We start from the raw sequence: 57671 nt of genomic DNA on the forward strand, positions 1-57671 counted from the left end.
CTACAAAACGAGAAGAAGGCACTCACCGAACAAATCAACGAGCTGCCCGAGACCCAACAAGAGGTACTGCGCTTAACTCGGGATGTTGAGGTGAACCAACAAATTTACCTGCAGTTGCTGAACCGCATGCAAGAGTTGAATGTGATGAAAGCGGGAACGGTAGGTAATGTTAGAATTTTAGATGAGGCCGTAGTTCAACCTGGTGTAGTCGAGCCGCAGAAAAAATTGATCGTATTGGCTGCAACTGTCTTCGGCTTTCTCATTTCAGTTGGTATTGTCGCGCTGAAGATTGTTTTCCATAGAGGAGTAGAGAATCCAGACGAGCTTGAGGAAGTAGGTATAAACGTCTACGCCAGTGTGCCTAAGTCGGATGTGCAGCTAAAACTTGAGGAACAAATTGCACGACAACGCAAAGGCCGTAGCAGTAAATCGGTGCCCAGCTATGTGCCGCTACTGGCAGTCGCCGAGCCGACCGATTTAGCGGTTGAAGCCTTGCGCGGCTTACGCACCAGCCTGCATTTTGCCATGCTCGAGGCGAAGAACAATATTTTAATGATCTCGGGCCCGAGCCCCGGGGTGGGTAAATCATTTATTACCGCGAACCTAGCCGTAGTATTGGCACAGTCTGGTAAAAAAGTGGTGGTGATTGATGTCGACTTACGTCGCGGGTATCTCCATGCGCTATTACACTCCGGTAATGAGGACGGGCTTTCTGACTATTTAGCCGGTGAAATCACTACCGAGCAGCTTATTAAAGGCACTGAGGTAGAGGGGCTGGATGCCATTAACCGTGGCACGGCACCGCCGAACCCGTCTGAGTTGCTCATGCATGAGCGATTTAAAAACCTACTCGACGAACTAAGTGCCAAGTATGATTACGTGCTCTGTGATACGCCACCGATTCTAGCAGTCACCGATGCAGCCATTGTTGGTCGCTACACGGGAACAAATCTACTGGTTACCGGCTTTGCACAAAACCCCGTAAAAGAAGTAGAGGCGACGATAAGCCGTTTTGACCAGAACGGTGTAACGATAAAAGGCACTATATTGAATAAAGTAGTTCGCAAAGCGAGTAGTTACTATAACTATGGTTATGGATATGGTTACTCATATAAGTCTATGACAGATTAGCTTTCCGTGAACTATTATCTTACTGTAAAAATCGCTGAATCGGGTATAGAATTCCGAACGTATTCTAAATTTCGTAATGTTGAGACTGGCACATGATATCGAATCAACTAAAAATCGCAGTAGTCGGACTAGGCTATGTCGGATTACCGCTCGCCGTGGAGTTTGGTAAAAAGTACGACACATTAGGCTTTGATATTAATAGCAAGCGAGTTGCGGAGCTCCAAGGTGGCACAGACCATACCAAGGAAGTGGAGCCAGAAGAACTAAAAAAGGCAGAACAACTAAAGTACAGTGCCGATGTAGTGGATCTTGACGAGGCAAACGTTTACATTGTCACAGTACCCACTCCGATAAATAAGTTTAAACAACCCGATCTAACCCCGTTAATTAAAGCGTCTGAGACCATTGGTCAGACGTTGAAAAAGGGCGACACGGTGATCTACGAATCAACGGTATACCCGGGGGCTACCGAGGAAGACTGTGTTCCTGTATTAGAACGGGTTTCAGGCTTAACCTTTAATCAAGACTTTTTTGTCGGCTATAGCCCGGAAAGGATCAACCCAGGTGATAAAGAACACCGCGTAACGACCATATTAAAAGTAACCTCCGGTTCAAATCCAGAAACCGCAGAATTTGTAGATGCCTTATACCGTTCGGTTATTACTGCCGGTACCCACAAAGCGGAAAATATAAAAGTCGCTGAGGCGGCGAAGGTTATCGAAAATACACAACGTGATGTGAACATTGCGTTGATAAACGAACTTGCCATGATTTTTAGCCGCATGGGAATCGATACTGAGGCGGTGTTAAAAGCCGCTGGCACCAAATGGAATTTTTTACCATTTAGACCAGGTCTTGTTGGCGGTCATTGCATCGGTGTTGATCCGTATTACTTAACGCATAAGGCGGAGTCCATCGGTTATCACCCAGAGATGATTCTCGCCGGTCGACGTATTAATGACAACATGAGTCGCTACGTAGCATCGGAGTTTGTAAAAGCACTTCTGCAAAAGGGGATTACTGTTAAGGGTGCGAATGTATTGCTTATGGGGTTAACCTTTAAAGAGAATTGCCCAGACATACGCAATACCAAAGTGGTTGATATCATCGACGAGCTCAAGCAGTACGGCGTTAATGTAGACGTTTATGATCCGTGGGTTAATAAGCAAGAAGCATTACATGAATATGGCGTTGAAGTGATCGAGCAACCAAACCAAGCGTCGTACGAAGGGGTTATCGTTGCAGTGGCTCATAACGAGTTTAAAACACTTGGAATAGATGGCATTCGGGCGTTAGCGATGCCGACTCATGTAATCTACGACCTGAAGTACATTATTGACGCTAACTCCGTCGATATCCGTCTGTAAAGAGTTCTCACACATCAATTGTTAAAATCACCGAGGGAAGTTACCTTATGTCACGGTACGAAGAAGTTAAGACACAACTTAAGTCTGAACCTAAGATTTGGTTAGTAACAGGCGTAGCGGGTTTTATTGGCTCAAACTTACTCGAAACCCTTCTAAAACTTAATCAAAAGGTAGTCGGGTTAGATAACTTCTCTACGGGATTTCAGCATAATTTAGACGAGGTTCAGTCACTGGTTACGGAAGAGCAGTGGGCAAATTTCGAGTTCGTTGAAGGCGATATTTGCGATCTCGAGACGTGCCGAAGCGTGATGACAACGGACAAAGGGCAAAAGATAAATTACGTTCTTCATCAAGCAGCACTGGGATCGGTACCGCGGTCCATCAACGATCCCATCACTAGCAACAAAAGTAATATCGACGGCTTTTTGAATATGCTAGTCGCTGCGAAAGATGCAGAAGTCGATAGCTTTACTTATGCAGCCAGCAGCTCGACCTACGGCGATCATCCTGCCTTACCAAAAGTCGAAGAAAATATAGGAAATCCGCTGTCACCCTATGCGGTAACGAAGTATGTAAATGAGCTATACGCCAGTGTGTTTGCAAAAGTATATGGCTTTAAAACGATTGGCCTACGCTATTTTAACGTATTCGGTCCTCGGCAAAATCCTGATGGCGCTTATGCAGCAGTTATTCCTAAATGGACTGCGGCTATGATTAAAAACGAAGAAGTGTCTATTAATGGTGATGGCGAAACCAGCCGTGACTTCTCTTACGTTGAGAATGCAATTCAACTAAATGTTTTAGCTGCCACCAGTGACGATTCAGTTAAGGATGAAATCTATAACATGGCTTTAGGAGACAGGACGACTCTAAACCAACTGTTTCGGAGTATAAAGTTGTCTCTCGAAAAATATGGTATAGCCTATAGTCGCGAACCTTTGTTTGAAAATTTTCGAAGAGGTGATGTGAAACACTCTCAGGCGGAAATACAAAAATCAAAACAAATGCTGTCTTACGAACCCCAGGTAAGGGTTGATAGAGGCATAGAGAAAACCTCACTTTGGTATATAGCGAAATCTAACTGAGGCAATCTGATAAGGCTATGTTCTCTGAAGTGCAAAAGAAGATTTCAATAGACAATGCTAAGAAAGTCCAAAAGAATATTTTGACACTTATAAGTGGCAATCTTGGCGCGAGGGCCTTAGGGTTCATATTTCTCCCTCTAATTACGCGAGTCTATTCCCCAGAGGATTTCGGCGTTTTTTCTCTCTTTACAGCCGTTTTATCGATATTACTTCCGATTGCCACGCTAAAATACGAAGTTACGGTACTTATTCCGAAAAGCAGTCGGCTAGCATTTAACCAACTCGTAGTTTCTGTACTCTTGACAATGGTAATGACCTTAATAGTCGCAGTTATATTGCTTCTATTCCGTGATTCTATTTTTAGGCTATTTGATTTAGAGCCTTTATTAGATTTTTGGTGGTTGCTGCCGTTAGGAATATTCACTGCTAGTTCATACTCTATTTTATCGATGTGGGGAACACGTCTTCAAAACTTTAAAATATTAGCTATAACTAGTGTCTACCAATCATTTATAGGTGGTGCTAGCAAGTTAATTCTAGCGTATTTATTAGTAAATCCTCTTGGCCTTTTAGTTGGGCATGTTATGCAACAGGGAGGAGGGATATATAAGCTAAAAAACAAGTTTTGGCCGGATTTTAAATGCCAATTCACTAAACTTAGGTTAAACCGAATTTGGTTTGGTGTTAAGCTTTTTAGAAATGTTCCTTTAACTAGGTTTCCATCGCAGTTAATTTTAGTGTTAACGTCTAACAGTCCTATTCTATACTCATCAGTTGCTTATGAATCCGAAGTGACAGGGTTTATTGGTTTAGCATTTACCACTTTAGCACTTCCTATGGCTCTCGTGGGTCAATCCGTGGGTAAAGCTTATTTCTCAGAAATAGCTAAGATTGGCCGCAAAAATATTGTTTCAATTGGTAAAGTAACCAAATTTATAGTCAAAAGACTTTTTATAATAGCTATCATACCAACGTTAGTTTTAATCTTTTTCGGACCTTTTCTGTTTTCGATTACGTTTGGTAGTAAATGGGCAATGTCGGGAGAATATGTAAGCATTCTTGCTTGGATGTTAATATTTCAATTCATAACTGCACCAATTATAAATCTTTTCACGGTGTTGAATAAGCATCAGGTGTTTTTGTATCTGAATTTACTACGCCTTTGTATAGTTGCTACTGTTTTTACCACTAGTTTTAGTTTGAAGTTTTCTCCAATCTCTTGGTTAACGCTATATTCAGTTGGGCTTTCAGCACACTACTGCTTTCTTGGGCTGTATGTATACTGGACCCTAAAATCTCAAAAATCGAAAGGTTGATAAAAAGAGAAGATTAAAATGAAGATTGTAGTTAGGATTATACGGAAGATCTACTTTTGGATTTTTTATCCAATACAAAGCCCACAATTAAAGCTACGTTGGAAGCTTCGGTTACTTAGCAAGGCTCAGAGGTTATCTAGCAAAAGACTAGCATGGATTGTTTGTAATAGAATACAAGCTACAACCGGATGCCACTTATCGCCACAACTTAAAATTCCCAGTACTGTCGCATTTCCCCATCCTACTGGAATCGTGATAGGCGGAGGGGTTTGTCTTGGGGAAAGAGTGAAAATTTTCCAAAATGTTACTTTAGGCGGGGCAAGAATAGGTGATGCAAAAGAAAGTAAATACCCTGAGATTGGAGAAGGAACCGTTATTTTTGCAGGGGCGGTAATAGTTGGCAAAATTAAAGTCGGCTCAAACTGTATTGTCGGCGCTAACTCTGTTGTTACTAGAGACCTTCCTAACAATTGCGTTGCCGTTGGGGCGCCAGCTAGAATTATTGAGGGTGGAGCTGAAAAATAGCCAAGGCACGTTAAACACATTTACGTAAACATAAAAAAAGTGAAAAATATGAATAAGCTTGAAATTAAGCCAAGTAGATTAAATGGAGTTGTTAAGGTAGACGGGGCTAAGAACTCTGCACTTAGATTGTTGGCTGCATCTATATTAACAGAGCAGCAAATAGTACTCACTAATTACCCCTCGAAGTTATTAGACACCCAGATTCATGTTGGCATGTTAGAAATGCTTGGTAAAGAATGTAACTTAACTTCAAGTAACTCTATACAAATAAGAGAACAAGGTCGCATTCAGACAAAACTTGAGTGGCAGGAACGCTCAATAAGAAACACTTTACTAATTCTTGGAGCGTTAGTTACAAGGTTTGGCGAAGGTGCGGTTCCGCTTCCTGGCGGATGTAAGCTAGGGGAAAGAAAATACGACATCCACGTCTCAGTTTTAAACGCCTTGGGAGCGGAAGTTTGGGAGGACGAGACATACCTATACGCAAAAGCAAAACAGCGCCTGAAAGGCTCTGACATCAAGTTGCCGCTTAGATCAACCGGGGCAACTGAAAATGCGATAATTACCGCAACGCTTGCATCTGGCACAACAAGAATATGGAATCCCCATGTACGCCCCGAGATACTAGATTTAATATCCATGCTAAGAAAAATGGGGGCTAAAATACGGGTGCACGGTCAAGAGCACATAGAGGTCTGCGGCGTCGGCTCACTTAGCGGCTGTGAGCATAGCGTAATTCCGGATAGCATGGAAGCCATTACTTGGCTAACTGCTGCGGTAACTAGTGATGGAGACGTCGAGATAGAAAACTTTCCAACGAAAGATTTAGAGGTTGTTCTCGCACATGTGAAGGCTGCCGGGGCACGTATATTCGAAGGCGAGAGCTCCGTAATCGTGAGAGGCGGACGCTGCTACCCTATTGAAATTAGCACTGGTCCACATCCAGGAATAAATTCGGATGTGCAACCGCTACTTGCTGCTTGGGCAACGAAAGCAAACGGTCAATCAAAAATAATTGATTTGAGGTTTCCAGGGCGTTACGGATACGCAGAAGAGATGGCTAAAATGGGTCTGAAATATCGAGTTGAGGGCGACCTTTTAGTAATAGATGGTGGGGCGTCATCAATGGTTGGAAGCGAAGTAAAAGCACTTGATTTGCGCGCTGGGGCTGCATTAGCTATTTGCGGACTGTTTGCTGAAGGAAAGACAGTTATAACTGACGCATGGCAAATATCGAGAGGCTATGTCGATTTCGTAGAGAAAGTACAAAGATTAGGAGGACATGCGACTTGGATAGAATAGTTACAAAAGACATGGTGCAATATGTTGAGTCAATCTGTCCGAATACGACGTTTGTTGATGAAGAATTATCAAAAATAAGCCGGTGGAAGACTGGCGGTAACGCTGATCTTATAATAAAACCCAAGAGTTTAAAAAATCTTTCAAATCTTGTAGCGGGTTTCAAAAAGCAACAAGTAGAATATATTATAATAGGTGAAACTAGCAACTTACTATTCGATGATAAAGGACTTCGAGTTCCGTGCATTCAAATTGATAGTGCCTTTAATAATATAAAACTTACGTCTACAGGAGTGATAGTTGAAAGCGGATATTGGGTTCCGAAGCTCTCACGATTTCTTATGCTAAATAACTTTACTGGCGCTGAGCATATATGTGGTATCCCCGGCACAATTGGCGGATTAGTCTATATGAACGGCGGAAGTATGAGACGCTCTATCGGTGACAATGTAATCAAGGTTACAAGCCTTACTAAGAATGGCGATATAGTTACTAGAAGCAAGAGTGAGTGCTTTTTTAACTATCGTGAATCTATTTTCCAAAATATATCTGAAATAATCGTTGAAGTAGAGTTTGAGTTCGACAAGATAGACGATAGAGCAGAAGTGCGGAGAAAAATGCTTCATATACTAAAGGATAGACGAAATAAATTTCCGAGAAAGCTTCCTAACTGCGGTTCGGTATTTAAAAGTAACCCCAAAATGTATGAAAAGTATGGCCCGCCAGGAAAGGTAATTGAAGACTTATGCTTTAAGGGGTTTTCGATTGGAAACTCAAGAGTCTCAGAACAACATGCAAACTTCATTACTCACAATGGAAAGGGCAAGTCCTCAGAAATTCGAGACTTGATTCGCTTGGTACATGTAACTGCATTTGAAAAACTAGGTCTAAAAATGGATATTGAAGTTTCCAGCTTGGATGAGTATGGTAGAAAAATCAATTTTGTTTGACTGTTTTTAATTTTTTCTCGGTAATGAATGAACAGTTACAAAGAATTTTTAACCAGGCTAATTCAAATTGAGTATGACTAGCATCAAATAAATATATTCTATTCCCCAAATTAATCGGATTATCTAAATTCAGGATTAATAGCCTACAATTTTTTAGTTGGGCTTTCATGTAGCAGTTAGATAATATGACCAGAAAAATGTTGGGGATTATAACAAAAACAAACTCACCTCTAGAATTTCTATTAAGAGTAGCAGAATGTTACTTGACAATTTTAGCTTAAATCTATTAATTGACTAAAGTGGCTTTATAAGACTTTAGGTACGACTGCCGGATAAAACTTCAAATTAAACTGTCTAAATTCAACTAGGTTTTGGTTGTAAAACGATAGAACAAAGAATTCCTAACCAAACCAGCAAGAAAGGATATTTTAAGTTTAAGTTAAAAGATTTTGAAATCGTTATTTTTAGAAAACCGATTAAGGAATAAAGCTTTGAAAGAAAGTACAAAGGTTACGGTAATATCAGTTTTTCATAATAGGAAAGATAACGTTGCTGAATCGGTAAGCAGCCTACTAAGCCAAACAATTTCTAACTATGCGATTGTATTAGTCGACGATGCTTCGACGGATGAGACATTTTTAGAACTAGAGAAAGTAACAAGTGGTTATGACAATGTAAGACTCATTAGAAATAACACCAACATCGGTTTTACTAACTCGTTAATTAAAACAATTAACGAAGTCAATTCTGATTATGTAGCAATCCATGGGGCAGGGGATATTTCTTTGCCAGAAAGGTTAAAAATGCAATCTGAATTTCTGGATTCAAATTGTGGCGTAGGTCTATGTTCAACGTCGATTACAAATGGTAATACAAGAAAAAAAATAACGGGGTTTGTAACATTAAATGATTTGTTAAAAAAAAATCAAATAACACATGGTTCTGTTATGTTCAGACGCGACCTGTACGAAAAGGTTGGTGGTTATAGATCCTTTTTCACGATGAGACAAGATAAGGACTTGTGGTTTAGACTATTGAGTATTTCGGAGGCTTATATTTTGCCTGACTGTTTATATACATTGAGAAAAATAAAAAACTCAGTATCCTCATCGGCAAGTAAAAATATTTTAAGTGTAAAGTTAAGCTGCTTTGCTACACAACTGGCAAGAGAACGCGCTAAAAGTGGCGTTGATAATTTGGAAAAGCATGGTGAACGAGCCGGTCTCTTCTGTAAAAAGAGATATTGCTATATGCAGATCTTTCGGTTGATGCATCATGCTGTGGTTAGAGCAAATTTAAAAGCGTTTTTTGACTACATTAGAATGCTGGGAAAAATATAATGATCAAGCATATGGTTTTAAGGGCATTAAATTTTTTTCTAAAAAAAGTAATGTCTCGAGAAAAATATGCCAGGCGTTTAGGAGTTACTATCGGAGCCAACTGTAACATAGCAACTCTTGAATTTGGCAGTGAACCTTACTTAATTACAATTGGAAATCGAGTACAAGTTACAAATAATGTTAAATTCATAACACATACCGGAGGATGGGTTTTTAGATCACGGAACCCAAAGTTCGATGCGTTTGGTAAGATACTGATTCACGACAACGTATATATAGGCAATAATTCAATTATACTTCCCGGAGTTGAGATTGGTCAAAATGTTATAGTGGGGGCGGGTTCGGTAGTAACCAAGTCGATTCCTCAGAATTCTGTCGTTGGCGGAAATCCAGCTAGAATAATTACTTCTGTAGACGAACTCGAAACTCGAATGCGTCGATATGATTTATCGACTAAACTTTTATCTCCTCAGGAAAAAAGACGGTATTTGTTACAATTGAGCGACGAACAATTTATTAGGAAGTGAAATGATATCTATTCCTGTCTATATCGCGTTGGCTACTGCCTTTAGTATTTTTTACAGCATTTCCAATCTTGATTTGGATAAGGCAACAGCATTATTAATAATTTTAGTCGCATTTTTTTGTTCTTTATCATACTTTAAAAGTTTATTATTTAAGAAAAATAGTAAAGGAGTAATAATAAATGCATCATTTATTTTTTTACTCTCTTATTTTATTGTTCATTTTCAATTTGCAATCGATTATTTGATTGGTTTTAAGGACCTTTCAAATTTGAGATTGTGGACTAGCCCCCAAATAGCTCTCAAAGCATTAATTCTATCTATTATTGGCTTGTTATCATTTTTGATTGGTTTTAAAATTATTAAACCTAGAACATACAATCAAGAAAAAAAACTGTCTCAAGTCGACACTAGACTTCTTTTAATTGGCTTTGCTATATTCTTCATACTATATTTTTTCACTGTGGATCGAAGTTATTTAGCCGGTAATTACGGTTCAGTTAGATTAAGTTCTGGCGCAGCGTATTCAGTCCTATTGCTAAAATGTTTCGCGTTCGCATTTCTAATACAAACAACAAGAAATGACATCAAGATAGGTGAAACTTATAGAAGCTTTTTTCGTTTTTTTATTAGTAAAGGATGGATTTTCAACGGCATAGCGTTTTTATACTTGTTATCAGTAATTGTTAGTGGAGATCGCGGACCTATAATCTATTGGTTAGCGGCGTATTACGCGAATTATATGTTTGTCGCTGAGAATAAGAGCGCAAAAGTCTTCGAATCTTTAGCGCTAATTTTAGTTGGCGTTACTGTCATTTGGGGGCTTGGACACGTCAGAAGTGTTGGTGGCGAGCTTTCTTTCATTGAAAAGGTAAAAGCGAGCGTGAGCACTGAAAGTAGGTTTGAGTCAAAGTCTATTGTGCCGATAACGCAAGATCTGGCTAGTTCGATTCGTACGGTCACGATGGCGATTGATGCGGTTCCAAACGAATATGACTACTTTTTGGGAAGATTACAGTTTCAGCAAGCAATAAGTATTATTCCATTCGTTTCGTCTTTTGATAGCGTTATATTCGACGATAATTCCTATCAATACGGTGGTTCTAGTCGCTTTTTAACTTGGCTGGAACAAGGGGATAATCGATATTCTGGTGTGGGGAGTTCGGCAGTTGCAGATTTTTATTTGGATTTCGGATTATTGGGTGTAGTAGTCGGACTTTTCGTAATAGGTTCAATTATGCGAAAAGTCGACTTTGTTTTGAATTCAAATTCTCCGCCATCTTACTTTTGGCACGTTACGGCGGTGTGTCTATTTAGTGTTGCTATCTACATCCCTCGCTCAACTTTCTTAATTGAATTCAAGTTAGTTGTATGGGTTTTTGTAATTCTTATTTTAAATAGGACGTTGATAAAATCACTTCGTTAGTTTATTAACTGAGCCCTTTAGGATCTTTTGAATGAAAGATTTAAATAATAAGTCAAAAAAGAAGGTTACACTGATTATTCCAACGCTTTTAGCTGGAGGCGCCGAGAGGGTAATAAGTGAAATAGCAAATGAACTAGCTAAAAATTATCAGGTTTCCGTTGAGTTAGTTGTGCTAGTGAATGAACCTAATTTTTATGACATCAATGAAAAAGTTGTTGTAAGACAGCTGGATTTTAAGACGAATAAGCGCGGTTTTAGTAAGTTCAAAGAGATTTTTAAAGTTTTATTTAGACTTCGAAGTGTCCTTAGAAATAATAATACTGACTCTATCGTTAGTTTCATGGACAAAACCAATTTAATAGTTTTGATTTCAACTTTAGGTTTGAAAAGCAACGTCTTCATTTCTGATAGATCAAATCCTTTTAGACCTCGACCGTTAGTTGTTCGTTTCCTTAAAAAGGCTATATATCCAAGTGCTAAGGGTATCATTGCACAAACGAAGCGTTCGGCATTAGCGATCCAAAATGAAACGGGCCATGGGAATGTAAGTATTATCCCAAATCCTGTTAGAAAATTCGAATCTAAAGAAAATCTAACTAAAAGTAAGGTGATAATTAGTATAGGTCGGCTTGTCCCAGAGAAGGGGCACAAGTATCTTTTGAGAGCTTTCTCTAAACTAAGTGCTACTGGCTGGAAGTTAATAATTTTAGGAGATGGCCCCCTTAAGGAGAGCCTTTTCAAAGAAGCGAGAGATTTGGGGCTTGATCCTAGCAGCATTTTTTTGGGAGTTCATAAAGACGTAGATAATTGGGTGAGGAGCTCGTCAATTTTCGTACTTCCTTCAATATCAGAAGGGTTTCCGAATGCGTTGTTAGAGGCAATGGTGTTAGGGACTGCTTGTATTAGTTTTAATTGTGATGTCGGACCGAGCGATATAATAAAACACCGCCAAAACGGTTTACTGGTAGATACGGGTGACGTCGAGGAATTAAGTAAAAGCATGCAGTTACTAATTAAAGATGAGGAGTACCGATCATTCCTTGCAGAAAACGCGTTACAGTCAGTTTCTCGTTTTAATATTAATAAAATAGTCGAAGAGTATCGCAAGTTTATATTGGACTGATATGAAAATATTATTGAATTTATTTGCAGTGAGTTCTGGAGGAGGTCAGCAGGTTGCATTAAACTTGCTGCGGAGTTTATCACTCGACTCCAGGAACCACAATTGGTATATCTTGGTTTCTGAGGGCAGTGAGTTGGAAAAAGTTGCATCAGAACTTTTTCCTAGTGATAGCCTGTGTGTTTATGGCTATTCATATTTTAATCGTCTATTGGTTATTCCAAAAATCAGGAAATTAATTCGTTTACATAATATAGGGTTAGTATATAACTTTGGTCCTTGTATACCTTTTATAAGATGTAAGCAAGTCGTACGTACTGTGTACAGCAATTTATATTACCCAGAGGTTGATTTTTGGAAAGATTATTCTTTTAGGAAAAGATGTGTAAAAAAGATAATTGACTTTTTTAGACTTAGAGGAACCTTGTCGGCCGATGCTTTAATATTCGAAAATGAGGATATGCTCTATCGTGCTAGTCGGCTACATGACTATCCATCAGAACGAGCGACTTATGTTGCGCCAAGCGTTACTCAGTTTGAACAAAGCTGGACCGATTCACGTTTTGAACAAGACGGTTCCGATGAAAGTTACAAAATACTATACCTTTCTTCTTGGCACTTAAATAAGCAAATACATATTCTTCCAGCAGTGGCTAGTAAATTGAAATCTAAGGGTGTTAAAGTCAAGTTTTTGCTGTCCCTTTCTGATGACTCAACCGAAGTTGAGAGATTTTTAACACCTAAAATAGAATATTACAAAGTCAATGATTATTTTAAATTTTTAGGAAAAGTTGAGGCTAAATACGTACATCAGGTGGTAAAAGGAGCTGATGCGATGATTTTGCTGAGCAAACTCGAGTGTTTTTCTAGCAATGTTATAGAAGCGTTTTTCTTTGGTAAACCTCTAATAATTTCTGATGAGGCGTGGGCAAGGAGTGCGTGTGACGATGCAGCTCTTTTTGTCGACAGAGATTCAGTTGAATCTATTGGTAAAGCCGTTGAGTCTCTAAATAGCGATATTGAATTGCAAGAGGACCTAAAAAGGCGGGGAAAAGCTAGATTATCGTCTTTTAACTCACCGGAGGAGAAGGTCGATGCTCAAATTGAGTTTTTAGAGAGATTTTTTTCTGAGAGTGCAAAATGAAAAACTTCTTGGTTTGTACATACGAGCTTGTAATGTCTTTAGTATTTCTTCTTCCTAGGCACCGTGTATTTGGCATATTAAAGGCCTTATTTATACGTTCTTTAGGGGGAAGTGTTGGGAGGCGAGTCACCTTATATCCCGGGATCAAGATAAACCCATGCAAAGGAATTTGTCTTGGAGATGACGTAGATTTGGCGTGGGGAGTTATTGTAACTACTACGGGGGGAGTAGAAATTGGCGCTCGAACCCTTGTGGGTTATGGAACTGTAATATCATCAGCGAATCATAAAATACCGGAAGGTCTGGGACAAATTTTTAACGCAGGACATGTAGCTAGACCTGTTGCAATTGGTGCTGATGTTTGGATTGGGGCAAATTGTGTTATTACAGCTGGAGTAACTATAGGGGAAGGAGCTGTGATCGCTGCGGGCAGCGTAGTAACGAAAGATGTAGAGGCTTTTACAATTGTTGGTGGAGTTCCAGCAAAGTTTATTAAAACAAGAGTTTAGGATGGCAACTCCCAGACTTTGCCTAATACTTTTATCAGTACAACGACAGTGAAACTGAAGTTGATTTTGAGTAAAGCGGCGTTAGTGTAGCAGGTATATAAATACTATATAAATACGAAGTAAGGCTAATGCGTGTTAATAAGGGTCTGTGTATTTTAAAGGAAGTCGTAAAGTATTTCGCAGGTGAGTCTCGGTGAATTACATGACCATCAGTACACATCGAAATCAGCTTGTTGTTTCCGCCATGTTCAGGATGTTGAAACTAAACCGTAGTGTTAGTTAAAAATTTTAGCTATCGAGCAATATAGGAGTCGCTATTTGTAAAGCGTTGCGCGTCATAGCACTATTCCGAATAAACTACATACAGAACTTCGAAAAAAGACGACCTCACTATTCAGGCGATGGCCAATAGCTGCCTATACTGATGGTCTATGATTTACCGGGGGCTATAAATTCTTGCAATTAACACATTGGGGAAATAACTAAATCGACTCCCGTTGCTGACTAGTTATACCTAAAACGGACCCAATCAGGTCTTTAGCGTGGACATCACTTATTGCCCCTCAAACGCCGAAAGCGTTTTCTGATACAAGTACTTAATATTCTATTTTTATAGCCGCAAAACTGATTGTTAGGAAGTCCTTTAAGCTCAGATCACAGGTGGTCAAACTGGGCATTTCGATATCCGATAGCCGGCCGCGAATGAGTTACGATACTATGTAATCAGATTAGTTGTTCCGTACTGTAAAATATCGTTCAAAATGATCACGTAACGGACATAATTTACTTAGCTATGTTTGTTACTAGAGGATGTGACCCCTTAAAATTTGCAATGAACAGCATCTACACAGCGATATTGCACTTGTTAGACTAGCCAGCATGTTTCGGAAGATAATGCGATAATGGCAGTATGTGTCTGATTATATTAATATAAAAAACGCAATCGCTCGGTGCGTTTGTCAGGCCATATTGGAGACTGGACACCTGTTGGTGAGGTTGCGTTGAATTCTTCAAACGTCAAGTAAATCAAGCGTAATACTGCAGTTGCTTAGAACAGATTTTTTGGGACAACTCGGTGTAAAAAAAACCATAGTGTATGTCTAAAATAATTCACGTAATATTTCGTCAGTCTTTGTTAGGCAGAAGGCTGATTTGATGTAGTCGCGATTTGATACAAAGAGAATAATTTTATGAAACAGGTATTGCAGGATCTATCTAGTGGAGCAACGATTCTAACTGAGGCTCCTAAGCCGTCCATATCAAGAAACTGTATATTAGTTAACTCTAAGGTCTCACTTATATCGGCTGGAACTGAGAGAAGTTTAGTAGCGTTCGGAAAAGGTTCACTAATTAAGAAGGCCAAACAGCAGCCAGACAAAGTAAAAATGGTTTTAGAAAAGCTAAGAACAGATGGTTTCGCTGCAACGTTCGATGCTGTCGCATCGAAATTATCGCAACCGCTTCAATTGGGCTACTGCAATGTAGGTGAAGTTGCTGAAACGACTGCAGGTTCCAATTTCAACGTTGGAGATAGAGTCGTTTCTAATGGTCCGCACGCAGATATTATTCGAGTCGCTGAAAATTTGTGTGCGAAAATACCAGATAATGTGTCAAATGAACAAGCGGCATTTACGGTAGTCGGAAGTATTGGCCTTCAAGGTATTCGCTTGGTTAAGCCTACTTTAGGTGAGTCGATTGTAGTGACTGGAGTAGGTTTAATCGGTCTCTTAGTCGTTCAGCTTCTGAGAGCTAATGGGTGTAGAGTGCTAGCAATTGATTTTGATGATACTAAGCTTGCTTTAGCTAGGGAGTTTGGCGCGCATACTTGTAATCCCAGTAGAGGCGAAGAGCCAATCGATTTTGGCCTCTCCTTTAGCAATGGACGAGGCGTGGACGCAGTGATTGTCACTGCTTCTACTCAGTCTTCAGATCCTATTACACAAGCTGCTCGAATGAGTAGGAAAAGAGGGCGTATCGTTCTGGTGGGAGTAACAGGCTTAGAGTTGAATCGAGCCGACTTTTACGAAAAAGAGCTAACATTTCAAGTTTCTTGCTCGTACGGACCAGGTCGCTATGATCCCCTTTACGAAGAAAAAGGCCAAGATTATCCATTAGGTTTCGTTAGATGGACCGAACAACGTAATTTTGAAGCGATCCTGGACATGATGTCATCTGGTTATTTAAATGTAGAGCCGCTTATTTCCCATCGTTACGCATTTTTAAACGCTGAGAAAGCCTATGAGACCCTTAATAATGATGAACGAGTCTTAGGTATACTACTTACATATGATCATGCTTTAGAGGAACGACATAAGCGCACTGTAAAATTAATTGACAAAGTCAGTTATGATGCTAAAGACCCAGTAGTAGGCTTTATAGGAGCAGGGAACTATGCTTCTAGGAGTTTAATTCCAGCTTTTAAACTTGCGAATGCAAGTCTATATTCTGTCGCAACCTCAAGCGGTATAAATGGAGTTATTCATGGTAAAAAAGCAGGCTTTAAAGAAACGACCACGGATACTGATGGATTAATTCAAAGTAATAAAATAAATACAGTTGCGATAGTTACTCGTCATAATAGTCATGCTCAATTTGTGTCGAAAGCTTTAAAAGCTGGAAAGCATACGTTTGTTGAAAAGCCGCTTGCGATAGATATTGATGAGCTTGAAGAGATCGAGTCAGTATATAGAGAAATCGAAAAGCCGCCTTTATTGATGGTAGGCTTTAATCGTAGGTTTTCTCCACATGTAAAAAAGATGAAGTCATTACTGGACTCCGTCAAGCAGCCCAAAACACTTATTTTGACTATGAATGCAGGTCGCATACCGGCTGATCATTGGACTCAAGATATCCGTGTAGGTGGAGGTCGTATAATTGGAGAAGCCTGTCACTTCATTGATTTAGCAAGATTTTTAGTCGACTCAAAGATAGTTTCAGTTCAATCGCGAAGAATAGGGGAAACTCGTAATGGTGATATTGCGGAAGATAAAGCATCCATCATGTTGGGATTCGCAGACGGGTCGCTAGCAACTGTACACTATTTTGCAAATGGTTCGAACAGCTTCCCGAAAGAAAGACTCGAAGTATTCACTGAGGGACGTGTTTTACAGTTAGATAACTTTAGAAAGTTAAAAGGTTATGGCTGGCCTGGGTTCCGTAAAATGAATCTATGGCGTCAAGACAAGGGGCAAAAAGCTTGCGCTAAAGCATTTCTTGATGCGGTTCGTAGCGGCACATTGAGTCCAATTGCTGTAAATGAACTATTCGAGGTTGCGCGAGTGTCAATAGAGGCGGGAGCGCAACTACGCTCTCAACAGACAAACCATATTGGAAACTAAGCCTAACGAAGCTTTTATGCGACTCTGTAATTTCTCGTTTGAATAAACTCTTACACTAACTTGGCTTACTAGAGCTATTTTGTTTGGCTAGGCTGGAAAAATAGCACGCAAAATTTTAATTGAATTCAGTCTTATCAGTACCCCTATAAGTTGAAAGTGATTGAAAATGCTGACTATTGCTTTGAGACTGGATGAACAGGAGACATACTATTTATGAAAGTTTTGGTCACAGGGACTGCCGGCTTCATTGGTCATTTTACGGCACTACGTTTAATTGACATGGGTCATGAAGTGGTAGGGCTGGATAGTATTAATGATTATTATGACATTAACCTCAAGTATGGGCGTCTGAGGGAAGCTGGATTTGATGTTGCGGAAATAAAGCGGCAAAGATTAATAAGGTCAAAAAAACACCCTAAATATCAATTTTGCCAAGCAAAGCTTGAGGAAGGTGATTATTTAAAGTCTTTATTCGAAAGTGAAAACTTTGATGCTGTTTGTAATCTTGCAGCGCAAGCCGGTGTGCGACATTCACTAGAAAAACCCCAAGCGTATGTTGAGTCAAATATTGTCGGCTTCGTGAATATTTTAGAGGCTTGCAGAGATAGTGGAGTTAAAAACTTAAGCTATGCTTCAAGTTCTTCGGTTTATGGTTTAAATGAATCAATGCCCTTTTGCACTTCAGATAGCGTAAATCACCCAGTAAGTCTTTATGCAGCCTCAAAAAAGTCAAATGAATTGTTGGCGCATACATATGCGCATTTATTTGGGATTAGCTGTACAGGGCTACGATTCTTTACGGTTTATGGTCCGTGGGGAAGACCGGATATGGCACCTTACATTTTCACAAAGGCAGCATTTAATGAAGAAACTATCAAAGTTTTCAATCATGGAAAAATGAAACGTGATTTTACTTACATTGATGATATTGTCGATGGGGTAGTTCGAGTAATAGAAAACCCATGTAAGGCTGATAAATCCTGGGATCCGCAATCACCAACTGCATCTACTTCGTCAGCTCCGTACAAGATATATAATATTGGAAATAATGAACCAGTTGAGTTACTTGACTTTATCAATGCAGTTGAGAGTGCCGTCGGAAAGAAAATAAGAAAGGAATATACTCCTATGCAACCCGGCGATGTCGTGGCAACTTATGCGGACGTGTCAGACATGATTACATGTTTGGGTTATAAGCCGTCCACATCAGTTAAGGATGGTATGGTTAAAACTGTAGAGTGGTATCGCAGTTTTTATAACGTATAAAAGTTTTTTTAGAGAAGTATTATGAGAATAGCTGTTGTGGGAATCGGATACGTCGGTTTAGCAAATGCTGCTTTATTAGCTCAACATAATGATGTTATCGCATTTGATCTGATAAAAAGTAAAGTTGATAAAATTAATAGTCGCGAATCTCCAATTGCAGACAGAGAGCTTTCAGAAATTTTGGCCCAAGGAAAGCTCAAGTTAACAGCGACTACCGACGCCATGAAAGCTTATAAGTCTGCAGACTATGTAATAGTTGCGACCCCAACTAATTACGATCCAAAGAGTAATTTTTTCGACACTAGTTCAGTGGAATCGGTTCTAAGTGATGTTCTAGAGATAAATCCCAGTGCTATAGTTGTGATCAAGTCGACCGTTCCGGTTGGATTTACTAAGCTGTTGCGGACTCGGTTTCCAGACTTAAATATTTTCTTTTCTCCAGAGTTTTTACGCGAGGGTAGTGCTTTGCATGATAACCTATACCCCTCGCGAATTATCGTTGGAGGAAAAGGAGAGCAAGCGTCTAAATTCGCTGAGCTACTTGTGCAAGGTGCTAGTAAAAAGGACGTGAACGTATTACTTACGGACTCTACGGAAGCTGAAGCGATAAAGTTATTTGCGAATACTTATTTAGCGATGCGTGTGGCGTATTTTAATGAGCTGGATACTTTTTCACAAACTCACGGTTTGGATGCTAGACAAATTATTGATGGCGTTTGCTTAGACCCCCGCATTGGAGACCATTATAATAACCCTTCGTTTGGCTATGGAGGCTATTGTTTACCAAAAGATACTAAGCAATTGTTAGCCAACTATAATGATGTACCTCAAACGCTGATATCAGCTATTGTAGAGGCAAACCGAACTCGCAAAGATTTTATATCAGAATGTATAATTCGACGGGCACCCAAAGTTGTTGGTGTATATCGCCTAGTAATGAAGCAAGGCTCTGATAACTTTCGAGCATCTGCCGTGCAGGGGGTAATGAAGCGAGTAAAAGCGAAAGGAATTGAGGTTATTATTTATGAACCTTCTTTATCGGAAGTTAAGTTTTTCAACTCACGAGTCATTCGTGATTTAAATGCCTTCAAAGCCGAAGCTGACCTAATTATTTCTAACCGCTTATGTGACAACCTAGAGGATGTTGCACATAAGGTTTTTACACGGGATCTGTTTGGGAATGATTAGCGATATGTACAGAGAATTTTGGTAACTAGAGAATGGAATTTAGAATGTCAAGAAGCATTTGCATACTGGGCCTAGGCTACATAGGCCTGCCGACTGCCGCACTTCTCGCTAACCAAGGCTATAAAGTATTGGGTATTGATGTCTCAGAGGACGTTGTTAATACCGTGAATAATGGCGAAATTCACATCGTTGAGCCGGAGCTTGATGCTTATGTGGCTAAAGCGGTTCAGAATAAGATGTTAACCGCTGCTCTTGAGCCTCAAGAAGCAGACGTGTTTGTCATTGCTGTACCGACACCTTTTCATGAGGGCCACGTCCCTAATATCGATTATGTCGAGTCGGCTACCCGTGCTATTGCTCCGGTCGTTAAAAGTGGCGATATGATTATTCTCGAATCTACGTCACCAGTTGGTACAACAGAACGAGTCGAAGCCGTATTAAAGGAAAGCGGTGTAAACACAGCCGATCTACATATTGCGCACTGTCCTGAGCGAGTGCTCCCGGGGCATATCATGCGTGAGCTCACGGAAAACGACCGCATTGTGGGTGGAATTACCGCCGAAGCGGGGGAGAAGGTCGCTGCGTTTTATCGCACTTTCGTTACGGGCGATGTGCTAGTGACTGACGCACGTACCGCAGAGATGGCTAAGTTGACAGAAAATAGCTTCCGTGATGTTAATATTGCGTTTGCTAATGAACTGTCTATTTTATGCGACAAGTTTAAGATTGACGTTTGGGAGCTCATTCGTTTAGCTAACCGTCACCCTCGTGTCAATATATTGCAACCCGGAACGGGTGTTGGCGGACATTGTATCGCTGTTGATCCTTGGTTTATTGTCCACGCAGGCGGCGAAGATGCCCGCATCATTCGTGCGGCACGTGAAATCAATGATTATAAAACCGAGTGGGTTACTCAACGTGTTGTCGAAGAAGTGGAAAAGTTCAAGGCGACCCATGATAGATTGCCTACTGTTGCGTGTATGGGCTTGGCATTTAAGCCAAACATCGATGACCTTCGCGAATCTCCAGCGCTTGAAGTCTTTCAGGCACTGATTGCAGCGGGCGTTGAGCCGATGGCCGTTGAACCGAATTTAAAGAGTCATAAAAGCATCACCCTAACTGATTATAATCAGGCGGCAACAGAGGCTGATCTCGTTGTGTATTTAGTTGCGCACAACGAGTTTAAAAATCTATCAGTGACTGGAGAAGTACTCGACTTCTGCGGCGTAACCGTTGCAAATAATAAATAGGCTTTACCCATGAAAGTTTTACTCGCATTTGGCACCCGTCCAGAAGCCATTAAAATGGCACCATTAGTTAAAGTGCTTGAAAGTGATCCTGCATTTAACGTTGTTGTTGCCGTTACTGCACAGCATCGAGAAATGCTGGATCAGGTGCTAGAGTTGTTTGAGATAACGCCTGACTACGATTTAAATATTATGAAGTCGGGACAAGACCTTTACGATGTATCCAGCGCAGTGCTTCTCGGCATGCGGGATGTATTAAAAGAGTCACAACCTGACATCGTATTAGTTCACGGTGATACGGCGACAACGTTTGCTGCATCCTTAGCCGCTTTCTATGCGCGTATTCCAGTGGGTCACGTTGAAGCAGGCTTGAGAACCCATGACCTCTATTCACCTTGGCCCGAAGAAGCTAACCGCCAATTAACAGGTCGTATTGCGCAATGGCACTTCGCACCGACGGCAAGAAATCGTCGCGATCTACTCGCCGAGCAAGTCAACGAAAATCAAATTTTAGAAACCGGTAACACCGTCATCGATGCATTGCAGTGGGTTACTCAAAAAATAGAAAGTTCTGATGAGCTTAAAGCGGCTATCAGTGAAAAACTGCAACAAGCGGGCCTTACAACCTCATTGTCTGATAAACGGTATGTGCTCATTACCGGACATCGACGCGAAAACTTTGGCCAAGGCTTTGACAACATCTGCTCAGCTCTTAAGCAACTAGCCGAAAGCTATCCGGATGTTCATTTTGTTTATCCAGTTCATTTGAACCCGAATGTACAGAAGCCCGTTCGTTCGCTACTCGCCGATCTCAGCAACGTTCATCTGATTGAACCACTCGGATATGAACCCTTCGTATGGCTGATGCAAAACTGTCAGTTAGTGCTCACCGATAGCGGTGGCGTTCAAGAAGAAGCGCCGGGTCTGGGTAAACCTGTATTGGTGATGCGCGATACGACAGAGCGCCCAGAAGCGGTTGAAGCTGGCACAGTGAAACTCGTCGGCACCGCGGCTGACACCATCGTTTCGGAAGTCTCACGCTTACTCAGTGACGATGACGCATACGCCGTCATGTCTCGCGCCCATAATCCTTATGGTGATGGGAAGGCGTGTGAGCGTATTGCTAAATTTCTAAAGTCTAAGATGTAAACTGACAATGAGCTTGGTCGCAACGCTGTTCAAATATTACTTCACACTGAAGCCGCTAAAGTTTGAACAAATATACTTTCGCTTAAAATATCGCTTTTTCCCGGTTCGCAAACTCTCTGTATCTAGCAGTAGATCGTTAGAAACCAATCAGTGGTTTATTGAAACACCCGTATTTCAACCACAGAGTTTTGTAGATAGACATAAAGTTAAGTTTCTTAATCAAGAAGCCCAAATTTCCACTCCCAATGACTGGAATTCATCGAAGCAAGAAAAGTTGTGGCTATACAATTTACATTATTTTGATGACTTAAACGGAGTCGGACACGAAGCTCGATTTGAATTACAAAAAGCTTTCGTTCATCGTTGGATAAACGAAAACCCTCCTGTTATGGGCAACGGCTGGGAGCCCTATCCAATTTCTCTTCGGCTAGTGAACTGGATTAAGTGGTACCAAAGACATCGGCTAGAAGATGAAGTCATAGTGAGCAGCATTTATGCGCAGGCTATAGCGCTTAAAAAGCAACTTGAATACCATATACTTGGTAATCATTTATTTGCTAACGCTAAGGCGCTTATTTTTGTTGGTGTTTTTTTTAAAGGAGCCACTGGAGAAGACTTTTTAAACCTTGGACTCAAAATCCTGAAAGAGCAGCTGAAAGAACAGTTCCTTGATGACGGAGGGCATTTCGAACTAAGCCCAATGTATCATAGTATCTTGCTCTGGGACCTCCTAGATTTAATTAATTTAGCGCAGAGCTCAAAGCACGAAGTGCTATTGGAAAAGGTCCTCGACTGGAAAATTTTGGCTTCAAAAGCATTAAGCTACTTAGTTGTAATGACTCATCCTGACGGCGAAATCAGTTTTTTCAATGATGCCGCCACTGGAATTGCTCCCTCTCCAGAAACTCTATTTCGGTATGCCGAGTATTTAGATTTAGACAGGACAGCTGGAAATAAGTCGAAACTAATAACTTTAAAGTCCTCGTCATACACTCGAGCAGAAGTTGGAGCTTTTGTTCTATTTTTTGACCACGCTGAGATCGGACCAAGTTATTTACCCGCCCATGGTCATGCTGACGCGTTAAGCATCGAAATGTCATTGGGGGAGTCTCGAATCTTAGTTAACTCTGGAACATCTGTTTACGGTACTGGGCCAGAAAGAGCAAGACAACGTTCCACAAATGCACACAATACTGTCGAAATTGATGGACAAGACTCATCTGAGGTTTGGGGAGGTTTTCGTGTTGCTCGAAGTGCGAAGATAATTTCATTCGAAGCAAGCGAAGAAGATGATAGCGTTTGTATCGCATCTTCGCATAATGGATATGCGAGATTAAGACGAGGCTTGATTCATTCAAGGAAGTGCCGTTTAACTGCTACTTATCTCGAATGCGAGGATACGATTAAGGGCTCCTTTGATGAAGCTAAAGTCCTGTATCATTTGCATCCGGAAACACATATACAGAGGCTTGCAACAAATGAGTTGCTAATAGAAGCGAAAGGTGGTCAACAGCTTATTTTTAAGTGTAGCCACCCATACAAAATTGAAGAGTCTACATGGCATCCCGAATTTGGGGTGACTATTTCCAATCAGCGAATTGTCATTACGACTTCGGACTCTATAATAACCTCTAGGTTTTGTTTAAGGTGATTTTTTGAAACTACTTGTTTTATCTTTTTATTTTTCTCCTGATCTAAGTGCGGGTTCTTTTCGATGCCGAGCTTTGGTCGATAAGTTAGTTGAAAAAGGAGTTGAAGTTGAGGTAGTTACCACTCTGCCTAATCGATATTCCAGTTATGAAACTGAAGCTCAAGAGTTCGAAAGTTCGGCGGGACTAACAGTTCGTCGTATTCCAATACCCCAGCATAAAAGTGGGATGATTGACCAAACGAAAGCTTTTTTTAGGTTTTACCGTAAGGCTAAAGAGCTAACTCGTCATCACAAGTACGATGCTGTTTTTGCTACTTCTTCTCGTTTATTTACTGCGTTTTTAGGGGCAAGAATCTCAAAGGCGAAAGCTATCCCCTTGTATTTAGATATTAGAGACATCTTCGTCGATACCTTAAATGACGTTTTGTCAGCTAAGCTATCGACAGTTATGCTGCCTGTTTTAAAGCAAATAGAGAGCTATACTTTCTCGCGCGCTCGCAGAATTAATTTAGTTTCAGAAGGCTTTAAAAGCTATTTTCAGTCAAGGTTCAGAAAAACCGAGTACCGTTATTTTACAAATGGTATCGATAGCGAATTCCTTGAGGCATCTCCCAAGACACGGGTTCCTTTCACGGGAAACACGAAATTAAAGGTAGTGTATGCTGGTAATATAGGGGAGGGACAAGGACTTCACAAAATCGTTCCGCAGCTAGCGAGTCAGCTTAAAGATCGGATAGACTTCACGATCATTGGTGCTGGAGGGCGGTTAGATGAATTAACCTCACGAGTTGCCGAACTAGATAATGTTGAAATAAAACCACCAGTCAAACGTACTGAGCTCCTATCCGAGTATAAAAAAGCAGATATTCTCTTTCTTCATTTGAATGATTATGAGGCCTTTAAAAAGGTACTACCCTCCAAAATCTTCGAGTATGCAGCTCTCGGCAAGCCATTGTGGGCTGGAGTCTCTGGGTATGCTGCTCAGTTTTTGAATGAAAATGTCGCAAACTGTGGCGTTTTTTATCCTGGTAATGTAAATGAAGGTATAAATGTACTGTCGTCGCTGCAGCTAGTAGAGGAACCTCGTGCTGAATTTATAGAACGATATTCTAGACAGAGAATAATGAGCGACATGGCTGTTGATGTAATAAGCTTTGTTAATGAGGAATGTAATGCTCAATAGCCCAGATACTATAGCAGTTACCGGAGTTACGGGGTTTGTAGGTGGCCAGTTAACTCAATACCTAATAGCAGAAAATTTAAAAGTTTTGTCTTTAGGCCGAACGCCGAGTGACTTAGAAGCAGAACACGTATACCTTGATTTTAATGATGACAATTTTGATGCATCTGAGGAGTTTTCTAAGTCATCTCAAGTAATCCATTGCGCTGCGAGAGCGCATGTTATGGATGAGTCAGAAGCGAACCCTTTAGATACGTATTTAAAGGCAAATACGTACTCAACATTAAGGCTGGCTGAGCAAGCGGCAGCCGCTGGAGTAAAACGCTTTATTTATCTGAGCTCAATAAAGGCATTGGGTGAGTCGACTAGTTTAGGCTCACCATTCTCTCATGAGTCGCCTTTAGCACCAGAAGATGACTATGGCGTTTCTAAAGCGCGAGCGGAGGAAGGACTGCAAGACATAGCTGAAAGAACGGGGATGGAAGTCACGATAATTCGACCTCCCTTAGTTTATGGAAAAGGAGTTAAGGCTAACTTTGCCGCCATGATGTCTTTAGCCAAAAAGAATCTTCCTTTGCCTCTCGGCTCAATAAAAAATAAGCGTAGTATGGTCGCGCTCGATAACCTAGTTGACTTGATCGTTACTTGCATTGATCACGAGAATGCGGGTAATCGAACTTTCATGGTGAGTGATGATAGAGATGTATCGACCACAGAGCTGTTACAAGCAATGACTCGTGCTCATGGGAAAACGCCTCGACTGATTCCTTGTCCGCCATCGTTGATTCGTTTGGCTGCCACTACGCTTGGTAAAAAGGCCGTTGCTGAACGTCTTCTTGGCTCATTACAAGTTGACATTGAATACACCAAGGAACAACTCAACTGGACACCCAAAGTAAAGATGGAAGATGTTTTGACGGAGATGGTCAATGATTAGGCTGCTGGATTTTTTGTTTTCATTATTTGGTTTAGTTGTTGGCTTTCCAATTTTGATTCTTTTGTTTGTTATTGGTCTTTTCGACACGGGCTCGCCCTTGTTCCGACAAACTCGCGTTGGACGTAATGAAAAAGCTTTTACGTTAGTAAAGTTTCGAACCATGAAAAAGGATACGGCTTCGGTGGCGAGTCACCTCGCTAGCTCTTCGTCAATCACCCGTTTTGGTCACTTTTTACGAAAAACTAAACTGGACGAGCTTCCGCAGCTCTGGAACGTGCTAAAAGGGGAAATGAGTTTGGTCGGACCAAGACCGTGCTTGTTTAATCAAGAAGAGCTTATTGCAGAGCGTAAAAAGCGCGGCGTGCTTAATTATCGTCCTGGTATCACCGGTTTAGCACAGGTTAAAGAAATCGATATGTCGACCCCTGAGTTGCTCGCGAAAACTGATGCAAAGATGCTTGAGTCGTTAACTATCAGTGACTATTTTAAATACATTCTTATGACAGTAACCGGTAGCGGTAGTGGCGACCGAGTTCGCTGACTTACAATTTGGGTGACGCTTAACCATGCAAACCTACGAATTTTCCCTCACCTTTAGTCTTGCGGGAGTCGATGATCCTAAGCGTGTGGTACAGCATCTGTACCACACCACTTGTCACGATGCGTTAATTTGTATCATTGACGAGGAGCACATTGAGGTGTGTTTTGAGCGCGAAGCACCGTCGTTATCGCTCGCGCAAGAGCACGCTATATCCGATGTGGTCGACTCTGTCTCTTATGCCAGCTTTATTGGTGCGGGTACGAAGCGTAAGCACGCTTAACGGATTTTTTGATTATGTCTCAACAAAACGCCACATTTATCGTTCAGTTTTGGGAAGTGATTTTCCGCTTTCTGTCGAAGTTATCGGTGTTTTTTGTTGTCCGTAAAGTGGTTAATCGCTTTTTAAGTAAACACCAACAGCATATATTTGTTGAGGGGTGGGCGCTGGGTCATTTGTTCTTGTCCATTTTGGCAATACCCGGTGTGCTGTATATCCCTTATGCGTGGGTCGGATGGGCGATAAGCTTGTACGGCTTAGTGCGCGTATTTGAAGTTGTGGTGTACCAAGTTAATGTTTTGCTGTTTGACCAGTTTCGACAGCCCAACCGAAGCCAACCCTATGAGGTATTAAGCTATCGTCGGTTGATTATTCTGCTCATCCAAAATTATTTTGAGATTATCTTTTGGTTTGCAGCACAGTATGTGTTCTTTGGACAACTGTTTAGCTTTTTAGTAGAAGGCACCGCCGATAGTGTATTGGGTGCTGTGTATACGTCATTTGTTGTGATGACAAGCTTCGGTGTCGAGAACATCTCTCCCTCAGGCGTCTTGGCGTATACCATCGTCATTGCTCAAGCGATGATAGGTCTGTTTATGACGCTACTCAGCCTCGCTCGTTTTATTGGACTTCTCCCCGCCCCAGGCACGATGACGAAAGAAGAGCAGTCGTAGCTATCTCCCAACTATAAAAAAGAGCCCCTCTGCGAGAGCGGCAACCATGGATTATGAAAGTTTGCAGAGGGGCTAAAGGCTTCAACGTTCATCCGTGAACATCGTGTTGAAGCTTCTTTATTAAAAGCCATCGTAGGTCATAAGTCTTTAGGTGTTCGTCGTATCGTGATGTAGGACGATGTCACTGTTTAGAGGGCTTTGATAAATGCCAGTAATGCTTGCCGCTCGGCGGGTGTGAGGTTAAAGGGTGTGAGCAACTGCGTGGTGGTTGGGTAGTATTGCTCTGCTGGGAGTGTTGCTGGTCGACGGGGTCGTGCGCCGCCGTGCTCGTACATCCGTATAATGCCTTCGAGTTGGGTAAACAAGCCATTGTGCATCCAGGGCTTGGTTGCCATTAAATGACGCAACGAGGGTGTTCTGAACGCGCCCATGTCTTGATTCTTACCTGTGATCTCGTAGCGTCCGAGATCTTCAAACTTCCTTCCAAAATAGTGCAACCCGGTATTATGAAAGCGTTGGTCCGACAGTAACGGTCCGTTATGACACTTGATGCAACCGGCTTTGGTACGAAACAAGTGTAAGCCTTGCAATTGCTGGTCTGTGAGTGCGTTTTTGGCTTTTTGCCAGTCACCTGCCTCTATCGCTAATAAAAAAGAATCGAGCGGTTGTGTCTTGGGGTCATCCATTAACGTGCGTTGGAACTCTGCTAACGATTCGGCAAGCAGTTCCCAACTTATGTCCTGAGGTGTGCGTGTCAACGGTGCGAGTAGGTCGCGATAGTCCGAGTATTGTGCGACTTGTCGTGCGATGGTGCGGGTATTATGTGCCATCTCGAGGGGGTCTTCGACCGGCATCGTGACACGAGGCACAACTGACTTCACCGGTCGCTGATAAGCGGGTATCGTGAAACAGCTTTTTACCGAGCGCCACACGATCGCGATTAAGCTGACCGCGCAGTGGCTTTGGATCGGGCAGCGGTGCGAGGTCATCGGTTGCTGCTCGTGCACGTGCTGGCCACTGGGATTGCGGCTTGAGATAGCGTTGCCAAAGTGTCTCGGGTGTGGGTGACTGCTGGGCTGCCTGAGCGGGGACGACGAGTCCGATAGCAACGACCAACGGATAGCCGATATGTGTTAAGCACTTCTTCACCATGTGTACTCCAGTCCTACCCAAAAACTTCTGCCTGTTTCCACGCCTTGCTGATTATTCGCCACTGCGTATGTGCGTTGGTCGAGTAGGTTATCGATTTCTAAGCTCAACTTAATGGCTTGGTTAAACGCACGCAGTTGATATTGCAGGTTCGCGTTGACTAATGTCCGTGCTGGCCGATGTATGTCCTGATAGACCGGATACGCGAGTTCTAGATCTTCACACTGTGTACAAAAGGTATTGCGCTCGGCAAAGTACCATTCGCCGGTATCCACCGCACTGGTGTAAGCGCCTTGATAACTGACGTTGAGACTGGTTTTAAACGCGTCTGTCCATTGGCTGTGTATGGATAAGTTCGCGGTAGCGGGGCGACTAAAGTCATCATTCAGCCGACCTAGATCATCGAGACTGATAAGGTCGATGCGGCTGTTGATACTCGCCCCGCTGACGTAGGCGACGATTTCATCCTCGGGTACGGCATCGACACTGCTGTCGTACGAGCGACTGGAGGTGAGGTTTTCACTATGACTGGTGTGTAACCAAAACTCGTGATCGCCCCAGCGATATTGATATGAAAGCGTGAGCCTTTGGTATTCGCCGCTTCCGGCATTGGTGGCGGTGATGTAAGTGATACCGTCGGCGGCACGGGTGTCGCCTCGCGACAATCGATGTCGCTCCGTGCGCACAATGCGCACGCTACGGTGGGGGTTGATACGACGTACGTCGCGCCTTTGGCGCGACAATCGATGCCGCTCCGTGCGCACAATGCGCACGCTACGGTGGGGGTTGATACGTCGTACGTCGCGCATTCTGCGCGACAATCGATGCCGCCCCGTGCGCACAATGCGCACGCTACGGTGGGGTTGATACGACGTACGTCGCGCCTTTGGCGCGACAATCGATGCCGCTCCGTGCGCACAATGCGCACGCTACGGTGGGGGTTGATACGTCGTACGTCGCGCCTTAGGCGCGACAATCGATGCCGCCCCGTGCGCACAATGCGCACGTTACGGTGGGGTTGATACGACGTACGTCGCGCCTTAGGCGCGACAATCGATATCTGATGACAACAAAAAATTGAACGATATCAGGATGATAATATTGTTAAATCTATGTTATAATCCTATTTTTTTTGAATGGGAAATTTAATATGTTTCGTTGGTTTTTAATCGTTTCGGTATTACTTATCACCCCTCGTGCATTCGCTGTCGACGAATATTCGACTGCGTCAGACGGTGAAAAGAAACTGATTAAGCAAATTGTAGAAGTACTTAAACTCGAACCGAGTACAGAGGTTGAGAAAAAAATATATGACCGTATCGACTTTGTATTTGATACAAAAAACTGGAACTCATATTGGTTAGGCTATAACGACCTAGAGTCATCAAAAATAAAAGATCCGGGCGTTACGTTTGTCGAACAATATATCAACACCAGCGATAGCGGCACATTTATCATCGGCTTTTTATACGATAAAGAAGCCAAACAAATTTTGGTGACCTCTAAGCAAATTCGCTATGCCTCAAAAGACATTGCATTAGATGCTTTCAAAACCACCAAAGCCGACGAAGAAAAATTTTCCGTGCTTCATGAAACCGCCAACTACGCCTTATTACAAGAAAAAGGAAAAGTCAGCTATTCTAATTTCCACATCGGCGGCAACGCCGGCATAGTCGTCTACATCGAACAAGGCATCATCGACCTGTAGGTCGCGTCTTTGGCGCGACGATCGACACCGCCCCGTGCGCCGGTGTGCGATACCACCACCACCCCGTACGTCGCGCCTTTGGCGCGACAATCGATGTTGGCACGATAAGGAGAGAACAAATGAATAAACATCAAGGTTCTTGTTTATGTGGGGCCGTGAAATTCGAGGTCCAAGGCGCGTTTGATAGCTTTTATCTGTGCCATTGCCAGCATTGTCAAAAGGATAGCGGCTCTGCCCACGCGGCTAATTTGTTCTCTCAATCGGCTCGTCTTTTTTGGCATTCTGGCGCCGACGCAGTCACCTCTTTCACATTAACCGGTACGCGGCATCATAAAAGCTTTTGTAAGCACTGCGGATCGGCCGTGCCGAACACACAAATCGCGGGTTTGCTCGTGGTTCCAGCCGGTAGCCTAGACACAGATCTCGACATCCGTCCGACCGCACATATTTTCTCATCCAGCCGCGCACATTGGGATAACCCCAACATCAAAACCCCCGTGTTCGACCGTTTACCCCGGTAGGTCGCGCCTTTGGCGCGACATCAAATATCGCCCGTGCGCATAATGCGCACGCTACGCGGGTGTTGTACGTCGCGCATTGTGCGCGACATCAAATATCGCCCCATGCGCACGCAACACGCGACGATCATGATGGAAACTTTTCAGTTTATTTACAGTCACACCTTTCTCAAAAAACATTTCTTCAACAATTTTTTATAATAATTTAGGATGCACTGTGAATAATTTAAAAACGTTCTTGCTTGTAGGTATGGTCTCGCTTGTTTCTGCTTGTAGCAGTATTCCGTTAAGCACCATGGTCAAATTGATGGATCTTAACCCTTTAGAGGCGGACCCGAACCAGATTATTGTGGCAGTGAAATCTCCGGATGGAGTCAGTGTTAACGACGGTGATGTAGTGCTAGATTTTAGTTTTAGAACAGGCGAACCTGAAAGCAGCTTTAAGCATACTTTTCCGGTTATAGTTGATTCAGATTACGCGTTATCCGCGGAGCTGAAAGACGAGCTTGAGAACGATGAGCAGTTTACCGTAATGCGTTTATCTGAGGCTGATGCTCAACGCATGAAGAGTGGACAAAAAGCAATTCGTGAGTATCGTAGTCAGCATGAGGAAGGCGGAGCTGGCAGCATAAATGTCAGATTAATCTCGGCATGTCAAAGCGGTGGTTCTGCTTGGAAGGATTCGGAGCTTGACGTTTATCTAAAAACCGACCAAAGCGATGAATTTTTATTGTTTTTAGACGACATAGATCTTAGCGAGTTGGACGTCAAAAACGGTTGTTAACCGTATTACGAGCCCGTGCGCATAATGCGCACGCTACGGTGATGTCGAACGTTTAACCCGACGTAGGTCGCGCCTTTGGCGCGACGCCAGCTTTCCCCCGTGCGCACAATGCGCACGCTACGGCGATGTCGAACGTTTAACCCGACGTAGGTCGCGCCTTTGGCGCGACGCCAGCTTCCCCCCGTGCGCATAATGCGCACGCTACGGTGATGTTGAACGTTTAACCCGACGTAGGTCGCGCCTTTGGCGCGACGCCAGCTTCCCCCCGTGCGCACAATGCGCACGTTACGTTGGTGCGTAGGTCGCGCATTTTGCGCGACATCAGATCTATTAAAAAATTCTAATAACAAATGGAAACAATAGTTTGAAACTAAAAATAATTTTATTAAGTCTCGTTGTGCTTGTGTTGTTAGGTATTGGTAACGCCTATTTTTTAGCGCCCCAAGTAAACGGCGACGGTCAAGTGGTTGCATATCGTGGCGGCGGTAGTCAGGTTGATTACGAAAAATTAAGTGATACGTCGTGCACAGCAAAATCGCTGTCGGAAGTGGGTCTGACAACGGTGGAAAATACCCTACAAGCGGCCTCGGCATCGGTTTCTGCTGGCGCGGATATTATTCATTTAAACGTTCACCTGATAAATGATAATGAATTGGTTGTATTTCACGATTGGAATCTTAGTTGTGCAACGAACGAGAATCGTCTTGTAAGTGATTTAAACGTTGATCAATTACAATCGATTGATGCGGGTTACGGCTATACGGCGGATTATGGTCGAACATTTCCCTTTCGTGGAAAAGGTTTTCGTATCGATCGGCTTGATGCGTTTTATGAACGGTTTCCTAACCAAACGTTTTGGTTGAATCTAAAGACTAATAACGAGGATGCGTTTCTAACGTTAAGTCGTTTTATAAGCGAAAAAAATAATAAAACAGTTGTCATTACGTCTGCCAAGGGCAATGAGTGGTTTGCTAACGAGACTCCGTCGCTGCAAACATTTTCAGTGAATACAGTGAAAAACTGTGGCATAGATTACTTGCTGGTTGGATGGGCTGGCGTTATCCCTGATTCATGTAAAAATACGGTTGTATTGGTGCCTCCTGACATGGCCAAGTTTATTTGGGGTTACCCCGATCGGCTTGCAGCTCGACTGGCCCAACATAACACACAGATTTACTTATGGAATAAGCACGACATTGTTCCGCCAGAACAGGCAAATATCATTAAACAGGGTGTTGGCGTTGTTACGGGTAATATCGATTTCATCGAATCAGTGAAGTAGGTCGCGCCTGTGGCGCGACCTCAGATGCCGCCCGTGCGCCCAAGGCGCACGCTACCACATGTCGTAATCGGCGAAACTGTCGTCCACCCATGCATCTGTGATGTATTGCCATGATTCTGGGTAACGACCTTGCTTTAAATACGTGTTAAGGGTTGAGTAAGGCCATTCTAAGGCATTCTTGACATAGCCGTGTTTGACAGGATTAAAGCAGCAATACAGCGTATACATGTAGAGCTCTTGCTCATTACGAATGATTCGGTCGTAGAATCTATTGTGCCAAAGGCTCCCTTGCCGTCGTCGGCGTTTTGAAAAATTAGATTGTGAGTTTTTATAGGAAAACTCGGGTAGGGCGCGCGTGGTGAGCGCTTTAATTTTTCTAATGCGCAGATCGACTTTTTGGTCGGCAACGCCAATCAACAAATGCATATGATCGGGCAAAACAACCCACGCCTGAATATCAAAAGGGTGCGATACCATGGTCGTGCGCACAGCATTGCGCAGCGCCTGAATAACCGGCTGGCGCGTTAGGTGAGGCTTGCGACCTTGAGTAGCGACGGTAATAAAAAAATAGTAACCGTCTTCGAAATAGCGACGAACATTTTTCATGCCGCTTATTTAAGACCAAAAACCACGTTACAGCATTTTAAAATCGTGTACGTAGGTCGCGCATTGTGCGCGACGATGGGTTTGTCCCCGTGCGCCAAAGGCGCACGTTACGTCGGAGGTTGATATCACCGCCATTCCGTAGGTCGCGCATTGTGCGCGACATTGCGTTTGCCCCGTGCGCCAAAGGCGCACGTTACGTCGGAGGTTGATATCACCGCCATTCCGTAGGTCGCGCCTTTGGCGCGACGATGGGTTTGTCCCCGTGCGCCAAAGGCGCACGTTACGCCGGTGGTTGATACCACCTCCGTGCTGTACGTCGCGCATTGTGCGCGACGATGGGTTTGTCCCCGTGCGCCCAAGGCGCACGCTACGTCGGTGTTGTACGTCGCGCATTGTGCGCGACATCAGATGCCGCCCGTGCGCCCAAGGCGCACGCTACGTCGGTGTTGTACGTCGCGCATTGTGCGCGACATCAGATGCCGCCCGTGCGCCCAAGGCGCACGCTACGTCGGTGTTGTACGTCGCGCATTTTGCGCGACATCAAATCCCGTTCCGTGCGCCCAAGGCGCACGCTACGCCTAAATTTTATATTGGTAATCGGTTGTTTCCATGTGTTTTGTGAAAATATCACGAGAGATGGCGATGATTTCGGCGCCTTTTTCATCGTTCGTTTCGTGTGGAGGCTTCATAACTACCGCGCCTAAGTCGCTGCCACATTCGTTGTCTTTGGTGTTATAGCTTACACCGAAGCCTGGACGGCCATCTGTTCTCAGCCGATATTCGCGAAGCATATCGTTTATTACTTTTGAACCTGCTGCGACGGCTGCTTGTTCAGTTGAATAACAATAGGTTGCTACATTATTTTCTTTAGTTGTTGTGCAAGCTACTAAATTGGTTAATAGTAAACAGATAATAAAAATATGAAGTTTCAATTGATTAATCATTATATTGAGTCACTTATATAACAAACATGATTTTTAACTTAGCAACTTTGTGCAGCTATTAAAAATAAATGGAGTGTATACATTGAAAAAATATTTATTTTTTTTGTTCTTGGTGAGTTGTTCAGCATGGAGTGATGTAATTCCAAATGATCCTCATATCTATGTTGAAGGGTATGCTGAACAACGTGTTAAGCCGGAAATAATCGTCATTAGCGCGTACTTGAGGCATACCGACAAGGACGCCTTCGTCGCCAAAAGTGAAGTTGATCGGCGGTCAGTTGAGCTGTTTGAAGTAGTCAAAAAAATGGGAATAGCTCAAGAAGATATTCGAGCGACGCCACTTAGAATTGCGCCGCATAATGAGTATAAGAACGGCGAGGAAATTAATTTAGGCACGCGCGTCGTGCGCAGTATCGATATTACGTTACGTGATCTTTCCTTATATAACGAACTCAATCAATCGCTGGTTGATGCGGGCGTGTCAGAGACATTAGATGCTGAAGTTAAGGTTGAGAATCCGCGAGAGATTAAGAAAAAAGTGCTGTTTGAGGCATTAAAAAACGCGCGTCAAAAAGCCGAACAACTTGCTGAGCTAAATGGTAAGAAGATAAAAGATGTGTATTCAATCTCAGAATTTAAAACACGTGATGAAAGTGTTTACGATTTGATACCCTCGCAAGAAATTTACGGTCAGTCTTCTAGCGAACTCGCTGGTGTATCGGTAAGGTTTCGTGCTCCGCCCCAGCAAAGCGGGCTTTTTGAAATAGGCGAAATGACCGCATCCGCCACCGTATATGTCGTGTTCACCATACAGTAGGTCGCGCCTTTGGCGCGACGTTGGGTTGTCCCCGTGCGCCCAAGGCGCACGTTACGTTGGTGATGTAGGTCGCGCATTGTGCGCGACGATGAGGTTGGCCCGTGCGCCCAAGGCTTGATATTGGTTCGTGTCTCATCATGGCTTGTGAAAATGGAGGCTTTTTATATGCGTTTAGTTTTGATTTTAATATCTTTGTTTCCGTTGCTTGTGGATGCTCAAAGCAATCCAAATTTACAAAGTGAGCTGGTTAATATGGCTAGAGTTGACCAGTCTATTCGTCAGGAAGTGGGAGAAGCGGGTTGGTCTAATGCGCCCCGAGCTTTGCTTGATAAACTTGCTAATGTCGATAAAAAAAATACAGAAAGACTGAAAGAGATCTTTGCAAAAAAAGGGTGGGTTAACTCAGAACAAGTGGGAAAAAAGGGTGTTAGTGCCGCTTTTTTAATTATTCAGCATTCACCTGATACAGAGTTTCAAAAAAGAATGTTGCCAAAAATAAAGCAATCTTATTTGGCTGATGAAGGTATTTCGGGTGAACAAGTGGCTTTGCTTACGGACCGTGTTTATGTACGCGATGGAAAACAGCAAATTTACGGTACACAGGCTAGAGTGGTTTCGGGAGAAATTATGTTTGAACCCATTAAAGACCCAGAAACCGTTGACGAGCGACGTGCTGAAATGAATATGTCGACCCTGAGCACATATAAAAAGCTACTCGAAGAAGCATACGGTATGTAGGTCGCGCCTTTGGCGCGACGACCCGTGACCGATATCACCGCCATCCCGTAGGTCGCGCATTGTGCGCGACATCGAATTCCGCCCGTGCGCCAAAGGCGCACGCTACGCCGGTGGTTGATACCGCCGCCATCGTAGGTCGCGCCTTTGGCGCGACGACCCGTGACCGATATCGCCGCCATCCCGTAGGTCGCGCATTGTGCGCGACATCCAATCCCGCCCGTGCGCCAAAGGCGCACGCTACGGGACCGATCCAATCGGCAGGTGATGCCGTAGGTATAGGTGAATGGAATTTAAAGGAAGGAGGAATAATGAGCAATACTGAGAATGCAAAAGTCGCTGGATTTACTGCTCCGGGTTTGAAAGAGGATGCTGCTCAAAAGGCTATCGCTCTGCTCGATGACCGCTTGGTTGCGCTTATCGACCTTCAACTGACTTTGAAACATGTTCACTGGAATGTGGTGGGTCCGAATTTCATCGGTGTGCATGAGATGCTTGATCCGCAGGTTGATGCGGTGCGTGAAATGACAGACACCATTGCAGAGCGAATCGCGACCTTAGGCGGTGTACCTGAAGGAACACCAGAGGCAGTTGTGAGAAAGCGCTCTTGGAAGGATTATTCAATCGGCAAAGGGCTTGTAGCTGAACATTTATCCGAACTGGATAAGGTTTACAATGGTGTTAATGGTGACCATCGCAAAGCCATTGATGAGCTGAGCGAGATTGATCCGGTGTCAGAGGATATGCTGACAGGTCAGCTCGGCGACTTAGAACAGTTCCAGTGGTTTGTCCGTGCGCACATTGAATCGTCTTCGGGCGAGTTGAAGCGGTAACGTAGCGTGCGCCTTTGGCGCACGAACGGGATCTGATGTCGCGCACAATGCGCGACTTACGGCATGGCGGTGATATCAACCACCGACGTGACGTGCGCATTTTGCGCACGGGCGGGATCTGATGTCGCGCACAATGCGCGACTTACGATATCGGCGGTATCAACCACCGAGGTACGTCGACGGGCGGGGCGGCCTAGCCGTAATATTGGACGCCGATTTCGATGCGTTTGCGGTCGTTTTTGACTCGCCATCGGTTGGTGTCGCGCAAGGAATAGATACATCCGCAGTATTCTTGCTGGTAAAACCGTTCGCGTTTTGCCAGCTCTACCATCCTGCTGGACCCCCCTTGCTTGCGCCAGTTGAATGTCCAGTATGTCACATCATCGTATCGAGCTGCTGCGCGTTCGCCACAGTCGTTGATTTGTTGCATGTTCTTCCAACGCGAGATTCCCAAACAGCTCGTAATGACGTCAAACCCGTGCTCATGAGCGTACAGGGCGGTGCGTTCAAACCGCATATCAAAGCAAACCGTGCAACGTTCGCCCCGTTCTGGTTCCCACTCTAAACCACGCACACGCTCAAACCAGTTTTGGCTGTCGTAATCGGCATCAATAAACGGAATGCCCAACTTCTCGGCAAAGCGAATGTTCTCTTCTTTGCGAATCAAATACTCCTTTTCGGGATGAATATTCGGATTGTAGAAGAAGATGGTGATATCGATACCGGCATCCACCATTCTTTGCATGACGTCGCCCGCGCAGGGGGCACAGCACGAGTGCAGTAAGACTTTATTTGATTCGGTGGGTGCTTCAAGCACGATGCTTTGTTGCTTTGCCATGGTGGATTCCAGTTATTTGAGCATAAGGTCAGTATTGTGCATTTTTCGGGGCAAAAATAAAGTCAGCGTGCGCATTTTGCGCACGGGCGGGATTTGATGTCGCGCACAATGCGCGACGTACGATGCCGGCGGTATCAACCACCGACGTAGCGTGCGCATTTTGCGCACGGGGCGATATTTGATGTCGCGCACAATGCGCGACGTACGATGCTCGCGGTATCAACCACCGACGTAGCGTGCGCATTTTGCGCACGGGGCGATATTTGATGTCGCGCCAAAGGCGCGACGTACGATGCTGGCGGTACCAACCACAGACGTAGCGTGCGCATTTTGCGCACGGGCGGGATTTGATGTCGCGCCAAAGGCGCGACGTACGATGCTGGCGGTATCAACCACCGACGTAGCGTGCGCATTTTGCGCACGGGGAGATATTTGATGTCGCGCACAATGCGCGACCTACGATGCTGGCGGTACCAACCACCGCGTAGCGTGCGCATTTTGCGCACGAGACTGTGATTTATGGGGTTTTTTGAGCCAGTTGATGCGTGAACCAAACCTGCGTTTCCTTGGAGGTCAGTGCCCCGATTTTATTAAGCAATTGTTCAGTTTGTGTTACCTCATGAGCCGTATACCACGCCAACAATTGCTCAAAATTATCAGCCCCCATGCGATCGGCAAGCCGCTTAAGCAGTAAAGGGCCTAACCCATAGTTGACGCGATGGGAGGCTCGTTTGGGGTCATCTGAACGCCATACAAACTCGACGCCTTTCGCTAAGTTTTGCCAACGTTTAACAGCATCGGCGTAGGCCTCTTTGCCAAAGCGTTGTTTGAGCTGTTGTGCGGAAATGTACTCAGCAAATGACTCCATCATCCAATAGTCATGAGACATGGCATCCGCAAAGGGGGTCCAGTTGTGTGCGAGTTCGTGGCAGATGTATTGATAGTCCGCCTCCCGAGAGGAAAGGCTACTTTTACTCATTGATATGTAGGGCCCCCGTGCAAAGCTGGGTCCGCTGCGGTCAAGAATGATTAAATCGGCATGATCGAGTGTATTTTCTGCACGCATTGTAGCGTTCAGAGAGGTGAGGCACTGAGTAGCGTCATCGGCTAGATGTTGTGCTTGTTTTGCTTCAATGCCTTGGTAAATCACCTCTACATGCTCGGTTGTTATGATTTGAGGAGATTGCTGAGCAAATAATACAACATCAATCGCAGGCATTTGGTTGCGGATCATGACGGTGTTTTGGGTCGGTCTCTCTTGCTGTCCAGGCGAGTAGACGCGCCAATTGGAGGGGACGGTGAGTGCAAGCGTCCCCGTCATTTTAGTCGCAAAATCAGCAATAAACGGATGCCATGCCGAATCGAGGCTCAAGTGCGCGCCTTGTGCGTTAATATAGTTGCCGTGCCCAGCTTCCTCATCGATCGCACCGCTGTATTTTAGCCTGACCTTATAATTGCTTTGATCGGTGTTTTTAAAGTTCAGTGTAATGCGGTTCCAAGGTGGCACGCGAGGTGATGACTCGATATTTGAGGATGCCAGTTGTGCACCGGATATTTCGGTCACTGACTGTTGTTTGCTGAGTAATAGGGCGATCGCTTGGTGCGTCAGTTTTTCTGCTGGGATCGTGAGTGTTGTGTCGGCCGTGAAGCGCGAATCGTTGGGTTGGAAGACAACGTTGGTATGGTATTTAATCGTGGTGTCGGCTTGTTGCTGGGTATTGGCTAAAAGTTGCGCCGGCATAACCAAAGCAAGCAATGCGGTCATTAAATAAATTTTCATTGTTGTCTCCGATAAATTTGATGTCGCGCACAATGCGCGACGTACGACGATGGTGATATCGTACACGGGCCGGCATCGGATGTCGCGCCAAAGGCGCGACGTACGATGGTTGCGGTATCAACCGCCGACGTAGCGTGCGCATTTTGCGCACGGGGCGATATTTGATGTCGCGCCAAAGGCGCGACGTACGATGGTTGCGGTATCAACCGCCGACGTAGCGTGCGCATTTTGCGCACGGGGCGATATTTGATGTCGCGCCAAAGGCGCGACGTACGATGGTTGCGGTATCAACCACCGACGTAGCGTGCGCATTTTGCGCACGGAACGATATTTGATGTCGCGCCAAAGGCGCGACGTACGATGGTTGCGGTATCAACCACAGACGTAGCGTGCGCATTTTGCGCACGGAACGATATTTGTTGTCGCGCCAAAGGCGCGACGTACGATGGTGGCGGTATCAACCACCGACGTAGCGTGCGCATTTTGCGCACGGGGCGATATTTGATGTCGCGCCAAAGGCGCGACGTACGATGGTGGCGGTACCAACCACCGACGTAGCGTGCGCATTTTGCGCACGGGGTAATCCGCGTGTCGCGCCAAAGGCGCGACGTACGACGATGATGATATCGTACACGGGCCGGCATCGGATGTCGCGCGCAAAGGCGCGGCGGATTAAATTAGGTATTTCTCCCAATGTTTAAATTTTAACCATGTGTCTATTATCTCGCCATCATTCGTGTGTGGGATAAGCTGGTGGAAAAAAATTCAATTTCTGTGTTGATACTAGATGACGAGCCACTGGTATGTCAGACGGTCGAAACCATGCTGAATGCCATTGGTTGTTTAGCACAATCAACGTGTAATCCGACTCAATTTATTGATCTTGCCTGCGCCGAGTCCTTTGACCTATTGATTGTTGATTTAATGATGCCGCTGTTGAGTGGCGAAGAGGTCGCCGCGTTATTGGCCGCGGAATCTGTCAACACTCCTTTAATCATCATGAGCGGGAGTGACTCTAATTTATTAAAGACTGCCGCGCTTTCCGCTAGAGAAAAAGGGCTACAAGTTATTGGTACGCTTCGAAAGCCATTCTTTGTTAATCAGCTACAAACCGTTTTACAACGTCTGACGTCATCTTTGAATAGCACTGTTCATCAGCCTGCTGCTCAGAGTTACACGCGTGATGATGTGCTAAAAGGTATTCGTGACCACGAATTTTTTTGTGTTTACCAACCCAAGGTTGGACTGCCGACTCACGAGCCTGAGGGGGTTGAGGTGCTTTTACGGTGGCAACACCCCATACTAGACGCCATTCCGCCGAGTGAATTCATTACTTTTGCGGAGCGTGAAGGACTGATTGACGACTTGACTCAATTCGCCATCGCTGAGTCACTCACGTGGTTCTCCGAGATAATTCAACGTGTTGCGTTAAATAGTTTATCGATCGCGATTAATATTTCGGCACTTGTATTTAGTAAAGACTGGTTGCTCGATTTTCTCATGGCGACGTGTCAGCAAAATGCCGTGCCACCGCAACGGATCATATTAGAAATTACTGAGAGCGCGGTGCTGGATGATCAGGCCGATGTGTTAAAGCGTGCACTTGATCTAAGGCTGCGTGGGTTTAGATTTTCGCTAGATGACTTTGGCACAGGTTACTCGTCGCTTAAACAGTTAGTCCGGTTACCGCTGAGTGAACTTAAAATTGATAAAAGCTTTGTGCTTTCCTATGAAGACAGCGACGAATCAAAACAGATTATGCGCGCGACCGTGGAGTTGGCGCAATCATTGGGCTTGAAGACGGTGGCTGAAGGGGTTGAGTGCGAAGAGACAGCCACTTATTTGCGTCAAATTGGCTGTGATACGTTACAAGGCTATTTGTTTGCAAAGCCCTTAGAGGGGAGCCGTGCCGAAGCGTGGTTAATGAAGCAAGCCGCCGCGACGAGTCAACGACGAAGCAGTTTAGCGCGCGCTATTGTTGGTCCTTGCGAGAAACGTAGTGTTAATTTTAGCTATATCACGCATTTTATTCAGTATTTTTTGCGATTTGATGTGGCATTTATATCGTTAGTCGAAGGCGATCATGTATTTGTGCGTTCCGCGGTGGGAGTCGAGGAAACGATTATTCCGCTTAACCAATCGCTCGTACAGTATGTTATGAAGAATAACCGTACCACGACGTTCGACAACTTTACCGCTTTGCCAGGAATGAAAGTCAACCTGTCGCCTTTGTTGAGTCATGGTCTCAACTTTTATGCCGGTTTTCCGTTGTACAATTCGAACGGTCTGTTTATTGGTTCTTTGTGCGCATTACACCGAAGCGCTCGACGTTTGAGTTTAAAAACAATTGAGGCCTTGGAAAAGCTGGCGCACTTGGTTGAATTCGAAATACATCATTTTATCGAGACTTCTAAACATGAGCATATGTTGGCGCGTCTTGATGAAGAGCGCTATAAGCGATTGCTTGCGATCGTGAAGGATACTGATTTGTCAGCGACACTGATTCGATTGACCCCTAAAGATAGTGCACTGTTTCCTGTCGCTCCGCTTAATGAGGCTTTGCGACAATCTGTGCAGGCATGGGATTACGTATGTTCTTTGGATAATGTATCAGCGTTGGTGTTATTGATTCATCCGACTGGTGAGTCACCCGTTGAATTCGTCTTGCAGCGCCTTGAAACACGTTTAGCCGATATGCATGACAACATCTCCATTGAAATAGCTTGGACCGAACAACAAACACAACAACCCCATTCATTACAATCATTATTCGGCCGCCTCGCCGACATCAACACCATCGCGTAGGTCGCGCCTTTGGCGCGACATGCGGATTTGCCCGTGCGCAAAATGCGCACGCTACGTTGCGATTTCGGTGCGGGCGCGGCCGGCGGCTTTGGCGCGGTAGAGGGCGTGGTCGGCGTGACGCATGATTTGGTTAATGTCTGGTGATTGTGTGTTGGTTGTGGCAATGCCGACGCTTGCGGTACAACTGAGGGTGGCATCGAAGTAATTTAATGTGATGTCTGAAATAAGCGCTTGCACCTGGTGGGCAACAGCGACGAGTGCATCTTGTGAAGCTCCGGTTACCGCGATGGTAAATTCCTCGCCCCCGGTTCGGGCAACAACGCTATTTTTATTATTTAGACTACGCAGCGCTTTACCAATTGCGGAAAGCAATTTATCGCCAGCTTCGTGACCAAAGCGATCGTTGATCAATTTAAAATGATCGATATCCAATAAGATAATCGCAAAATAAGCGGTTTGTACTCTTAACTTTATCAATTCATCGACATAGCGAAAAAATGCACGTCGATTATACAAGCCAGTCAGACTGTCTGTTTCGGCCAGGGTTGTCAGTTCTTTTTGAGCGCGCTGCAAAGCCTCTTCGGCTTTCTTACGTTCGCTAATATCGGTCGCCACCTCGAGTCTAACCAAGCGGCCGTCATGCCACTCAATTAATCTATCGCGGCACTGGTACCAGCATTGACTACGTGTGTTTTTAAACTCCCAGACTAGCACATCACCATTGGCGGGTAGCTTTGCGTTTGTGCAAAAATCGCACGGACGTGTCTGATTTTTTTGCAAGACCGCATAGCAGGGTAAATGAGCAATATCTGAGAAGTTATCGGCATGAGCGATATGACGCAGTGCGTAGGTGTTCATGAACAACAATTCGTGCGTATCCGTATCAGCCACGTATACGACAGCGTCTAAGTTGTTCAGTATATTTTCGAAATCGGCAGGTTTTATTTGCCGTTCTTCATGCATACCTGCTCCTATGGCCCCGTGCGTTTTGGGTGGATACCGCCACCATCGTAGGTCGCGCCTTTGGCGCGACATGTGGATCTTTCCGTGCGCCAAAGGCGCACGCTACGTCGGTGTGGTGGATACCACCGCCACCGTAGGTCGCGCATTATGCGCGACGTCAGATTTGCCCCGTGCGCCGATGGTGGATACCGCCACCATCGTAGGTCGCGCCTTTGGCGCGACATGTGGATCTTTCCGTGCGCAAAATGCGCACGCTACGCCGGTGTGGTGGATACCGCCGCCACCGTAGGTCGCGCATTATGCGCGACATCAGATTTGCCCCGTGCGCCGATGGTGGATACCGCCACCATCGTAGGTCGCGCCTTTGGCGCGACATGTGGATCTTTCCGTGCGCAAAATGCGCACGCTACGCCGGTGTGGGTGGATACCGCCGGCACCGTAGGTCGCGCCTTTGGCGCGACATCAAATTTGCCCCGTGCGCAAAATGCGCACGCTACGTCGTGTTTTTTATTTCATGGTACACTTCTTCGCGGTGAACGGGCACTTCTTTCGGTGCTTCGATGCCCAATGTGACCTGCCTTTCTGTCGCGTTAACCACAATAATTTTGATTTCGTCATTGATAATCAGTGATTCACCAATTTTTCGGCTTAATATCAGCATAGCCACCTAAAAGTTGAATGATTGTTTTATCACTATATGCAAGATCACGATATAAGTTTACGACTATATGAGTAAAAAGCGGTTAATGTGTCAACTGACGTCAAACAACGCCTAACAGTAAACTACGAGGTATGTTTCATCAAAGTCACACGACTAAATGTTGATTTAACCCGACAAAAACAGGTGCGAAAAATACGGTTTCGGTTTATAAAATAAAAATTAGGCACTGATGCCGTGTTTGTAATGAGATTTTTGAATTGAAGCCATACCAATTTACTCGCAGCGGGTTACGCACGCTTAAATCCTTTATCGATAAAGGTACTGGCAGCGGCTGAACTAGAGCAAGCACCGGTTAAGTCGGATCGATCTCAAGGTCGTTTGCTGGTGGTCGAAGATGAGGACTTGCTACTTGAAACAACGGCTAAAACATTAATGCGTTTCGGCCATGAAGTCGCGACTGCTCGGGATGGTCAAGAAGCACTGGCTATCCTCGCAGAGGACGATCAGTTCGATGTAGTGTTTTCCGACGTGGTGATGCCCGGTGGGGTCTCTGGTTTTGATTTGAAGCGCCATTGTGATACCCACTATCCGCACCTAATAGTGTTGTTAACCAGTGGCTATAACGACTTTTCGAACCGTGAAGCGGTCGATGTTCTGACCAAGCCTTACACCCATGATCAGCTCATTCAGCTGATTAATAGGCATTTACTAAGTTAATAGACCCGTGAGTGGTTGGGGTTTCAGTGCAAGCAGCATGGTCTGAATATGGGCGATACTGCTCGCATTAAAGGTCTCAGCCTCAACCTGTAGCAGTCCCGCTGAAGCACTGTTGAATGCAAAAACGCGCTGACAAATGTCGGCAATGTCTACATGTGACGCCCGATGTTGGAGTGTGAGTAAAACCGCTTTGTCCGATAAGCGCGTGAGCGTATCCCAAGGACGAATACGTTGACTTAACGCTTCCATGGAGCTGATTTCAGCGCCTGGGTGCGCAAACGTAACGCGAATCAGCGTCACGTTAAGATTCAGATCACGAGCGATATCCGTGATGCGATTAAGTCGTTTGAATGAAAATGCCAAGCTGGTTTGTTCACTTTCTCGCGGAATTAATGAGTGGGCTATGTCAAATTCTACAAGCCGAGCTAGCTGTGACAGGGTGCGGTACTCTCGCTGACTCAGTTGATGCGGTTGCGAATTCATCACGCAAACGGACCCAATAAATAGATTGTTGGCACTCCAAAAAGGAAAGCCAGCGTAAAAGCGTACCCGCTCACGCATGGATGATAGCATTCCTTTAGTCACCTCGGGGAGTTGCTTTAAGTCTTCAAATACAGTGATATCGTTATTGTTCATCACATGTAGACACAGACTATTTTCAACCGCAACGCACTCAACATTAAGGCCAATAGGGGCTTTTAAATAGACCGTGCTTTTCTCGAGTAACGACACGAGCACGATTTCAAACCCCAGAAATTCATGAATAAACTCGGTGACATAACCAAATCGCACTGAGTCATTGGCTGCGAGTGTATCAAACACACGGGTTCGCCGCGCTGTTTCATTGCTGAGTTTGCGCAGGTACCAATGCTCGGCTTGGGCGGCTGACATGGGTTTAGCGTGATAGAATCCCTGTACCTGTTGGCATCCGAGTGATTTCAGCTTATCAATGGTTTCATAGTCTTCTGCCCCTTCCGCGACGACTTGTAAATTGAGCGATTGTGCGAGCTCAATCGTTGTGCGCGTAATCTGGTGAGATTCATGGGACTGCGTTAGGGTATTGATAATACCGACAGATTAATCGCCATGGTGATCGACGAGTTACCACTGACTGACTGTAATCGAGCTAACCAAGCGAGTGATTCGCGTATCGTATAATAGGTCAGGGTATCGATGACACCCGTTGCTTCAGCTTTGGGTATAAACAGGTCCGGTGGTATTAATCCGTAATCGGGTCGCTCCCAACGCAATAGACACTCAAAACCGACCACTTCATCGGTGATGAGGTTCAACTTGGGTTGATATACACAGTAAAATTGATGTCGTGAGAGTGCGAACTTGATGTCGACGGCATCAAATTGAGCTGCGCGGTTGCCTGATGGGATTATCAGGTCGGTTTGACGACGCTTAAGCTCAAGCATCGCCAATAAAGACTTGGTCATCAAGAATCAATACGCGGTCCGTTAGTGCGTGAGACATAGCCACATAAACTCCCTATTCAGATAATCTGATAATAGAGCGGGCTTTGCCTTTACGGTATTCGTGAAAATACCGATTTTTAGTCGTGCGTTTCGGCTAGAGCGAAGTACTGGGCCAAGGTCGCCACTGAGTTAATGTCGAGTTTAGTAAAAATATTCGACTTATGGGCCTCTGCGGTACGCGGACTGATAAAAAGCGTGTCAGCGACTTTTTGTGCTGAGAACCCCTGGGCGGCCAGTTTGGCCACATCGCGTTCGCGTTTGGAGAGCTTACTTATCTGTTCTGTTGCCTCTTTGACACGTTGACGCTGTACTTGGGTCGCCGAAAAAGCATCAATGGCTTGTTGTACCGTCTTGATGAGGGTGGTTATAGATACCGGGTTTTGTAATAACGTATACGCGCCCTGGGTCAGTGCTTGTACGGTATGGGGAACATCTGCCGTGCCCGAATACACAATAATCGGCAAGCTCATACCGAGTTTGGCTAAACGGCTTTGTACTTCCAGCCCATGCATATCGGGTAGGCTTAAATCCAATACTAATGCCGAATGCTCTGCCAACGTGTGCTGCTCCAAGTGCGTAAGGTATTCGTTTGCCGTCGAAAAACATGCAACGGCATAATCTTGCTGTTCAAAAGCCAACATCAATGACTCTTGAATGAGCTCATCATCGTCCACGATGTACACGGTCTGCTGCATGATTAATTGCAGGTGTTCGACATATTTTTAGCAAGTATACAACATCGATGCAACATCCCCTAAAGATTTTAAAAAATAGGTATTTTCATGAGTAGGACAAGTACACTGTGCTATTGCCTAGCATACGAAATGGGGCAAATCCTATGATGATTAGACGCATTCTATTTTTAGTGGTTTTAAGTGGTGGTATCACTGCGGTGATTATTACTGCGCCGTTAACTTCGGCATTGGTTCTCATGCTGGCAGGGGTCGCGTTGGTGTCACTCTTTTGGCTGATGGAACAGGACAGTATCAACCGCTTGCAGCACGTTGAGCGAATAAAGCAACTGCAAGAAGAGAACCAGGCTTTAAGGGCGGTTCAAATCAGTGACGATGCACTTAAAGGTTATGAGACTGGATTGTCAGAAGCGTTGGGCTACATGCTGAGTACGCTCGAGGCCTGTCAGACGGATATTGACACTTCAGGTAACTCGTTAAGCGCAAACTTTGCACAAAAACATCAGCTTTTATCTGATGTTTCTGACTCTATTGATGAATCGTCGGTCAACGATAGGCATCAAACCATTACGCAAGTATTGCGCGGATTATCCAGTGCGTTTAGCGATCTTTGGCACAAGCTTGAACAGGCTTCACAGCACGAACATCAGGTCATTGACGCACTCGCGGGGATCGATAGTCGGCTTGCCTCTTTATCGAGCTCATCCTCCGAAGTGACCAAAATTGCTGAGCAAATTAATCTCTTGGCGCTTAATGTAGCCATTGAAGCGGCACGCGCGGGCGATGCCAGACGTGGCTTCTCGGTTGTCGCTGATGAAGTGCGCGTTTTGGCGAACCGCTCGGCACAAGTGGGTGAGAGTATCGACCACTCGGTATCTGAGTTTTCGAGCACGATATATAGCCTGAGCTCGATGGTGCGTGCTGAATTTGCCGCCGCGCGAGACAGTCGCGAACTGCTGAAAGCCAAATTGGAAGGGTTGTTGACGGATGTAAAAAGCGGCCTTACCAGCATGGATAATGACACACAGGTGTTATTGGATTGCCAGAGTCAAATCGATAGTACTATTGCCGATGTCACATACCACTTGCAGTTTCAGGATCGCGTGAGCCAGATCCTCGCTCATTTTAACCAGCTTTCAAGGGCTACGAGCGACAGACAGTATTAACAGCTCAATGACCCGTCTGGTTAATGGGCCGGCCGAGCAAGCGCGAAAGTCGGCGCGCCTAGAGCGGGATATGCAAGAGCTTGCGAGTCTTGCCAAAAGCTTTATTTTGGAACGCAACGCAACGGCGATGCAGCAGCTCAAAAGTGATATTTTGACCAAAGCCGCAAGTATGGAGCAGCGAGCTGCAAGTATAAAACCATTGTTGTCTGCAGAGGAGCTCAATGAATTCACTGTGATTGAGCAGAGTATCACTCGTTACCGCGCGATTGTCGATCAAGTCATGTCGCTTTCTCTGCTTAACTCGAACGTGCGTGCGCGCTCCATTTCCAATGAACAAATCAGTCCTTTAGTCGATGAGTTACAAGGTGGTATTAGCCAACTCAACCTCACACTTGAGCAACAACGGGTGCTGTTAGTGAAGCTGGGCGATATTCAGGCGCTTCAGAAAGAGGTGATCTTGGCACAACAACAATCGACCATGGTTCGTCTGCAAAACCGTATTGATGATAACTTGCAACAAATCATGATGTTGCTTCGCTCGCTCCCAGAGAGTGCGGCGGTCAAGCAATACTCGGATAAACTGAACGGCCTGGAAGCTCACTTACAACAGTTAGCCACAACTAGCCAAGAAAACGGCAATAACCGTGCCTTTGATTTATTGACAGGCGAGGGCGCGCAGATACTTGCTGAGGCACAGACTCAATTAGCACAGTTAGTAACCAGTAGTAACGATAAGATGACGCGTGCGGTAGCACAGACGGATGCTGATTATCAGCAAACCCGGGCGGTATTACTCACGTCGGTCATTATTGCCATTATTCTGGGTGTGATCGCGGCTGCAATTGTGGTTCTGCGTGTTAACGAGGTCAGCCGAATCGCACAAATTATTGGCAACGGTAACCTTAATCAGAACTTTTCTAATGCAGCGAGTGACTCCGACATTTATGGCGTGCTTCGTAATATGAACCACCGCTTGCGCGGTATTGTTGGTGAAGTGAAAGAGTCGGCGGGTAACGTGTCGTCGGGTTCGATTCAGTTATCAAGTACTAGCCAGCAAGTGGCGCAGGGGGCAACTGAGTAGGCTGCTTCACTGGAAGAGATATCGTCTTCGATGGAGCAAATGACCGCGAATATTGGTCATAGCGCCGACAATGCTAAGCAAACTGAGCAAATCGCGCGCCAAACAAATCTCTTGGCATTAAACGCGGCGATTGAAGCTGCACGTGCTGGCGAACACGGCAAAGGTTTTACGGTTGTGGCGGCCGAGGTGCGTAAGTTGGCCGAGCGGAGCCAGGTTGCGGCAGGTGAGATCGTGGAAGAATCACGCAATAGCTTGGAAGTGTCCGAACGTGCCGGTGAGATGTTAACTGCGTTAGTCCCTAATATCACTAAAACCTCGGATCTGATTCAAGACATTAGCGCTTCGGCACTCGAGCAAGACAAGGGCGCTAGCGAAATCAATAAAGCCCTGCAGCAGTTGGATGAAGTGGTACAACAGTCGGCGGCTGCGGCAGAAGAGCTGTCTGCGCAAGCTGAGCAAATGAACTCAGCGATGGAGTTCTTTGTTGTTGACGAACAAGCTCGTGGTCAACACGCGGTCGCAAAAAAGCAACCGAGCGCGAGTAAAAAGGCAAATTCGACGGGGAGTAAAAAGTCTGCTGCTGAGCCGCGTGCGAAGCAAGAGCCTGGGTTTGCCATTGACTTAAGCGACGACACCGAGTTTGTGCGTTATTAATGGGAGGCAATATGTCTGCAGTGAAACAGATTCTCTCATTTATCCTGCATGAAGAGCATTTTGGTTTGACGATAAGTCATATTCAGGAAGTACTGGAGTACCGTCGTGTTACGGCGGTACCGCGTACACCGGCGTTTTTATTGGGCGTTACCAATTTGCGTGGACAAGTGGTGCCGGTGGTTGATCTGCGCGCTTTGTTTGGTCTGGAGCAACAGCCGCTGACCATTGATAGTTGTATCATCATTGTGGATATCGCGTTGGGAGACGAGCAGGTGGCTGTTGGTCTACTCGCGGATCGGGTGTGTGAAGTCATGGAAATTGATGAGGCGTGTTTGAACAAGCCGCCGCGTTTAGGCAATCAGATTAATACGGATTATATCGAGGCGATCGCGCGGCAAGAGGATGACTTTATTATTCTTCTTGATTTAGCGCGCGTATTTTCGGGTGATGAGATTAGTGCGGTCACGCAAGCCGTGCAGTTGATGGGAGCGGGCGTGGATGAGTCTAGCGAAGTCGACAGCTGATACGTTGACACCGACCGCACATCAAAAGCTGGCGCGTTTTATTGATACACAGGTGGGTATTCAATTACCGGCCCATAAAAAGAGCTTGATCGAAGCGCGTCTTAGAAAACTTCAAGCACGCAGTGAGGCGCAGTCTGAGTGATTATATCGATTATGTGACTGAACGTGGCACACAGGATGACGTGCTGAGTATGATTGATGCATTGACCACCAATAAAACGGACTTTTTTCGTGAACCCGCGCACTTCAAAGTGCTGACGGATCAGCTTCCGCGACTGGTGCAAAAGGGACGACCCTTGCGTATTTGGAGTGCCGGCTGCTCCTCTGGCGAAGAGCCGTACACCATTGCAATGGTGATGGAGGAGTTTGCTCGCCAGCATGGTGATGTGGACTATCAAATTACCGCAACGGATATCTCGAAAGAGTGTTTGTTTAAAGCCCAGCGGGGGATTTATCCAAGTGCGCGAATAGAGCCCGTATCGGAGACATTACGCAAGCGTTACTTACTTCGCAGCAAAGATTCGAGCAAGCAACTTATTAAGGTGTCGGACGCGCTGCGACGTCGAGTTAGCTTTAGTGACTTTAACTTTATTACGGGTGATTTTAGTCAATTTAAACTCTTTGACGTGATTTTTTGTCGCAACGTGATGATTTACTTTGACGCGGCACAGCGCGCTCGGTTGCTCAACCTATTTCGTCAACAACTGGTCATGGGAGGCGTGTTCTTTCTTGGTTTATCGGAGGGGATATCCGCTGAGCGCAACCAATTTGAGCAGTTAAGCCCCAGTGCTTATAAGCGAGTTATTTAATGGCTGGATCGATTAAAGTACTTATCGTTGATGACTCGGCGCTGGTACGACGGACACTTAGCGAAATTTTAGCCGAACATGCGGATATCGACATTGTCGGGACGGCGACCGAACCTTTTGCTGCGGTTGATATTATTCGTCATTGTGTACCGGATGTGATCATTTTAGATGTTGAAATGCCGCGCATGGATGGTTTGACGTTTTTACGAAAAATCATGGCGCAACGGCCTATTCCGGTGGTGATCTGTTCGACGCTTGTAGGTGACAACAATGAGACACACATGCGAGCGCTTGAGTATGGTGCTGTCGAAATTATTCAGAAGCCAACGCTCAATACACAACAGTTTTTGCGTGATGCTAAAGTCCGCTTTATTGATGCGGTACGCGCAGCCGCTAATGCTGATTTACGAAAACTTAAGCGTCAAGCCGCTGCGCCAGCGGTCAAGGCCGCCTTTAGACCACGCAGTGCGGCAATGGCGAAAACCACGGAAAAAGTAATCGTGGTCGGGGCTTCAACCGGAGGCACTGAGGCGATTAAACGTTTCTTAGAGGCGATGCCGCTCGACTGTCCTGCTATCGTGATCGTGCAACACATGCCGGAAAACTTCACCCGTAGTTTTGCGCAGCGGATGAACCAATTGTGTGGCATTGCGGTTAAAGAGGCGGCCCATGGGGATTCGCTATTGCGCGGTCATGCACTCATTGCACCGGGAAACTTTCATATGACGGTGGCTCGAAGCGGTGCCCGTTATCATGTGGATGTAAAACAGGGACCGCTCGTATCGCGCCACCGCCCGTCGGTTGATGTGCTGTTTCGTTCCGCCGCGCAGTACTTGGGGTCGAACGGGATCGGGGTGATTCTAACCGGAATGGGTAATGATGGTGCTGCGGGACTTTTGGCGATGCGCCAAGCGGGCGCGATGACCTTTGGTCAGGATGAAGCCAGTAGTGTGGTCTATGGCATGCCCAAGGCCGCCAATGACTTAGGTGCTGTCACCAAAGAGTTACCGCTGATGCAGTTGCCGCAAGCGGTTTTGAATGTCTGTTAGTCAAGGAGTGCAAAGCCATGAACATAAAGCAAGAAGTGATACATAGCGGCGAGCTGGTTTTTGGTCGAGGTCCTCGCAAGATTGCTACTTTACTAGGTTCATGTGTGGCTATCGTGTTATGGCATCCGCAATCGGGGTACGGTGGCATGTGTCATTTTGTGCTGCCTACACAACCGACTAATGAACCAGACAACGTGCCGGCACGCTATTGCGATAAAGCAATGGCATTATTTGCTCAGTTGGCAGAGGAACGAAATTTAAAACTTAGTCAGTTCGACGGGCGCATTTTTGGCGGTGGTCAACTGACCGCAGGTGAGCGCATGCGTAGCGTTTTAGGCGAAGAACAACTACGCCCAGTGGGGCAAAAAAATGCTACGGCAGCCTTTCAGGCATTACTTGCGCATGGGGTCAATATTAAGGAAGCGGATGTAGGCGAGTTCGGTTATCGAAAAGTGCGTTTGAACTTACTGAATGGTGAGTGTGAAGTGCAGTTCGAGGCCTGTTAATGCCTCGAACTGAATAACGTTAACGAACAGTTACATTGCGTCGTGCTAAAAAGTCGAGTAACCAACCATGCCCCTCGACTGACTTCGAGATACGAATGACGGTGCCGTCGGCGAACTTCAAAATATAACGACCGGTTAATGATGAAAAACGCGCACTTTTAAGCTCACTCCATTGACCACTTTGCGGCTTACGCCAGGGGGTGGAGTAGCTTATGGTTCGCTCATCAAATGAACCTTTGACTAATATCGACTCAGCGATTAAATAACCGAGCAAGAGAACGGCCAATACTAAAAGACCAATACCGATACCGCTGTCGGTGACAAAGGCTTCAGTCACCGAGCTCATGTTCACGATCGCCAAAATGACCACGAGGATGAGTAAACCAAGAATAACGTTGGAAACGAGGCCTGAACGGAGCTCTCCATACTTAACGCTATAACGTCGTTGGTGCGCAATAGCATGGAGTAGTGGCGTGCAGGCTATTAGGAGCAACGCAGTAATTATTAGAATCATTGTAACATACCCAGTGTGCAAGCAACGAGAAAACGATCCAGTAGAGAAAAGCTCTACTAGTCACAGGGTGCGCTAATATACATAGCACACTTTAGTATAGCAAACATTAAAAAAAAGACTCGCTATATAATGTGTTATAAAACGAAGGTCGACGTCAAAGGTCGTCAAGTTCTTGAGTTTAGGTTCTGTAAACGCCTGCTCGTTGACTTGTCGCGTTATGGCAATGATGGTATTTTGTCACGCCTTAAAATTGCTGTCGGTGGCTAGAATGAATCAAGATGCACGGGAATTCGCCTTTGAATCGTAAACTGATCCTACTTGTAGCGATTGTGACGTTATTAGGTGTTTGGTTAGTTGATGACCCTCACCCGTCATTCCAATCCGCATCTATTCCCCAACCGATCACGCCTTTTTCTGCCGAGCTTGACGCCGAATATGGGCAAGCTCCCACCAATACGATCCGTGGCTCACGTTCGGGGACGCTAGTGACATTAGCCCCAGGTCAGAACCTCACAACCTTGTTAGGTAAGCAGGGTATTTCGCAACGGCAGGTTGCGTTGTTGGCGATGGCGGCTGAATCTGTGATTGACTTGGGACGACTACAGGTTGGCATCAATATTGCGGTCGCACAGCCCGCTCCGGGTCAACATCGTGTCCGGCTGGCGCGTGAGTACGGTGAGCTGGTGCAAGCCACTTATGTCGAGGGTCAATGGCATGTCGAGCTATTGCATGTGCCAACCGAGCAATTGGCTGAAGAGCATGACTTGGTGATCCACAATAGCTTGTATCAAGATGCTGAACAAAATGGAATACCCAATGCTGTGATCAACAGCTCAGTGATGGCGCTTTCGCATTTTGTTGATTTCCAACGCCAAGTGCAGCCCGGGGATCTGATGGAAGTGCGCTTTGAACGCACAGAGGTGGTGAGTTTTAAACCGCTTTTCAGCCATTTACAAAACCCGCTACTACTGACTTATTTGCGGTTTACTAATGCTGGAGAAGACTATCGTTTAATTCGCTATAAGGGCTCGTTTTATTTCCCCGATGGCCGTTTAGCACAGAGTTTCTTGTTGAAAACACCTCTTAATGGTGCGCGTCTATCATCGTATTATGGTAATCGTCATCATCCCGTATTGGGCTATGATCGCATGCATAAAGGAATTGATTTTAGCGCGCCGATAGGCACCCCCATCATGGCTGCGGGTCGCGGCGTGGTTAAGCGCGCGAATCGATACGGGAGTTTTGGTAATGCGGTGGTCATCGATCACGGTGATGGTTATGAGACTTTATACGCGCATCTGAATGGTTTTGCTGAAGGGCTCAAACCCGGTGACCACGTTCAACAAGGGGATGTGATTGGCTATTTAGGTAGAACCGGTCTCTCCGCGGGGCGTCATTTGCATTACGAAGTACATCGTCATGGCCGCGCTATAAATCCTCTCGATATCAAAGCGCCGGCTCAAGCGCGGTTACAAGGTTCCGCGCTTGAGGGCTTCAAGCAACAGCTGGCACAACTTAAATCTTCTGACAGTCAATTGGCCAGCTTGGCGCCTTAGTAAGCGCCATCGCTGTAGGTTAACCGAGTACTTCAGTATAAAACTCTACCGCTTTATCGAGATCGGGAACAGACAATCCAATATGTGAGAAAGCTTTGGGAAATACGTTGCTCATTATTACCTCATTCATCGATTACCACAGCCCGTGACTGAACCCATCTACTGTGTAACGCGCAAAGGTCCGCAGCTGCCTAGTCGTATTTCGCGCGTGGTGCGCCATATTGAAAGAAGTTTACAACGCTAAATAAGGGTGGTACCCGCATTCGTTTGGTTACCTGCGTTGCCCCTCTCGACCATTAAAGTCGCGAGCGGTATTATTGCTTGGGTGCCACGGTGCGTGCGAAAAATAATACTGCCACGGCGATATTAAAGCGTGCTGACGAAAATCTTTACAGCGTCAAGATGGCTGGACGTAACCGTGTTGTATTGCGCTAAACTTTTGCTCGGTGGATAATGCGACCTCGCTTTTCTAATAGGAGAATGTTGTGCAACTAACTGTAACGGCCCTGGTAACCACTTTAAGTCTAACTTTATTGAGTGCCTGTAGTACAAAGCCAAACCACGAGGTAAGTTCGGCATCGACCGTTTTGCCTCCGTCAGTAAAGTGGCAAACGCAAAGCAAAGAATACCCACTCATCACTCGAGCCATATACCGAGACGCAGCGTTACAGCTTATGCAGCGTGAGCTACCGACAAACTGGGTTGTGGTGATGGATGTCGACGAGACGGTGCTGGATAACAGCGGTTATCAAGCGATGCTGAGTCAATCGGGGCAATCGTACTCGACAGCAAGCTGGAATCAGTGGGTCAAAAGTAAACAGGCGAAACTGGTGCCAGGAGCGAGTGACTTTATTACGTCCGTGGTGAGCGCGGGAGGCAAAGTCGCGTTGGTTACCAATAGAAACAAGCAATTGGATAGTTATACTTGGCAAAATCTTGAAGCCATGGGCTTGCCGATTAACACTGACAATACGTGCCTGATGGGGCGTAGCCAAGCGGACAAGGACGCGGTCGATGGTCAGCAGATTGTGAATGACAAAGATCTGCGTCGCCAACAGCTAATGACCGGCGATGTTGATTGTTATAACCCTTCTGATGAGGCGGTCGCCGAATGGTCACAGCCGCATAACATCGTGATGCAAGTAGGCGACAATATTGAAGATATTGCGAAAACTACGCAAGCGTCTGCGGATCCGAGCGCCTTATTGCCTCGCTTTGGCAAGGATATCGTTATTTTACCTAATCCGATGTACGGCTCGTGGTAGGTCGCGCATTACGCGCGACTCCGTCGTTTAATCGATAACGCGCAGTGAACGATATTCATCATATGCAAACTGGTCGGTCATACCGCTAATATAATCTTGAATTAAGCGACAGCGATAGTAGCGTTCCCAAAGTGGCGAGACGTCGGCATCGGTTGCTTTGACATAAGCGCGCACGTGTTTACCTGATAGTTTATGACATAAACGGCTTGCTAGTGGGTAAGCGCGTTGTATTTTAGCCTCTTCACGCACCAGCCCTTGAAAGTCTTCCGTAGAGAGTTTGAGTAACGGGGCATAGATATCGAGTAAGCCGAGAATAATGGTATGACCGCGTAGCTCCTGTTGCTCGACTTCGGGTTGATTAAATACTCGTTTGAGGGCGAGGTTTTGCAGCGCTTCGCTAAGCCGGTGAGCAGGGCTGTCATCCTCCAGTAAAGCCTGATTAAAGTGACCATCAACTACAGCGTCAAAGTTGTCGATAAAGCGCTGCGCAGCGTGATTGACCAATATATTATGGATGTAGACGCGTAGCCAGATAAAAAACTGATTATCGGTATCAATGCTATCGTTTGCCGCGTATTGGTTGGCTTTTTTTAAAATGTCGTTTACTGAAATCGCTTTACCGTTGTACAAAAGTTCGGCTTGGTCGGGGTCGCCGCCTAAGCGGCTGAAGTGTTCTCGAATGCCTTCGGCAACTTGTTCGCGGTTAAGAACGTGTTTTTCGACGGCATCCTCAAGATCCGCGATGCCGTAAGAGATATCGTCGGCCGCCTCCATTATGTAGCTTAGGAAGTGACGGTGCCCTTGAGGAAGCTCGAGCACCTGATAGAGATCTTTAATAAGTTGTTGCTCTGCTAAGTAATAGCCGGGCTTTTTGCCCAAATAACTCAATGGGTCATTTTTACTGGGCTTCGGCTGGCTCGCTAAGCGTGTGTATTTTAAAACCGCCGCGATCTGGGTGTACGTCAGATTTAGACCCATGAGTGAGTGAATTAAACGAATCGCCTGGGCGTTACCTTCGAAACTCTGCAATTCATTTTTAATATCGGCGGCATCCGGTTCATCGAAATTGGCAAATAGTTCATCATTATGCGTCGCAAACCAGCTACTGATTGCTGCCTCGCCAAAGTGACCAAAAGGCGGATTGCCGATATCGTGCATGATACACGCCATTTCGACACAGCTCTCCATCACTCGAAATAGTTCATGGGGTGAAGAGCCTTGTTCTGTTAACGTCTCAAAGTGGCCACCTTGTTTGAGCCGCTCACCTATCTCGCGCGTAATATAACGCCCATTTTGTTGGACCTCGAGTGAGTGCGTTAAACGGCTACGTACCGCTGCGTTGCGTTCTAGCGGAAAAACTTGTGTTTTCTGTTGCAAACGGCGTACCGCCGCCGAATTAATAATCCGACCGCGATCACTTTCGGCTGCGATGACCCAGTTCCCCGCGTGGCGGGAGTAGGGGCGGTCGGCTTTCATTCGGGTGACGAGACGGGCTAAATTCACGGTGACTCCGCAGTTAAACGACTAAAGCCCCGTTTTATCAGCCCGCTTAACGCGAAGCAAGCATCGATGATTAGTTGCATACGTCCTCTACCAGCGCTTTTAGACGTTTGATACGTTTTGCATCACCTTCACTTTCCGCTTTGGCAAGGTCTATTTGTGCTTGTTGGCAGGCTTCAGATTTGTCTGTTTTCATCCGCTCGAGTTCATCTTTTTGGTACTGATCCATGCCTTCAAAACCGTTGTATTCATCTCGAGACTCGACCGAGCGGTCTTTTTGATATGGCTCAGCTTGATGGCTTTCGCAAGCTGATAGACTGGCGAGCAGTGCAAATACGAAGATGACTTTTTTCATTGGACGTCCTTGATTTTGTAATCTTGTTCCTACAATATGAATGATTGTTATTTTAATGTAAACACTATCTGGTTGCTCGTTCAACTATTTACTCGATGTTTACAATGGTGTGTGTAATTACAACAATAATAATGTCGTATGTTGAATTTAAAAATTTTAATGGTCGCGCTTAATGCGATAAAAGGCGAGCTGATG

General features: G+C 45.2%; 61 protein-coding genes and 2 pseudogenes (1 of these 63 cut by a window edge). 45 read left to right on the forward strand and 18 right to left on the reverse strand.

Going from position 1 to position 57671, the window contains the following annotated elements:
• The 24 genes from OS145_RS13490 to OS145_RS04330 form a co-directional block, all read left to right on the forward strand.
• A partial coding sequence (locus OS145_RS13490) for a polysaccharide biosynthesis tyrosine autokinase (protein WP_006954956.1) occupies positions 1-1131 on the forward strand: 1131 nt, incomplete at its 5' end.
• A gap of 92 nt (positions 1132-1223) precedes the next feature.
• Complete coding sequence (gene tviB / locus OS145_RS04220; RefSeq protein ID WP_006954957.1) at positions 1224-2498, forward strand: Vi polysaccharide biosynthesis UDP-N-acetylglucosamine C-6 dehydrogenase TviB; 1275 nt, start codon at positions 1224-1226, stop codon at positions 2496-2498.
• A gap of 47 nt (positions 2499-2545) precedes the next feature.
• Positions 2546-3583, forward strand: coding sequence for an NAD-dependent epimerase/dehydratase family protein (locus tag OS145_RS04225; protein ID WP_006954958.1), 1038 nt, complete (start codon positions 2546-2548; stop codon positions 3581-3583).
• Between the two features lie 29 nt (positions 3584-3612).
• Entirely contained in the window at positions 3613-4899 is a 1287-nt protein-coding gene (locus tag OS145_RS04230) for a lipopolysaccharide biosynthesis protein (protein ID WP_165477442.1), read from the forward strand.
• A gap of 285 nt (positions 4900-5184) precedes the next feature.
• Positions 5185-5424, forward strand: a complete 240-nt coding sequence (locus OS145_RS13385) for a serine O-acetyltransferase (protein WP_165477443.1) — start codon at positions 5185-5187, stop codon at positions 5422-5424.
• Between the two features lie 48 nt (positions 5425-5472).
• On the forward strand, positions 5473-6726 hold the full coding sequence (locus tag OS145_RS04240) for a UDP-N-acetylglucosamine 1-carboxyvinyltransferase (protein WP_006954961.1): 1254 nt from the start codon (positions 5473-5475) through the stop codon (positions 6724-6726).
• Entirely contained in the window at positions 6714-7673 is a 960-nt protein-coding gene (gene murB / locus OS145_RS04245) for a UDP-N-acetylmuramate dehydrogenase (RefSeq protein WP_006954962.1), read from the forward strand. The genes OS145_RS04240 and murB overlap by 13 nt, the downstream gene beginning before the upstream one ends.
• A 491-nt stretch (positions 7674-8164) precedes the next feature.
• Positions 8165-9013 carry a glycosyltransferase family 2 protein gene (locus tag OS145_RS04250; RefSeq protein ID WP_006954963.1) on the forward strand — a complete coding sequence of 283 codons (849 nt, stop codon included), beginning with the start codon at positions 8165-8167 and terminating at the stop codon, positions 9011-9013.
• Positions 9013-9540, forward strand: a complete 528-nt coding sequence (locus OS145_RS04255; RefSeq protein ID WP_006954964.1) for an acyltransferase — start codon at positions 9013-9015, stop codon at positions 9538-9540. The genes OS145_RS04250 and OS145_RS04255 overlap by 1 nt, the downstream gene beginning before the upstream one ends.
• A 1-nt stretch (position 9541) precedes the next feature.
• Positions 9542-10963: an O-antigen polysaccharide polymerase Wzy gene (gene wzy, locus OS145_RS04260; protein ID WP_006954965.1), complete on the forward strand. Its 1422-nt coding sequence runs from the start codon at positions 9542-9544 to the stop codon at positions 10961-10963.
• 31 nt (positions 10964-10994) lie between these two features.
• Positions 10995-12086, forward strand: coding sequence for a glycosyltransferase family 4 protein (locus OS145_RS04265; RefSeq protein ID WP_006954966.1), 1092 nt, complete (start codon positions 10995-10997; stop codon positions 12084-12086).
• Between the two features lies 1 nt (position 12087).
• Positions 12088-13227 carry a glycosyltransferase family 4 protein gene (locus OS145_RS04270; protein WP_006954967.1) on the forward strand — a complete coding sequence of 380 codons (1140 nt, stop codon included), beginning with the start codon at positions 12088-12090 and terminating at the stop codon, positions 13225-13227.
• A complete protein-coding gene (locus OS145_RS13635) occupies positions 13224-13736 on the forward strand; it encodes an acyltransferase (RefSeq protein ID WP_006954968.1) in 513 nt (170 codons plus the stop codon). The genes OS145_RS04270 and OS145_RS13635 overlap by 4 nt, the downstream gene beginning before the upstream one ends.
• 1190 nt (positions 13737-14926) lie before the next feature.
• Positions 14927-17074, forward strand: a complete 2148-nt coding sequence (locus tag OS145_RS04280; RefSeq protein ID WP_006954969.1) for a bi-domain-containing oxidoreductase — start codon at positions 14927-14929, stop codon at positions 17072-17074.
• Positions 17075-17287: 213 nt separating this feature from the next.
• Complete coding sequence (locus OS145_RS04285) at positions 17288-18340, forward strand: NAD-dependent epimerase (RefSeq protein ID WP_006954970.1); 1053 nt, start codon at positions 17288-17290, stop codon at positions 18338-18340.
• Positions 18341-18361: 21 nt separating this feature from the next.
• Positions 18362-19528 (forward strand): nucleotide sugar dehydrogenase, encoded by a 1167-nt coding sequence (locus OS145_RS04290; protein ID WP_006954972.1) that lies wholly within the window; start codon positions 18362-18364, stop codon positions 19526-19528.
• A gap of 44 nt (positions 19529-19572) precedes the next feature.
• Positions 19573-20778 carry a UDP-N-acetyl-D-mannosamine dehydrogenase gene (gene wecC / locus OS145_RS04295; protein WP_006954974.1) on the forward strand — a complete coding sequence of 402 codons (1206 nt, stop codon included), beginning with the start codon at positions 19573-19575 and terminating at the stop codon, positions 20776-20778.
• A 9-nt stretch (positions 20779-20787) separates the two neighbouring features.
• Positions 20788-21924: a non-hydrolyzing UDP-N-acetylglucosamine 2-epimerase gene (wecB, locus tag OS145_RS04300; protein WP_006954976.1), complete on the forward strand. Its 1137-nt coding sequence runs from the start codon at positions 20788-20790 to the stop codon at positions 21922-21924.
• A 7-nt stretch (positions 21925-21931) separates the two neighbouring features.
• Entirely contained in the window at positions 21932-23575 is a 1644-nt protein-coding gene (locus tag OS145_RS04305; protein ID WP_006954978.1) for a heparinase II/III family protein, read from the forward strand.
• Positions 23576-23579: 4 nt separating this feature from the next.
• The gene (locus OS145_RS04310) at positions 23580-24758 is read left to right on the forward strand and encodes a glycosyltransferase family 4 protein (RefSeq protein ID WP_006954979.1); all 1179 of its coding nucleotides are present in this window, start codon (positions 23580-23582) and stop codon (positions 24756-24758) included.
• Complete coding sequence (locus tag OS145_RS04315) at positions 24748-25692, forward strand: UDP-glucose 4-epimerase family protein (RefSeq protein WP_006954981.1); 945 nt, start codon at positions 24748-24750, stop codon at positions 25690-25692. The genes OS145_RS04310 and OS145_RS04315 overlap by 11 nt, the downstream gene beginning before the upstream one ends.
• Positions 25685-26233: a sugar transferase gene (locus OS145_RS04320; RefSeq protein WP_006954984.1), complete on the forward strand. Its 549-nt coding sequence runs from the start codon at positions 25685-25687 to the stop codon at positions 26231-26233. The genes OS145_RS04315 and OS145_RS04320 overlap by 8 nt, the downstream gene beginning before the upstream one ends.
• Before the next feature lie 25 nt (positions 26234-26258).
• Positions 26259-26513, forward strand: a complete 255-nt coding sequence (locus OS145_RS04325; RefSeq protein WP_006954986.1) for a hypothetical protein — start codon at positions 26259-26261, stop codon at positions 26511-26513.
• Positions 26514-26527: 14 nt separating this feature from the next.
• The gene (locus tag OS145_RS04330) at positions 26528-27184 is read left to right on the forward strand and encodes a hypothetical protein (RefSeq protein WP_006954988.1); all 657 of its coding nucleotides are present in this window, start codon (positions 26528-26530) and stop codon (positions 27182-27184) included.
• 188 nt (positions 27185-27372) lie between these two features.
• On the opposite strand, the gene OS145_RS04335 is transcribed toward OS145_RS04330, so the two are convergent.
• From OS145_RS04335 to OS145_RS04345, 3 genes are read right to left on the reverse strand one after another with little or no spacing between them, the layout of a single operon-like run.
• Positions 27373-28014: a cytochrome-c peroxidase gene (locus OS145_RS04335; RefSeq protein WP_006954990.1), complete on the reverse strand. Its 642-nt coding sequence runs from the start codon at positions 28012-28014 to the stop codon at positions 27373-27375.
• Entirely contained in the window at positions 28004-28336 is a 333-nt protein-coding gene (locus OS145_RS13705) for a cytochrome c peroxidase (RefSeq protein ID WP_006954993.1), read from the reverse strand. The genes OS145_RS04335 and OS145_RS13705 overlap by 11 nt, the downstream gene beginning before the upstream one ends.
• Entirely contained in the window at positions 28330-29154 is an 825-nt protein-coding gene (locus OS145_RS04345; protein ID WP_131382138.1) for a TonB-dependent receptor, read from the reverse strand. Before OS145_RS04345 ends, OS145_RS13705 begins: the two co-directional genes overlap by 7 nt.
• Positions 29155-29483: 329 nt before the next feature.
• On the opposite strand from OS145_RS04345, the gene OS145_RS04350 reads away from it, so the two are divergent.
• The 3 genes from OS145_RS04350 to OS145_RS04360 all read left to right on the forward strand — a co-directional run bounded on the left by OS145_RS04350 (position 29484) and on the right by OS145_RS04360 (position 31343).
• A complete protein-coding gene (locus OS145_RS04350; protein WP_006954997.1) occupies positions 29484-30041 on the forward strand; it encodes a hypothetical protein in 558 nt (185 codons plus the stop codon).
• 119 nt (positions 30042-30160) lie between these two features.
• The gene (locus OS145_RS04355; protein ID WP_006954998.1) at positions 30161-30562 is read left to right on the forward strand and encodes a GFA family protein; all 402 of its coding nucleotides are present in this window, start codon (positions 30161-30163) and stop codon (positions 30560-30562) included.
• Between the two features lie 214 nt (positions 30563-30776).
• On the forward strand, positions 30777-31343 hold the full coding sequence (locus tag OS145_RS04360; RefSeq protein ID WP_006954999.1) for a hypothetical protein: 567 nt from the start codon (positions 30777-30779) through the stop codon (positions 31341-31343).
• Between the two features lie 5 nt (positions 31344-31348).
• Here the strand turns inward: OS145_RS04360 and OS145_RS04365 are convergent, their stop codons facing one another.
• Entirely contained in the window at positions 31349-31693 is a 345-nt protein-coding gene (locus tag OS145_RS04365) for a hypothetical protein (RefSeq protein WP_006955000.1), read from the reverse strand.
• A 14-nt stretch (positions 31694-31707) separates the two neighbouring features.
• On the opposite strand from OS145_RS04365, the gene OS145_RS04370 reads away from it, so the two are divergent.
• Positions 31708-32625 carry a glycerophosphodiester phosphodiesterase family protein gene (locus OS145_RS04370; RefSeq protein ID WP_006955001.1) on the forward strand — a complete coding sequence of 306 codons (918 nt, stop codon included), beginning with the start codon at positions 31708-31710 and terminating at the stop codon, positions 32623-32625.
• Positions 32626-32676: 51 nt separating this feature from the next.
• Here the strand turns inward: OS145_RS04370 and OS145_RS04375 are convergent, their stop codons facing one another.
• The gene (locus OS145_RS04375) at positions 32677-33231 is read right to left on the reverse strand and encodes an REP-associated tyrosine transposase (protein WP_006955002.1); all 555 of its coding nucleotides are present in this window, start codon (positions 33229-33231) and stop codon (positions 32677-32679) included.
• A gap of 578 nt (positions 33232-33809) precedes the next feature.
• On the reverse strand, positions 33810-34175 hold the full coding sequence (locus OS145_RS04380; protein ID WP_006955003.1) for a hypothetical protein: 366 nt from the start codon (positions 34173-34175) through the stop codon (positions 33810-33812).
• Between the two features lie 73 nt (positions 34176-34248).
• Here OS145_RS04380 and OS145_RS04385 point away from each other — a divergent pair, with 73 nt between their 5' ends.
• The 3 genes from OS145_RS04385 (at position 34249) to dps (ending at position 36560) form a co-directional block, all read left to right on the forward strand.
• A complete protein-coding gene (locus OS145_RS04385; RefSeq protein WP_242603656.1) occupies positions 34249-34992 on the forward strand; it encodes an SIMPL domain-containing protein in 744 nt (247 codons plus the stop codon).
• 165 nt (positions 34993-35157) lie between these two features.
• Positions 35158-35730, forward strand: coding sequence for a DUF6624 domain-containing protein (locus OS145_RS04390; RefSeq protein WP_040487757.1), 573 nt, complete (start codon positions 35158-35160; stop codon positions 35728-35730).
• A 308-nt stretch (positions 35731-36038) separates the two neighbouring features.
• A complete protein-coding gene (dps, locus tag OS145_RS04395; protein ID WP_040487759.1) occupies positions 36039-36560 on the forward strand; it encodes a DNA starvation/stationary phase protection protein Dps in 522 nt (173 codons plus the stop codon).
• 193 nt (positions 36561-36753) lie between these two features.
• Here the strand turns inward: dps and OS145_RS04400 are convergent, their stop codons facing one another.
• Complete coding sequence (locus OS145_RS04400; protein WP_006955007.1) at positions 36754-37398, reverse strand: epoxyqueuosine reductase QueH; 645 nt, start codon at positions 37396-37398, stop codon at positions 36754-36756.
• A gap of 517 nt (positions 37399-37915) precedes the next feature.
• Positions 37916-39178 (reverse strand): M1 family aminopeptidase, encoded by a 1263-nt coding sequence (locus OS145_RS04410; protein WP_006955009.1) that lies wholly within the window; start codon positions 39176-39178, stop codon positions 37916-37918.
• A gap of 753 nt (positions 39179-39931) precedes the next feature.
• On the opposite strand from OS145_RS04410, the gene OS145_RS04420 reads away from it, so the two are divergent.
• Complete coding sequence (locus OS145_RS04420) at positions 39932-41983, forward strand: EAL domain-containing protein (RefSeq protein ID WP_006955010.1); 2052 nt, start codon at positions 39932-39934, stop codon at positions 41981-41983.
• 51 nt (positions 41984-42034) lie between these two features.
• On the opposite strand, the gene OS145_RS04425 is transcribed toward OS145_RS04420, so the two are convergent.
• The gene (locus OS145_RS04425; RefSeq protein WP_006955011.1) at positions 42035-42946 is read right to left on the reverse strand and encodes a GGDEF domain-containing protein; all 912 of its coding nucleotides are present in this window, start codon (positions 42944-42946) and stop codon (positions 42035-42037) included.
• A gap of 70 nt (positions 42947-43016) precedes the next feature.
• Between OS145_RS04425 and OS145_RS04430 the strand changes: the two genes are divergently transcribed.
• Positions 43017-43235, forward strand: coding sequence for a hypothetical protein (locus OS145_RS04430; protein ID WP_006955012.1), 219 nt, complete (start codon positions 43017-43019; stop codon positions 43233-43235).
• A 204-nt stretch (positions 43236-43439) separates the two neighbouring features.
• Here the strand turns inward: OS145_RS04430 and csrA are convergent, their stop codons facing one another.
• Positions 43440-43607, reverse strand: coding sequence for a carbon storage regulator CsrA (gene csrA / locus OS145_RS04435; protein WP_006955013.1), 168 nt, complete (start codon positions 43605-43607; stop codon positions 43440-43442).
• Between the two features lie 384 nt (positions 43608-43991).
• Between csrA and OS145_RS04440 the strand changes: the two genes are divergently transcribed.
• Complete coding sequence (locus OS145_RS04440) at positions 43992-44324, forward strand: response regulator (RefSeq protein ID WP_006955014.1); 333 nt, start codon at positions 43992-43994, stop codon at positions 44322-44324.
• Here OS145_RS04440 and OS145_RS04445 read toward each other — a convergent pair.
• From OS145_RS04445 to OS145_RS04455, 4 genes and pseudogenes are all read right to left on the reverse strand, one after another.
• Positions 44316-45215 carry a GAF domain-containing protein gene (locus OS145_RS04445; RefSeq protein WP_006955015.1) on the reverse strand — a complete coding sequence of 300 codons (900 nt, stop codon included), beginning with the start codon at positions 45213-45215 and terminating at the stop codon, positions 44316-44318. The genes OS145_RS04440 and OS145_RS04445 overlap by 9 nt on opposite strands.
• A 60-nt stretch (positions 45216-45275) precedes the next feature.
• Positions 45276-45392, reverse strand: a pseudogene (locus OS145_RS13710) (hypothetical protein); the annotation flags it as partial.
• The gene (locus OS145_RS04450; RefSeq protein WP_006955016.1) at positions 45377-45766 is read right to left on the reverse strand and encodes an EAL domain-containing protein; all 390 of its coding nucleotides are present in this window, start codon (positions 45764-45766) and stop codon (positions 45377-45379) included. The gene OS145_RS04450 and the pseudogene OS145_RS13710, both read right to left, overlap by 16 nt.
• Before the next feature lie 116 nt (positions 45767-45882).
• Complete coding sequence (locus tag OS145_RS04455) at positions 45883-46500, reverse strand: response regulator transcription factor (protein ID WP_006955017.1); 618 nt, start codon at positions 46498-46500, stop codon at positions 45883-45885.
• A gap of 419 nt (positions 46501-46919) precedes the next feature.
• On the opposite strand from OS145_RS04455, the gene OS145_RS13640 reads away from it, so the two are divergent.
• The 8 genes from OS145_RS13640 to OS145_RS04485 are packed head-to-tail and all read left to right on the forward strand — an operon-like array spanning position 46920 to position 52286.
• A complete protein-coding gene (locus OS145_RS13640) occupies positions 46920-47663 on the forward strand; it encodes a methyl-accepting chemotaxis protein (RefSeq protein WP_278043232.1) in 744 nt (247 codons plus the stop codon).
• 7 nt (positions 47664-47670) lie between these two features.
• Positions 47671-48744, forward strand: coding sequence for an MCP four helix bundle domain-containing protein (locus OS145_RS13395; RefSeq protein ID WP_006955019.1), 1074 nt, complete (start codon positions 47671-47673; stop codon positions 48742-48744).
• Between the two features lie 18 nt (positions 48745-48762).
• Positions 48763-49398 carry a methyl-accepting chemotaxis protein gene (locus tag OS145_RS13495; protein WP_278043233.1) on the forward strand — a complete coding sequence of 212 codons (636 nt, stop codon included), beginning with the start codon at positions 48763-48765 and terminating at the stop codon, positions 49396-49398.
• Positions 49399-49409: 11 nt separating this feature from the next.
• Positions 49410-49922 (forward strand): chemotaxis protein CheW, encoded by a 513-nt coding sequence (locus OS145_RS04470; protein ID WP_006955021.1) that lies wholly within the window; start codon positions 49410-49412, stop codon positions 49920-49922.
• On the forward strand, positions 49897-50064 hold the full coding sequence (locus OS145_RS13290; RefSeq protein ID WP_006955022.1) for a hypothetical protein: 168 nt from the start codon (positions 49897-49899) through the stop codon (positions 50062-50064). The genes OS145_RS04470 and OS145_RS13290 overlap by 26 nt, the downstream gene beginning before the upstream one ends.
• Positions 50065-50113: 49 nt before the next feature.
• Entirely contained in the window at positions 50114-50731 is a 618-nt protein-coding gene (locus tag OS145_RS04475) for a CheR family methyltransferase (RefSeq protein WP_131382140.1), read from the forward strand.
• On the forward strand, positions 50731-51780 hold the full coding sequence (locus OS145_RS04480; RefSeq protein WP_006955024.1) for a protein-glutamate methylesterase/protein-glutamine glutaminase: 1050 nt from the start codon (positions 50731-50733) through the stop codon (positions 51778-51780). Before OS145_RS04475 ends, OS145_RS04480 begins: the two co-directional genes overlap by 1 nt.
• Positions 51781-51797: 17 nt before the next feature.
• A complete protein-coding gene (locus tag OS145_RS04485) occupies positions 51798-52286 on the forward strand; it encodes a chemotaxis protein CheD (protein ID WP_006955025.1) in 489 nt (162 codons plus the stop codon).
• Between the two features lie 19 nt (positions 52287-52305).
• On the opposite strand, the gene OS145_RS04490 is transcribed toward OS145_RS04485, so the two are convergent.
• Positions 52306-52800 carry a hypothetical protein gene (locus OS145_RS04490; protein WP_006955026.1) on the reverse strand — a complete coding sequence of 165 codons (495 nt, stop codon included), beginning with the start codon at positions 52798-52800 and terminating at the stop codon, positions 52306-52308.
• Between the two features lie 296 nt (positions 52801-53096).
• On the opposite strand from OS145_RS04490, the gene OS145_RS04495 reads away from it, so the two are divergent.
• Complete coding sequence (locus OS145_RS04495) at positions 53097-54356, forward strand: M23 family metallopeptidase (protein ID WP_165477444.1); 1260 nt, start codon at positions 53097-53099, stop codon at positions 54354-54356.
• 22 nt (positions 54357-54378) lie between these two features.
• On the opposite strand, the pseudogene OS145_RS13140 reads toward OS145_RS04495, so the two are convergent.
• A pseudogene (locus tag OS145_RS13140) lies at positions 54379-54471 on the reverse strand (VOC family protein); the annotation flags it as partial.
• A gap of 370 nt (positions 54472-54841) precedes the next feature.
• On the opposite strand from OS145_RS13140, the gene OS145_RS04500 reads away from it, so the two are divergent.
• The gene (locus OS145_RS04500; protein WP_006955029.1) at positions 54842-55621 is read left to right on the forward strand and encodes an HAD family acid phosphatase; all 780 of its coding nucleotides are present in this window, start codon (positions 54842-54844) and stop codon (positions 55619-55621) included.
• A 27-nt stretch (positions 55622-55648) separates the two neighbouring features.
• Here OS145_RS04500 and dgt read toward each other — a convergent pair whose 3' ends face one another.
• A complete protein-coding gene (gene dgt, locus OS145_RS04505; RefSeq protein ID WP_006955030.1) occupies positions 55649-57097 on the reverse strand; it encodes a dGTPase in 1449 nt (482 codons plus the stop codon).
• A gap of 97 nt (positions 57098-57194) precedes the next feature.
• Positions 57195-57476 carry a hypothetical protein gene (locus tag OS145_RS04510; RefSeq protein WP_006955031.1) on the reverse strand — a complete coding sequence of 94 codons (282 nt, stop codon included), beginning with the start codon at positions 57474-57476 and terminating at the stop codon, positions 57195-57197.
• Positions 57477-57614: 138 nt separating this feature from the next.
• Here OS145_RS04510 and OS145_RS04515 point away from each other — a divergent pair, with 138 nt between their 5' ends.
• On the forward strand, positions 57615-57671 hold the beginning of the coding sequence (locus OS145_RS04515; RefSeq protein WP_006955032.1) for a hypothetical protein. Its footprint extends 234 nt past the window's final position; 57 of the gene's 291 nt are visible here — the first part of the coding sequence; the start codon lies at positions 57615-57617; its stop codon lies beyond the right edge, outside the window.

Origin of the sequence: Idiomarina baltica OS145 (genome assembly GCF_000152885.1) — a bacterium.
GTDB classification, from domain to species: Bacteria; Pseudomonadota; Gammaproteobacteria; order Enterobacterales; family Alteromonadaceae; genus Idiomarina; species Idiomarina baltica.

Bases quoted from the DNA above. Each gene is read 5' to 3' on its own strand.
- OS145_RS04510 (WP_006955031.1), bottom strand. From the start codon at position 57,476: ATGAAAAAAGTCATCTTCGTATTTGCACTGCTCGCCAGTCTATCAGCT.
- OS145_RS04380 (WP_006955003.1), bottom strand. From the start codon at position 34,175: ATGATTAATCAATTGAAACTTCATATTTTTATTATCTGTTTACTATTA.
- dgt (WP_006955030.1), bottom strand. From the start codon at position 57,097: ATGAAAGCCGACCGCCCCTACTCCCGCCACGCGGGGAACTGGGTCATC.
- OS145_RS04470 (WP_006955021.1), top strand. From the start codon at position 49,410: ATGTCTGCAGTGAAACAGATTCTCTCATTTATCCTGCATGAAGAGCAT.
- OS145_RS04480 (WP_006955024.1), top strand. From the start codon at position 50,731: ATGGCTGGATCGATTAAAGTACTTATCGTTGATGACTCGGCGCTGGTA.
- wzy (WP_006954965.1), top strand. From the start codon at position 9,542: ATGATATCTATTCCTGTCTATATCGCGTTGGCTACTGCCTTTAGTATT.
- OS145_RS04255 (WP_006954964.1), top strand. From the start codon at position 9,013: ATGATCAAGCATATGGTTTTAAGGGCATTAAATTTTTTTCTAAAAAAA.
- OS145_RS13705 (WP_006954993.1), bottom strand. From the start codon at position 28,336: ATGGTGAAGAAGTGCTTAACACATATCGGCTATCCGTTGGTCGTTGCT.
- OS145_RS04375 (WP_006955002.1), bottom strand. From the start codon at position 33,231: ATGAAAAATGTTCGTCGCTATTTCGAAGACGGTTACTATTTTTTTATT.
- OS145_RS04330 (WP_006954988.1), top strand. From the start codon at position 26,528: ATGTCTCAACAAAACGCCACATTTATCGTTCAGTTTTGGGAAGTGATT.
- OS145_RS04425 (WP_006955011.1), bottom strand. From the start codon at position 42,946: ATGCATGAAGAACGGCAAATAAAACCTGCCGATTTCGAAAATATACTG.
- OS145_RS04265 (WP_006954966.1), top strand. From the start codon at position 10,995: ATGAAAGATTTAAATAATAAGTCAAAAAAGAAGGTTACACTGATTATT.
- OS145_RS13635 (WP_006954968.1), top strand. From the start codon at position 13,224: ATGAAAAACTTCTTGGTTTGTACATACGAGCTTGTAATGTCTTTAGTA.
- csrA (WP_006955013.1), bottom strand. From the start codon at position 43,607: ATGCTGATATTAAGCCGAAAAATTGGTGAATCACTGATTATCAATGAC.
- OS145_RS04325 (WP_006954986.1), top strand. From the start codon at position 26,259: ATGCAAACCTACGAATTTTCCCTCACCTTTAGTCTTGCGGGAGTCGAT.
- OS145_RS04490 (WP_006955026.1), bottom strand. From the start codon at position 52,800: ATGATTCTAATAATTACTGCGTTGCTCCTAATAGCCTGCACGCCACTA.
- OS145_RS04475 (WP_131382140.1), top strand. From the start codon at position 50,114: ATGATTGATGCATTGACCACCAATAAAACGGACTTTTTTCGTGAACCC.
- OS145_RS04270 (WP_006954967.1), top strand. From the start codon at position 12,088: ATGAAAATATTATTGAATTTATTTGCAGTGAGTTCTGGAGGAGGTCAG.
- OS145_RS04400 (WP_006955007.1), bottom strand. From the start codon at position 37,398: ATGGCAAAGCAACAAAGCATCGTGCTTGAAGCACCCACCGAATCAAAT.
- wecB (WP_006954976.1), top strand. From the start codon at position 20,788: ATGAAAGTTTTACTCGCATTTGGCACCCGTCCAGAAGCCATTAAAATG.
- OS145_RS04355 (WP_006954998.1), top strand. From the start codon at position 30,161: ATGAATAAACATCAAGGTTCTTGTTTATGTGGGGCCGTGAAATTCGAG.
- OS145_RS13640 (WP_278043232.1), top strand. From the start codon at position 46,920: ATGCTGAGTACGCTCGAGGCCTGTCAGACGGATATTGACACTTCAGGT.
- OS145_RS13290 (WP_006955022.1), top strand. From the start codon at position 49,897: ATGAGTCTAGCGAAGTCGACAGCTGATACGTTGACACCGACCGCACAT.
- OS145_RS13395 (WP_006955019.1), top strand. From the start codon at position 47,671: ATGACCCGTCTGGTTAATGGGCCGGCCGAGCAAGCGCGAAAGTCGGCG.
- OS145_RS04445 (WP_006955015.1), bottom strand. From the start codon at position 45,215: ATGTCAGCCGCCCAAGCCGAGCATTGGTACCTGCGCAAACTCAGCAAT.
- dps (WP_040487759.1), top strand. From the start codon at position 36,039: ATGAGCAATACTGAGAATGCAAAAGTCGCTGGATTTACTGCTCCGGGT.
- tviB (WP_006954957.1), top strand. From the start codon at position 1,224: ATGATATCGAATCAACTAAAAATCGCAGTAGTCGGACTAGGCTATGTC.
- OS145_RS04430 (WP_006955012.1), top strand. From the start codon at position 43,017: ATGTGGATCTTTCCGTGCGCCAAAGGCGCACGCTACGTCGGTGTGGTG.
- OS145_RS04305 (WP_006954978.1), top strand. From the start codon at position 21,932: ATGAGCTTGGTCGCAACGCTGTTCAAATATTACTTCACACTGAAGCCG.
- OS145_RS04285 (WP_006954970.1), top strand. From the start codon at position 17,288: ATGAAAGTTTTGGTCACAGGGACTGCCGGCTTCATTGGTCATTTTACG.
- OS145_RS04450 (WP_006955016.1), bottom strand. From the start codon at position 45,766: ATGACCAAGTCTTTATTGGCGATGCTTGAGCTTAAGCGTCGTCAAACC.
- OS145_RS04240 (WP_006954961.1), top strand. From the start codon at position 5,473: ATGAATAAGCTTGAAATTAAGCCAAGTAGATTAAATGGAGTTGTTAAG.
- OS145_RS04350 (WP_006954997.1), top strand. From the start codon at position 29,484: ATGTTTCGTTGGTTTTTAATCGTTTCGGTATTACTTATCACCCCTCGT.
- OS145_RS04455 (WP_006955017.1), bottom strand. From the start codon at position 46,500: ATGCAGCAGACCGTGTACATCGTGGACGATGATGAGCTCATTCAAGAG.
- OS145_RS04410 (WP_006955009.1), bottom strand. From the start codon at position 39,178: ATGAAAATTTATTTAATGACCGCATTGCTTGCTTTGGTTATGCCGGCG.
- OS145_RS04335 (WP_006954990.1), bottom strand. From the start codon at position 28,014: ATGGCACATAATACCCGCACCATCGCACGACAAGTCGCACAATACTCG.
- OS145_RS04280 (WP_006954969.1), top strand. From the start codon at position 14,927: ATGAAACAGGTATTGCAGGATCTATCTAGTGGAGCAACGATTCTAACT.
- OS145_RS04225 (WP_006954958.1), top strand. From the start codon at position 2,546: ATGTCACGGTACGAAGAAGTTAAGACACAACTTAAGTCTGAACCTAAG.
- OS145_RS04315 (WP_006954981.1), top strand. From the start codon at position 24,748: ATGCTCAATAGCCCAGATACTATAGCAGTTACCGGAGTTACGGGGTTT.
- OS145_RS04320 (WP_006954984.1), top strand. From the start codon at position 25,685: ATGATTAGGCTGCTGGATTTTTTGTTTTCATTATTTGGTTTAGTTGTT.
- OS145_RS04485 (WP_006955025.1), top strand. From the start codon at position 51,798: ATGAACATAAAGCAAGAAGTGATACATAGCGGCGAGCTGGTTTTTGGT.
- wecC (WP_006954974.1), top strand. From the start codon at position 19,573: ATGTCAAGAAGCATTTGCATACTGGGCCTAGGCTACATAGGCCTGCCG.
- OS145_RS04290 (WP_006954972.1), top strand. From the start codon at position 18,362: ATGAGAATAGCTGTTGTGGGAATCGGATACGTCGGTTTAGCAAATGCT.
- OS145_RS04390 (WP_040487757.1), top strand. From the start codon at position 35,158: ATGCGTTTAGTTTTGATTTTAATATCTTTGTTTCCGTTGCTTGTGGAT.